The organism is Rheinheimera mesophila, from assembly GCF_000986865.1.
GTDB lineage: Bacteria > Pseudomonadota > Gammaproteobacteria > Enterobacterales > Alteromonadaceae > Pararheinheimera > Pararheinheimera mesophila.
On the sequence record NZ_LAVS01000018.1, the window covers coordinates 1 to 55,137 of the forward strand.

General features: G+C 47.4%; 62 protein-coding genes (1 of these 62 only partly in view). 40 read left to right on the forward strand and 22 right to left on the reverse strand.

Annotated elements, in window-relative coordinates:
* Positions 1 to 64 precede the first annotated feature (64 nt).
* Entirely contained in the window at positions 65 to 946 is an 882-nt protein-coding gene (locus SD53_RS08390; RefSeq protein WP_046518999.1) for a cytochrome c oxidase subunit 3, read from the forward strand.
* A gap of 34 nt (positions 947 to 980) precedes the next feature.
* Here the strand turns inward: SD53_RS08390 and SD53_RS08395 are convergent, their stop codons facing one another.
* A complete protein-coding gene (locus SD53_RS08395; protein WP_046519000.1) occupies positions 981 to 1,190 on the reverse strand; it encodes a DUF2909 domain-containing protein in 210 nt (69 codons plus the stop codon).
* Positions 1,191 to 1,217: 27 nt separating this feature from the next.
* Here SD53_RS08395 and SD53_RS08400 point away from each other — a divergent pair, with 27 nt between their 5' ends.
* The 5 genes from SD53_RS08400 to SD53_RS08420 are packed head-to-tail and all read left to right on the forward strand — an operon-like array spanning position 1,218 to position 4,961.
* On the forward strand, positions 1,218 to 1,931 hold the full coding sequence (locus tag SD53_RS08400; RefSeq protein ID WP_046519789.1) for an SURF1 family protein: 714 nt from the start codon (positions 1,218 to 1,220) through the stop codon (positions 1,929 to 1,931).
* Positions 1,932 to 2,429 (forward strand): hypothetical protein, encoded by a 498-nt coding sequence (locus SD53_RS08405; protein WP_046519790.1) that lies wholly within the window; start codon positions 1,932 to 1,934, stop codon positions 2,427 to 2,429. It begins immediately after the preceding gene.
* Positions 2,429 to 3,409 (forward strand): COX15/CtaA family protein, encoded by a 981-nt coding sequence (locus tag SD53_RS08410; protein ID WP_046519791.1) that lies wholly within the window; start codon positions 2,429 to 2,431, stop codon positions 3,407 to 3,409. The genes SD53_RS08405 and SD53_RS08410 overlap by 1 nt, the downstream gene beginning before the upstream one ends.
* Positions 3,402 to 4,307, forward strand: coding sequence for a heme o synthase (gene cyoE, locus SD53_RS08415; RefSeq protein ID WP_046519792.1), 906 nt, complete (start codon positions 3,402 to 3,404; stop codon positions 4,305 to 4,307). Before SD53_RS08410 ends, cyoE begins: the two co-directional genes overlap by 8 nt.
* Before the next feature lie 15 nt (positions 4,308 to 4,322).
* Complete coding sequence (locus SD53_RS08420) at positions 4,323 to 4,961, forward strand: SCO family protein (RefSeq protein ID WP_046519793.1); 639 nt, start codon at positions 4,323 to 4,325, stop codon at positions 4,959 to 4,961.
* Between the two features lie 32 nt (positions 4,962 to 4,993).
* On the opposite strand, the gene SD53_RS08425 is transcribed toward SD53_RS08420, so the two are convergent.
* Positions 4,994 to 6,013 carry a polysaccharide deacetylase family protein gene (locus SD53_RS08425; RefSeq protein ID WP_046519794.1) on the reverse strand — a complete coding sequence of 340 codons (1,020 nt, stop codon included), beginning with the start codon at positions 6,011 to 6,013 and terminating at the stop codon, positions 4,994 to 4,996.
* 73 nt (positions 6,014 to 6,086) lie between these two features.
* The gene (gene nfuA, locus SD53_RS08430) at positions 6,087 to 6,665 is read right to left on the reverse strand and encodes a Fe-S biogenesis protein NfuA (RefSeq protein ID WP_046519795.1); all 579 of its coding nucleotides are present in this window, start codon (positions 6,663 to 6,665) and stop codon (positions 6,087 to 6,089) included.
* 125 nt (positions 6,666 to 6,790) lie between these two features.
* Between nfuA and SD53_RS08435 the strand changes: the two genes are divergently transcribed.
* Positions 6,791 to 9,331, forward strand: coding sequence for a M14 family zinc carboxypeptidase (locus SD53_RS08435; RefSeq protein ID WP_052749312.1), 2,541 nt, complete (start codon positions 6,791 to 6,793; stop codon positions 9,329 to 9,331).
* Here SD53_RS08435 and SD53_RS08440 read toward each other — a convergent pair.
* Positions 9,328 to 10,029, reverse strand: coding sequence for a ComF family protein (locus SD53_RS08440; protein ID WP_082101827.1), 702 nt, complete (start codon positions 10,027 to 10,029; stop codon positions 9,328 to 9,330). The two genes, SD53_RS08435 and SD53_RS08440, sit on opposite strands and share 4 nt — an antisense overlap.
* A gap of 55 nt (positions 10,030 to 10,084) precedes the next feature.
* On the opposite strand from SD53_RS08440, the gene bioH reads away from it, so the two are divergent.
* The 3 genes from bioH to SD53_RS08455 all read left to right on the forward strand — a co-directional run bounded on the left by bioH (position 10,085) and on the right by SD53_RS08455 (position 12,125).
* Positions 10,085 to 10,840, forward strand: a complete 756-nt coding sequence (gene bioH, locus SD53_RS08445; protein ID WP_046519797.1) for a pimeloyl-ACP methyl ester esterase BioH — start codon at positions 10,085 to 10,087, stop codon at positions 10,838 to 10,840.
* A 127-nt stretch (positions 10,841 to 10,967) separates the two neighbouring features.
* Entirely contained in the window at positions 10,968 to 11,237 is a 270-nt protein-coding gene (locus SD53_RS08450; RefSeq protein ID WP_046519845.1) for a hypothetical protein, read from the forward strand.
* 9 nt (positions 11,238 to 11,246) lie between these two features.
* Complete coding sequence (locus tag SD53_RS08455) at positions 11,247 to 12,125, forward strand: putative metalloprotease CJM1_0395 family protein (RefSeq protein WP_046519798.1); 879 nt, start codon at positions 11,247 to 11,249, stop codon at positions 12,123 to 12,125.
* Positions 12,126 to 12,204: 79 nt separating this feature from the next.
* Here the strand turns inward: SD53_RS08455 and SD53_RS08460 are convergent, their stop codons facing one another.
* The 3 genes from SD53_RS08460 to greB all read right to left on the reverse strand — a co-directional run bounded on the left by SD53_RS08460 (position 12,205) and on the right by greB (position 16,533).
* Complete coding sequence (locus SD53_RS08460) at positions 12,205 to 14,520, reverse strand: Tex family protein (RefSeq protein WP_046519799.1); 2,316 nt, start codon at positions 14,518 to 14,520, stop codon at positions 12,205 to 12,207.
* A gap of 154 nt (positions 14,521 to 14,674) precedes the next feature.
* On the reverse strand, positions 14,675 to 16,039 hold the full coding sequence (locus SD53_RS08465) for an aldehyde dehydrogenase family protein (RefSeq protein WP_046519800.1): 1,365 nt from the start codon (positions 16,037 to 16,039) through the stop codon (positions 14,675 to 14,677).
* A gap of 8 nt (positions 16,040 to 16,047) precedes the next feature.
* Positions 16,048 to 16,533 carry a transcription elongation factor GreB gene (greB, locus tag SD53_RS08470; RefSeq protein ID WP_046519801.1) on the reverse strand — a complete coding sequence of 162 codons (486 nt, stop codon included), beginning with the start codon at positions 16,531 to 16,533 and terminating at the stop codon, positions 16,048 to 16,050.
* A 171-nt stretch (positions 16,534 to 16,704) separates the two neighbouring features.
* On the opposite strand from greB, the gene SD53_RS08475 reads away from it, so the two are divergent.
* The 6 genes from SD53_RS08475 (at position 16,705) to envZ (ending at position 21,210) form a co-directional block, all read left to right on the forward strand.
* Positions 16,705 to 17,049, forward strand: coding sequence for a hypothetical protein (locus SD53_RS08475; RefSeq protein WP_125060982.1), 345 nt, complete (start codon positions 16,705 to 16,707; stop codon positions 17,047 to 17,049).
* A 272-nt stretch (positions 17,050 to 17,321) separates the two neighbouring features.
* Entirely contained in the window at positions 17,322 to 17,660 is a 339-nt protein-coding gene (locus tag SD53_RS08480; RefSeq protein WP_046519803.1) for a DUF6572 domain-containing protein, read from the forward strand.
* Positions 17,661 to 17,826: 166 nt separating this feature from the next.
* Positions 17,827 to 18,480 carry a hypothetical protein gene (locus SD53_RS08485; RefSeq protein WP_125060983.1) on the forward strand — a complete coding sequence of 218 codons (654 nt, stop codon included), beginning with the start codon at positions 17,827 to 17,829 and terminating at the stop codon, positions 18,478 to 18,480.
* A 379-nt stretch (positions 18,481 to 18,859) separates the two neighbouring features.
* Positions 18,860 to 19,072 (forward strand): hypothetical protein, encoded by a 213-nt coding sequence (locus SD53_RS08490; RefSeq protein ID WP_046519805.1) that lies wholly within the window; start codon positions 18,860 to 18,862, stop codon positions 19,070 to 19,072.
* Between the two features lie 95 nt (positions 19,073 to 19,167).
* Positions 19,168 to 19,893: an osmolarity response regulator transcription factor OmpR gene (gene ompR / locus SD53_RS08495; RefSeq protein ID WP_046519806.1), complete on the forward strand. Its 726-nt coding sequence runs from the start codon at positions 19,168 to 19,170 to the stop codon at positions 19,891 to 19,893.
* The gene (envZ, locus tag SD53_RS08500) at positions 19,894 to 21,210 is read left to right on the forward strand and encodes a two-component system sensor histidine kinase EnvZ (RefSeq protein ID WP_046519807.1); all 1,317 of its coding nucleotides are present in this window, start codon (positions 19,894 to 19,896) and stop codon (positions 21,208 to 21,210) included.
* A gap of 43 nt (positions 21,211 to 21,253) precedes the next feature.
* On the opposite strand, the gene SD53_RS08505 is transcribed toward envZ, so the two are convergent.
* The 3 genes from SD53_RS08505 to hslR form a co-directional block, all read right to left on the reverse strand.
* A complete protein-coding gene (locus SD53_RS08505; RefSeq protein ID WP_046519808.1) occupies positions 21,254 to 22,795 on the reverse strand; it encodes a phosphoenolpyruvate carboxykinase in 1,542 nt (513 codons plus the stop codon).
* A gap of 213 nt (positions 22,796 to 23,008) precedes the next feature.
* Positions 23,009 to 23,857, reverse strand: a complete 849-nt coding sequence (gene hslO, locus SD53_RS08510; protein ID WP_046519809.1) for an Hsp33 family molecular chaperone HslO — start codon at positions 23,855 to 23,857, stop codon at positions 23,009 to 23,011.
* A 16-nt stretch (positions 23,858 to 23,873) separates the two neighbouring features.
* Positions 23,874 to 24,284, reverse strand: a complete 411-nt coding sequence (gene hslR, locus SD53_RS08515) for a ribosome-associated heat shock protein Hsp15 (protein ID WP_046519810.1) — start codon at positions 24,282 to 24,284, stop codon at positions 23,874 to 23,876.
* Positions 24,285 to 24,428: 144 nt separating this feature from the next.
* Here hslR and gspC point away from each other — a divergent pair, with 144 nt between their 5' ends.
* The 12 genes from gspC to SD53_RS08575 are packed head-to-tail and all read left to right on the forward strand — an operon-like array spanning position 24,429 to position 35,621.
* Positions 24,429 to 25,337 carry a type II secretion system protein GspC gene (gspC, locus tag SD53_RS08520; RefSeq protein WP_046519811.1) on the forward strand — a complete coding sequence of 303 codons (909 nt, stop codon included), beginning with the start codon at positions 24,429 to 24,431 and terminating at the stop codon, positions 25,335 to 25,337.
* Between the two features lie 26 nt (positions 25,338 to 25,363).
* Entirely contained in the window at positions 25,364 to 27,457 is a 2,094-nt protein-coding gene (gene gspD / locus SD53_RS08525; RefSeq protein WP_046519812.1) for a type II secretion system secretin GspD, read from the forward strand.
* Complete coding sequence (gene gspE / locus SD53_RS08530) at positions 27,457 to 28,965, forward strand: type II secretion system ATPase GspE (RefSeq protein WP_046519813.1); 1,509 nt, start codon at positions 27,457 to 27,459, stop codon at positions 28,963 to 28,965. Before gspD ends, gspE begins: the two co-directional genes overlap by 1 nt.
* Positions 28,965 to 30,185, forward strand: a complete 1,221-nt coding sequence (gene gspF, locus SD53_RS08535) for a type II secretion system inner membrane protein GspF (protein WP_046519814.1) — start codon at positions 28,965 to 28,967, stop codon at positions 30,183 to 30,185. The genes gspE and gspF overlap by 1 nt, the downstream gene beginning before the upstream one ends.
* 3 nt (positions 30,186 to 30,188) lie before the next feature.
* Entirely contained in the window at positions 30,189 to 30,626 is a 438-nt protein-coding gene (gene gspG, locus SD53_RS08540; RefSeq protein ID WP_046519815.1) for a type II secretion system major pseudopilin GspG, read from the forward strand.
* A gap of 3 nt (positions 30,627 to 30,629) precedes the next feature.
* Positions 30,630 to 31,268: a type II secretion system minor pseudopilin GspH gene (gene gspH / locus SD53_RS08545; protein ID WP_046519816.1), complete on the forward strand. Its 639-nt coding sequence runs from the start codon at positions 30,630 to 30,632 to the stop codon at positions 31,266 to 31,268.
* Positions 31,265 to 31,636 (forward strand): type II secretion system minor pseudopilin GspI, encoded by a 372-nt coding sequence (gene gspI, locus SD53_RS08550; protein WP_046519817.1) that lies wholly within the window; start codon positions 31,265 to 31,267, stop codon positions 31,634 to 31,636. The genes gspH and gspI overlap by 4 nt, the downstream gene beginning before the upstream one ends.
* Complete coding sequence (gspJ, locus tag SD53_RS08555) at positions 31,623 to 32,234, forward strand: type II secretion system minor pseudopilin GspJ (RefSeq protein WP_046519818.1); 612 nt, start codon at positions 31,623 to 31,625, stop codon at positions 32,232 to 32,234. The genes gspI and gspJ overlap by 14 nt, the downstream gene beginning before the upstream one ends.
* Positions 32,234 to 33,214: a type II secretion system minor pseudopilin GspK gene (gene gspK, locus SD53_RS08560; protein ID WP_046519819.1), complete on the forward strand. Its 981-nt coding sequence runs from the start codon at positions 32,234 to 32,236 to the stop codon at positions 33,212 to 33,214. The genes gspJ and gspK overlap by 1 nt, the downstream gene beginning before the upstream one ends.
* Positions 33,211 to 34,401: a type II secretion system protein GspL gene (gene gspL, locus SD53_RS08565; RefSeq protein WP_046519820.1), complete on the forward strand. Its 1,191-nt coding sequence runs from the start codon at positions 33,211 to 33,213 to the stop codon at positions 34,399 to 34,401. Before gspK ends, gspL begins: the two co-directional genes overlap by 4 nt.
* A complete protein-coding gene (locus SD53_RS08570; protein WP_046519821.1) occupies positions 34,398 to 34,862 on the forward strand; it encodes a type II secretion system protein M in 465 nt (154 codons plus the stop codon). The genes gspL and SD53_RS08570 overlap by 4 nt, the downstream gene beginning before the upstream one ends.
* A complete protein-coding gene (locus tag SD53_RS08575; protein WP_046519822.1) occupies positions 34,863 to 35,621 on the forward strand; it encodes a type II secretion system protein N in 759 nt (252 codons plus the stop codon).
* Here the strand turns inward: SD53_RS08575 and yrfG are convergent.
* Positions 35,596 to 36,285, reverse strand: coding sequence for a GMP/IMP nucleotidase (gene yrfG, locus SD53_RS08580; RefSeq protein ID WP_046519823.1), 690 nt, complete (start codon positions 36,283 to 36,285; stop codon positions 35,596 to 35,598). The two genes, SD53_RS08575 and yrfG, sit on opposite strands and share 26 nt — an antisense overlap.
* Positions 36,286 to 36,346: 61 nt before the next feature.
* Here yrfG and nudE point away from each other — a divergent pair, with 61 nt between their 5' ends.
* A complete protein-coding gene (gene nudE, locus SD53_RS08585; protein ID WP_046519846.1) occupies positions 36,347 to 36,925 on the forward strand; it encodes an ADP compounds hydrolase NudE in 579 nt (192 codons plus the stop codon).
* Positions 36,912 to 37,739 carry a 3'(2'),5'-bisphosphate nucleotidase CysQ gene (cysQ, locus tag SD53_RS08590; protein WP_046519824.1) on the forward strand — a complete coding sequence of 276 codons (828 nt, stop codon included), beginning with the start codon at positions 36,912 to 36,914 and terminating at the stop codon, positions 37,737 to 37,739. Before nudE ends, cysQ begins: the two co-directional genes overlap by 14 nt.
* Before the next feature lie 5 nt (positions 37,740 to 37,744).
* Here cysQ and SD53_RS08595 read toward each other — a convergent pair whose 3' ends face one another.
* Complete coding sequence (locus tag SD53_RS08595) at positions 37,745 to 37,999, reverse strand: YheU family protein (RefSeq protein ID WP_046519825.1); 255 nt, start codon at positions 37,997 to 37,999, stop codon at positions 37,745 to 37,747.
* Positions 37,999 to 38,991: a hydrolase gene (locus tag SD53_RS08600; protein WP_046519826.1), complete on the reverse strand. Its 993-nt coding sequence runs from the start codon at positions 38,989 to 38,991 to the stop codon at positions 37,999 to 38,001. The genes SD53_RS08595 and SD53_RS08600 overlap by 1 nt, the downstream gene beginning before the upstream one ends.
* A gap of 72 nt (positions 38,992 to 39,063) precedes the next feature.
* On the opposite strand from SD53_RS08600, the gene SD53_RS08605 reads away from it, so the two are divergent.
* The 4 genes from SD53_RS08605 to SD53_RS08620 all read left to right on the forward strand — a co-directional run bounded on the left by SD53_RS08605 (position 39,064) and on the right by SD53_RS08620 (position 41,950).
* Positions 39,064 to 39,561 carry a hypothetical protein gene (locus SD53_RS08605; RefSeq protein WP_046519827.1) on the forward strand — a complete coding sequence of 166 codons (498 nt, stop codon included), beginning with the start codon at positions 39,064 to 39,066 and terminating at the stop codon, positions 39,559 to 39,561.
* Positions 39,558 to 41,135: a GMC family oxidoreductase gene (locus SD53_RS08610; protein ID WP_046519828.1), complete on the forward strand. Its 1,578-nt coding sequence runs from the start codon at positions 39,558 to 39,560 to the stop codon at positions 41,133 to 41,135. Before SD53_RS08605 ends, SD53_RS08610 begins: the two co-directional genes overlap by 4 nt.
* A 242-nt stretch (positions 41,136 to 41,377) precedes the next feature.
* Positions 41,378 to 41,596 (forward strand): hypothetical protein, encoded by a 219-nt coding sequence (locus SD53_RS08615; RefSeq protein WP_046519829.1) that lies wholly within the window; start codon positions 41,378 to 41,380, stop codon positions 41,594 to 41,596.
* Between the two features lie 60 nt (positions 41,597 to 41,656).
* Entirely contained in the window at positions 41,657 to 41,950 is a 294-nt protein-coding gene (locus SD53_RS08620; RefSeq protein WP_046519830.1) for a hypothetical protein, read from the forward strand.
* Between the two features lie 18 nt (positions 41,951 to 41,968).
* Here SD53_RS08620 and SD53_RS18295 read toward each other — a convergent pair whose 3' ends face one another.
* The 3 genes from SD53_RS18295 to SD53_RS08630 all read right to left on the reverse strand — a co-directional run bounded on the left by SD53_RS18295 (position 41,969) and on the right by SD53_RS08630 (position 44,574).
* On the reverse strand, positions 41,969 to 42,103 hold the full coding sequence (locus SD53_RS18295; RefSeq protein ID WP_366246848.1) for a DUF3149 domain-containing protein: 135 nt from the start codon (positions 42,101 to 42,103) through the stop codon (positions 41,969 to 41,971).
* Positions 42,104 to 42,179: 76 nt separating this feature from the next.
* Entirely contained in the window at positions 42,180 to 42,689 is a 510-nt protein-coding gene (locus SD53_RS08625) for a TIGR02444 family protein (protein ID WP_046519831.1), read from the reverse strand.
* A complete protein-coding gene (locus tag SD53_RS08630) occupies positions 42,661 to 44,574 on the reverse strand; it encodes an ABC transporter ATP-binding protein (protein WP_046519832.1) in 1,914 nt (637 codons plus the stop codon). Before SD53_RS08630 ends, SD53_RS08625 begins: the two co-directional genes overlap by 29 nt.
* 236 nt (positions 44,575 to 44,810) lie before the next feature.
* On the opposite strand from SD53_RS08630, the gene SD53_RS08635 reads away from it, so the two are divergent.
* A complete protein-coding gene (locus SD53_RS08635) occupies positions 44,811 to 45,017 on the forward strand; it encodes a YheV family putative zinc ribbon protein (RefSeq protein WP_046519833.1) in 207 nt (68 codons plus the stop codon).
* 4 nt (positions 45,018 to 45,021) lie between these two features.
* Here the strand turns inward: SD53_RS08635 and SD53_RS08640 are convergent, their stop codons facing one another.
* Together SD53_RS08640 and SD53_RS08645 are read right to left on the reverse strand one after the other, a co-directional pair.
* The gene (locus tag SD53_RS08640; protein ID WP_046519834.1) at positions 45,022 to 45,246 is read right to left on the reverse strand and encodes a SlyX family protein; all 225 of its coding nucleotides are present in this window, start codon (positions 45,244 to 45,246) and stop codon (positions 45,022 to 45,024) included.
* A complete protein-coding gene (locus tag SD53_RS08645) occupies positions 45,243 to 46,226 on the reverse strand; it encodes a WD40 repeat domain-containing protein (protein ID WP_052749314.1) in 984 nt (327 codons plus the stop codon). The genes SD53_RS08640 and SD53_RS08645 overlap by 4 nt, the downstream gene beginning before the upstream one ends.
* Here SD53_RS08645 and fkpA point away from each other — a divergent pair.
* Positions 46,181 to 47,080, forward strand: a complete 900-nt coding sequence (fkpA, locus tag SD53_RS08650; RefSeq protein WP_241481777.1) for an FKBP-type peptidyl-prolyl cis-trans isomerase — start codon at positions 46,181 to 46,183, stop codon at positions 47,078 to 47,080. The genes SD53_RS08645 and fkpA overlap by 46 nt on opposite strands.
* 52 nt (positions 47,081 to 47,132) lie before the next feature.
* Here the strand turns inward: fkpA and SD53_RS08655 are convergent, their stop codons facing one another.
* Complete coding sequence (locus SD53_RS08655) at positions 47,133 to 47,618, reverse strand: Rsd/AlgQ family anti-sigma factor (RefSeq protein WP_046519835.1); 486 nt, start codon at positions 47,616 to 47,618, stop codon at positions 47,133 to 47,135.
* Between the two features lie 149 nt (positions 47,619 to 47,767).
* On the opposite strand from SD53_RS08655, the gene nudC reads away from it, so the two are divergent.
* Both nudC and hemE read left to right on the forward strand, forming a co-directional pair.
* Positions 47,768 to 48,568 (forward strand): NAD(+) diphosphatase, encoded by an 801-nt coding sequence (nudC, locus tag SD53_RS08660; protein ID WP_046519836.1) that lies wholly within the window; start codon positions 47,768 to 47,770, stop codon positions 48,566 to 48,568.
* A gap of 283 nt (positions 48,569 to 48,851) precedes the next feature.
* Complete coding sequence (gene hemE / locus SD53_RS08665; RefSeq protein WP_046519837.1) at positions 48,852 to 49,940, forward strand: uroporphyrinogen decarboxylase; 1,089 nt, start codon at positions 48,852 to 48,854, stop codon at positions 49,938 to 49,940.
* Positions 49,941 to 50,005: 65 nt separating this feature from the next.
* Here hemE and sthA read toward each other — a convergent pair whose 3' ends face one another.
* Positions 50,006 to 51,421 carry a Si-specific NAD(P)(+) transhydrogenase gene (gene sthA, locus SD53_RS08670; RefSeq protein WP_046519838.1) on the reverse strand — a complete coding sequence of 472 codons (1,416 nt, stop codon included), beginning with the start codon at positions 51,419 to 51,421 and terminating at the stop codon, positions 50,006 to 50,008.
* Positions 51,422 to 51,529: 108 nt separating this feature from the next.
* The gene (locus SD53_RS08675) at positions 51,530 to 52,648 is read right to left on the reverse strand and encodes an acyl-CoA desaturase (RefSeq protein ID WP_046519839.1); all 1,119 of its coding nucleotides are present in this window, start codon (positions 52,646 to 52,648) and stop codon (positions 51,530 to 51,532) included.
* A 96-nt stretch (positions 52,649 to 52,744) separates the two neighbouring features.
* Here SD53_RS08675 and fabR point away from each other — a divergent pair, with 96 nt between their 5' ends.
* On the forward strand, positions 52,745 to 53,353 hold the full coding sequence (gene fabR / locus SD53_RS08680) for an HTH-type transcriptional repressor FabR (RefSeq protein WP_046519840.1): 609 nt from the start codon (positions 52,745 to 52,747) through the stop codon (positions 53,351 to 53,353).
* Here fabR and trmA read toward each other — a convergent pair.
* Positions 53,343 to 54,437 carry a tRNA (uridine(54)-C5)-methyltransferase TrmA gene (gene trmA, locus SD53_RS08685; protein ID WP_046519841.1) on the reverse strand — a complete coding sequence of 365 codons (1,095 nt, stop codon included), beginning with the start codon at positions 54,435 to 54,437 and terminating at the stop codon, positions 53,343 to 53,345. The two genes, fabR and trmA, sit on opposite strands and share 11 nt — an antisense overlap.
* A gap of 168 nt (positions 54,438 to 54,605) precedes the next feature.
* Here trmA and murI point away from each other — a divergent pair, with 168 nt between their 5' ends.
* On the forward strand, positions 54,606 to 55,137 hold the 5' portion of the coding sequence (gene murI, locus SD53_RS08690) for a glutamate racemase (protein ID WP_046519842.1). It continues 257 nt past the right edge of the window; only the first 532 of its 789 coding nucleotides appear in the window; it begins with the start codon at positions 54,606 to 54,608; the stop codon falls past the right edge of the window.

A 55,137-nucleotide genomic window follows, 5' to 3' on the forward strand; every position in this document is an offset into this window, starting at 1 on the left:
TACACCTTGTACGAAGTAGACGCTGCCACCCCGGTCACTGCACAGACAGCAACAGGGGATAACAATGAGTGAAAAATACCAACACTATTACGTACCAGAGCAAAGCCCGTGGCCGATAGTGGGCGCAGTGGCCTTGTTTATGATTGCTTTTGGCGCTGGCAATTATGTGAATGAAGTCACGAAAGATCAGCCCGGTTATGGTGGCTATTTGCTACTGGCTGGTGTTGCCACTTTAATTTTTATGCTGGTGGGCTGGTTTCGTAATGTCATAGATGAATCTATGAATGGCTTGTACAGCAAACAACTGGACCGATCATTCCGCCAGGGTATGAGTTGGTTTATTTTCTCCGAAGTGATGTTTTTTGCGGCCTTTTTCGGGGCTTTGTTCTATGCCCGGATGATCGCGATACCGTGGTTGGATGGTGCCAGTAATAACGCCAGCACAGCTGCTGTGTTATGGCCAGCTTTTGAAGCGGCCTGGCCTTTATTAAAAACTCCGGGGGGGATCGAAACTCAAGCCATGCCATGGCAAGGTTTGCCCCTGTACAACACTATCATCCTGTTAGTTTCTTCTGTGACTTTGCATTTTGCCCATGTGGGGTTGGAGCAAAATAAAAGAGGTCAACTCAAGTTAATGTTAGGACTTACTATCTTGTTAGGCGCACTGTTCCTCTCTTTGCAAGGTGTGGAATATGTGCATGCTTATCAGGATTTGGGTTTAAAACTGGACTCCGGTATTTATGGCAATACCTTCTTCCTACTGACAGGATTCCATGGTTTACACGTGACCCTGGGGGCCATTTTTTTACTGGTGATGTTTTTACGCATCGTACTGAAAAACCATTTTACCGCCGATAAGCATTTTGCCTTCCAGGCCGCGGCCTGGTATTGGCATTTTGTTGATGTGGTTTGGTTATGTCTGTTTGTTTTTGTCTACGTGCTGTAAGGCAGATGCGGGCTTGGTCGGCCCGCTGACTGACTTAATAGGGGCGGCCGTGTGGCGTGATTATCCCAAATTGCAATGCGAGGATCACCAGTAGTAACACAATGGCCGACCACCAGACACGACGACCTAAAAACTTCGACATGCTGGGTTGGTTTTCATCGTTTTTGAGCATCAGAAATAACGCACGAAATAAGTTAAAAACAATAAAGAGCAGTAGTGCAATGAGTAAAAGTTTAATCCACATAAAACCTCGCTTAGGGCTGGTCATCGTATGACAGCCAAGCCTATTGGTACTCATTTTAGTCGCAACTGGCTGTTGGCTGTATTCACTCTGGTCGCTTTTGCGCTTTTGATCAAGTTGAGTTACTGGCAGTGGCAACGTGCTGAGCAAAAACAAACTCAATTGGAGCAGTTGCAGAGTGCCGAGCAACAAGGGCCAGTGCAGTGGACGCATTTAGCCTCAGTGCCGGCAGAGCAACAAGATGGCCTGATGGTGCAAGGTAAAGCGGTCTGGTTAAAACCCGCCGTCTGGTTGCTGGACAATCAGCTTATTCAGGGCAAAGCAGGCTACGACGTGGTGATCCCTGTGCTGGTGTCGAATCAGGGCCCTGCAGTCTTAGTGAATTTAGGTTGGGTTGCTGCACCGCAAAGCCGTGATGTGCTGCCGGAACTTCGTATTCCCGAATCCTTTGAATTAATGGCCTTACTGCGCACTGAACTGAAAGGTTTTCGGGTTGGCCAAAATTTAGAAGACACAGGCTTGTGGCCACAACGGATGCAGCAAGTCGAACCCGCTGAATTGGCAAAGGTACTGGGGCAGGAATTGGCTCCGGTTCTGCTGTATCAACAACAATCCCCTTATCTGTACCACTATCAAGCTGTGGTGATGCCGCCGGAAAAACATCGGGCTTATGCGTTGCAATGGTTATTGCTGGCTGTGGCTGTGGTGGTGATCGGCTGGTTTATGTCAAAGAAGGAGCTGTAAATGGCGAAGAAGAAGTTTTTATTGCTGTTTTTGTTGTGTTCTTTGTTACCGCTGGCCTTTGCTCAGGCGTTTTTATCCTTGGGCTGGTTTGGTGGAGCCACGACCAATAAAGGTCAGTGGCTGACAGAAGAAATTGTATTGTTACCCAAAGCCGAGGGGGATGTGCATTGGCGGCTGGTTTATGTTAGCGACAACGCCAACTGTGACGCAGCTTGTCAGAATGCACATTACGCCATGCAACAGGTGTATACCGCCCTTGGCCGTAAACAACAGCATGTAGAGTTGTGGCAGTCCGGTGGAGTTCAACCAGAGCATTTGTTATGGCAGACAAGCCCTGTGGGGGTTGATGCGTTGCAGCACAAGCTGGTGTTGGTGGATCTGAATGGACTGGCGCTGATGACCTATGCGGTCAGCGCCGATAAAGCTCAAATGGTGCAAACCGGCAAAGCCATGCTGACCGATTTAAACAAACTGCTGAAATACGACAGGGGGCTCTGATGAAAACCCTGAAAGTTCTGGTTAGCTCTGCTGTTGTATTAGCCATGCTGGTGATTTTATTGGGTGCTTACACCCGTTTGACCGATGCGGGTTTAGGCTGTCCCGACTGGCCTGGCTGTTACGGTTTTCTCAAAGTGCCAGAGCAGGCGCACCATATTGAACAGGCTGAAGCTTTGTATCCGGAACGGCCTGTCGAAAGCCACAAAGCCTGGAATGAGATGATCCATCGTTATTTTGCCGGCACTTTGGGCCTGCTTATTTTGGCGATTTTTGTTGTGAGTCTGAAACAAAAACGCCTGCTGCTGCCTTCCTTGCTGCTGGGGTTAGTGATTTTTCAGGCCGCTTTGGGCATGTGGACTGTGACTTTAGCCTTGCATCCGGTGGTGGTGATGGGGCATTTGCTCGGTGGTTTTACTTTGCTGTCGTTATTAGCGCTGTATTGGTGGCAATTGCAACCTGCACCTTTGATTGTTGTAAAACAAAGCCTGAAGTTACTGTTTTGGCCTGTGTTGCTGGTGCTGGCCGCACAAATCGCCCTGGGTGGCTGGACTGCAGCCAACTATGCGGCGTTAGCCTGCATTCAACTGCCGGTTTGTGAGGCTGGCTGGACTACTCAGCTTAATTTTGACGAAGCCTTCTCGTTGCATCTGGGCTACGACAATTACGAATACGGTGTGATGAGTCAAAGCGCCCGCGCCACAGTGCACGTGATGCACCGGATCGGTGCTGTGATTACCTTGCTGGTGGTGGCGGCTTATGCCATAGCCCTATGGCGCACTAGTTCGGGTTTGATGAGGAACCTGGCTGGTGCCGTGCTGGTGCTGTTAGTGCTGCAATTTAGTTTGGGGCTTGCCAATGTGGTGCTGCATTTGCCTTTGGGTAATGCAGTGGCGCATAACTTTGTGGCAGCCAATTTACTCATGTGTCTGGTAGTCATTGGTTATCAGCTGCACAGAAACAAGGAGTCTGCTTATGCTTAAAGTTCTGGCTTTACCCCAACACTACAGCCAGCAATGGCGCGATTATTATCAACTGACCAAACCTAAAGTGGTGGCGCTTTTAGTGCTGACCGCCTGGGTCGGTATGATGCTGGCGCAACCTGGTTTACCTGAATTTGGCCTGATGCTAGCCGCCACTGTGGGCATAGGCTTATTATCCGCCGCTGCTGCTGCGATGAACCATATCGTCGATCAGCGTATTGACGCGCAAATGGCCCGCACGTACAACAGGCCTGTAGCCCGCGGCCGTTTATCCACACAGCAGGCGGTGAAGTTTTCGCTGCTGCTGGCAGGGACTGGTTTTCTGCTGTTATTTATTGCGGTGAACCCGCTGACCGCCTGGCTGACTTTAGCCAGTTTGTTTGGATATGCCGTGGTCTACACTATGTTTTTAAAACGGGCGACGCCGCAGAACATCGTCATAGGCGGTTTGGCTGGTGCTATGCCACCACTGCTCGGTTGGACAGCCATGACGGCCGAAGTACACGCCCATGCGCTATTGCTGGTAATGATTATCTTCACCTGGACTCCACCGCATTTCTGGGCTTTGGCCATTCACCGGCGTGATGATTACGCCAAAGTGAATATGCCAATGTTGCCTGTGACTCATGGCATTGAATTTACCAAAAGCGCTATTTTTCTTTATACCCTGATACTGTTTTTGGTGTGTTTGCTGCCTTATCTGGTCGGTATGACAGGAGCTGTGTATTTGCTGGGTAGCACAGTATTGAATTTAGGCTTTATCTGGTATGCCTGGCAATTAAAGTTTAATGCTAAACCTGAAACCGCCATGGCAACTTTTAAGTTTTCGATTTGGCATCTGATGGTATTATTCCTGCTGTTGTTGCTGGATCATTATTGGTTGATCTCAGCGCTTTAACAGGAAAGAACTCTTATGCAGAAGTGGTTATGGGTGGTTGTTGCGGTACTGGCTTTAGCTGCGGGTCTGCGGTTATCAGCCAGTTTTAAATCAGCTCCTGCTGAGCCTGTGGCCGCTTTGGTCTATCCAACGCCAAGAGCTTTGACTGAATTTGATTTGTTGGATGAGCAAAAACAGCCTGTGGGTCTGAAGGATTTACAAGGGCACTGGACTCTGGTTTTTGTCGGTTATACCCATTGCCCTGACATTTGCCCTATGACGATGGCAAAATTAGCTGGTATGTATCAGGATTTAGTCAAACTGACACCGGATCCACTGGAGATTTGGTTTGTCTCGGTAGACCCCAAACGCGATACACCAGAGCAATTAGCCCAGTACATCACCTACTTTAAACAAGCCCCTATCAAAGCCAGAACTGCCGATCATAAAGACCTATTCCCTTTTATCCGCCAATTAGGCCTGATGTACGCCATTAACGAGGGGAAAGAAGAGCGTTACACTGTCGATCACAGCGCCAGCATAGCGCTGCTGAACCCTCAGGGCGCCGTAGTGGCGATGTTTAAACCTGAAATGAAACCAGGCGCTGTGCCACTTATTAATAACCAGCAGTTTTTGGCAGACTATCCTTTGGTGATAGCGGCGGCCAGCCCGTAGGTTGCAATTGCCGTAAGCATTGCAACCAAGTGCTACTCCATCACCCAAGGCTGGGAGTACCAGTAGAAATAACCCTTTTTAGTTAACGAAGGGGCTGTGCAGTTGTAGCGTTTATGGCTGGTTTTTAGCTTTTGGCCAGCCTGAGCGCTAAAGGTATCAGGTTTGAGCCAGGTCACTTTAATAGGCTCGCCATTGCTAAAGCAGTTAAGCTGACTGGTTTTAAAATCTGAGCTGTCGATTTGTAACGTTAGAGTAGGTGGATTAGGGCCTTTGACCGGATCGGCAGCTATGTAATTTTTCACAGGCAAAGCCAGCGTTTTCAGCTTAGGGGTAAAGTGTTTTAACGCCGCATACTGGCTGGATGAAGGGTAACGCGGCAGGCGGGTCATCAGGCTGTTCACGCCGACGGCACCGGATTGTTGGCCTATACCGATAAAGCCCAGCTCTTTCACCATCTGCTCCAGCTCGACACTAAATTCACCATACGGATAAGCCAGCCATTTATGTTTGATGCCAAGTTGTTGTTCTAGCTGAGTTTGTGCCAGCAAAATATCGGTTTTCACCCGTTTCAGCCAAGCCGCTTTGCTTTCGCCTTTATTTGGCGCGGCCAGATGATGGTGGTAGGAGCTGTGGTTGGCAATAAGAACGCCGTCTCTGTGTAACTGTTTGATTTGCTGCCAACTCATTACCGGGCCTTCTTTACGGTCTATTAAAGCCGGGCTTAAAAACACCGTATAAGGAAATTTAAACTGCTGCAAAATTGGATGGGCCTGATGGTAGATATTGTCAAAACCATCGTCAAAAGTGATCACCACGGCATTATCGGCTGGTTCTTTGCCTTGTTGCAGTTGATCAAGCAAAGTATCCAGCCCAATGACCTGATACTGATGGTCTTTTAAATACTGCAAATGAGTACGGAATTCTTCCGGTGTCACGCTGGTAGAGCGAGGGGTTTGGGTGCTGACATGATGGTACTGCAAAATAATAGCGGCATGGCTTTGAAAACTGATCTGAACGCTCAGCAAAGCAAATAAACAGCACCACAATCTCATGGCCAAACTCCTTTGAAGTCAATACAACAAAGGCCACATCAAGTGGCCTTTGGTCGATAGCTGCGACTATCGGTTAGTAGTAAGAATGCTCACCACGCTGGTGATCGGTAATGTCACGTACCGCAGTTAATTCACCGGCAAAACGTTGCAGCAGTTCTTTTTCGATGCCTTCTTTTAAGGTTAAATCGACTTGTGAACAGCCATTACAGCCACCACCAAATTGCAGTACAGCAACACCGTCGTCTGTCAGTTCGACCACTGAAACACGGCCACCGTGGTTAGCCAACTGTGGGTTGATTTCGGCATCAATCACGTATTGCACTTTTTCCTTCAGTGGCGCGTCGTCATTCACCTTGCGTACTTTGGCGTTTGGCGCTTTTAACGTCAGTTGAGAACCCATCTGATCGGTGACGAAATCGATTTCGGCGTCAACTAAAAAGGGTTTGCTTTCCGCATCCACTATCGCCATAAAACCGTCAAATGGTAGCTGTAAGTCTGTGCTTTCTACCGCGTCAGCAGGGCAATAAGACACGCCACATTCCGCAGAAACAGTGCCTGGGTTCACCACAAAGACACGAATATGAGTGCCGGCGGCCTGTTTTTCCAGCAGCTTACGAAAATGGCTCTGCGCCTGTTCAGAAATGGTGATCATCGGTAGTACCTGACTAAATTACTAGGTTAATGGCTATGATACTCTGACTTGCTGTGCCTTGCCAGCCCCGCTTGTCGGGCCGGACTTTTTATTGCTAAGGTAGCGGCCAGAAAGGGAGAAGAACAATGTATAAAATAACAACTTTTGTCAGTGCTCTAGTATTGGGGTTTAGCAGCCAGTTCTCAATGGCAGCACCACCCAGCCCGCAACAATTTTTTGGTTATCCGGTCGGCGAATGGCATTTACGCCATGACCAAATTCAGATGTATTTCCAGCAACTGGCCGCAGGTTCAGAGAAAGCCCAACTGGAAATTATTGGTCAGACTCATGAACAAAAACCTTTATTGCAGCTGATTATTTCATCCCCGGAAAACTTACAAAAGCTGGAGCAAATTCGTCTACAGCACCTGACACAACTGTCGACCGGCACTGAATTGGCGGATGATTTACCGCTGATTATTTGGCTGGGATATGGCGTGCACGGCAATGAATCCAGTGGCCCAAATGCCTCAGTACAGGTGGCGCATCATTTACTGACCAGTACCGATGCTGAAGTGCAGGATTGGCTGAAAAACGCTGTTATTCTGATCCAGCCCAGTTTAAACCCTGATGGCTTAGAGCGTTTTGCCACCTGGGCCAATATGCATAAAGGCAAATCACCGGTAGCCGACCCACAAAGCCGTGAACATATTGAACCCTGGCCAAACGGCCGTCCAAACCATTATTGGTTTGACTTAAATCGCGACTGGTTGCCGCTGGAGCATCCGGAAAGCCGCGCCCGCATCGCGCAGTTTTATAAATGGCGTCCTGCCGTGGTGGGAGACTTTCATGAAATGGGCCCCAACAGTACCTTCTTTTTCCAGCCTGGTATTCCAACCCGCACTTATCCTTTAACACCAACAGCGAACCAGCAACTGACCGCGAAGATTGCCGACTACCATGCGGCAGCTTTCGATAAAAAAGGCCGTTTGTATTACACCGAAGAAAGTTTTGATGATTTTTATGTGGGTAAAGGTTCAACCTATCCTGATGTGAATGCCAGCATAGGAATTCTGTTTGAACAAGCCAGTAGCCGTGGTCATCTACAGGACAGTATTAATGGGCCTCTATCTTTTAGCAAAACAGTAGAAAATCAGTACATTACGTCGTTATCGACTCTGCGCGGCTCAGTAGCGCAAAAAAATGCGCTGCAAAGTTATCAAAAAGCTTTTGTGCTGGAGTCCGAGCGCCTCGCTGCGGATGACTCAACTCAGGGTTATGTCATTGCTGAAGCTGCCGATAAAACCCGCTTGGAGGCGCTGCTTCATTTACTAAAACTACATCAGATCAAAGCCTATCCAATTCATGAGCGCTGGCAGCACAAAGGCCAAACCTACCAAAAAGGTCAGGCTTATTATATTCCGCTGCAACAACCACAGTATCTATTGTTAAAGGCGGCGTTCAGCACTCAAACCAACTTTCAGGACAATACCTTTTACGACGTATCAGCCTGGACTTTACCTTATGCCTTTAATATTGAATTCAGCGCTGTAGGACGCAAACCTTCAGGTGTGGCAGAAGAGCAGTGGTCACCGCAGCCAGAATCCGTGTTGATGCCATCGGCTGGTGCTTATGCCTATGCGTTTGACTGGACTGATCAAAAAGCGCCTTTGCTGACTCAGGCGCTGTTGGAGCAGGGGGTGGTATTACGTGCTGCCAGCAAGCCATTTTTTGCCAAAACTGTTGACGGAGAACAGGCTTTTAGTGCCGGAGCCATAGTAATAGCGGCAGGTTTGCAGCAGCACAACAACTGGTTTGAGCGTTTAGGAAAAGCGCAGCAGCAGGTAGGTTTAGCCATTACTGCCCTTAGTTCGGGTTTAACCGCCAAGGGCCAGGATTTGGGCAGTAATGGTTTTGTGCCTGTGACTAAACCCCATGTGCTGTTGGTGGCTGGCCCTGATGTCAATTCCACTGAGGCGGGTGAAGTTTGGTTTAATCTGGAAAAACTCTCAGGTGTATCGCCAAGTTTAATTGAACCGCAGCGGTTGGGCCGGGTCGATTTAAGTCGCTACACTCATATCATTTTGCCGGATGGCAGTTACAACAGCCTGCAGCAAAAAGAGCAGCAATTGTTGAATGATTGGGCGAAAAAAGGTGGTGTGTTGTGGGGGCATAAAGGCGGTGCGGCCTTTTTGCTGCGCTCTGGGTTGCTCAAAGCCAAAGCCTGGAATTCAGCCGATATGAGTATGCTGATTGCTGATCAAGGTTTAAGTTATGCCGATAAAGAAAGTCTGGCTGGTCAGCGCCGTATTGCCGGTGCTATTTATCAAACCCAACTGGATTTAAGCCATCCTTTAACTTTTGGTCTGTCGAATAAAAACCTGCCTGTGTTTAAAAACGGCACCTTCTTACTGGCGCCCAGTGAAGAGCCTTTTATCAATGTCGCTTTATACACAGATAAACCTCAACTGGCGGGTTACACAGCGCCCGAGTACGTCAGCCGTATCGCCGAAGGTGCGGCCTTAGTGGCGCACAATCATGGCGAAGGTCGGGTGATTGGTATGACAGATAATCCGGTCTTTCGCGGCTATTTCGTCGGCTCCAGCCGTTTACTGATCAATGCGTTGTATTTTGGCAAAATGTTCAGTGCTGAATCCTCGGACGGAGAGGGTGAAGACGCCCATTAAAAAGCCCTGGTGATGGCCAGAGTCCAGACGCTGACGGTCTGGACTCCTTTGGCTTTGAGTAAAGCACTGAGGTAATCCAGCGTAGCTCCAGTGGTGATCACATCGTCCACCAAAGTAACATGTGCGGGTAGGGGACGCTCTTGTAGCTGAACTTTGCCTTTTAAATTCGCCAGCCGCTCTTTACGCTTCAGTCCAATCTGATGCGGCACTAACTGCGGGCTTTGAAACAAACTGACACAAGGTTTTTGCCAGGCTTCGGCAAGCTGCTGCGCCAGCAGTTTGGCTTGGTTAAAACCTCTTTCCTGCAATCTTTTGTCGGAGACAGGTGTGTAGCTGATACAGTCTGGTAACGGCCAACCTTGTTGTCGAAAACGCACGGCATGCTGATAAATCAACTGACACAACAACTGGCCGGCTGCATGCTGTTGTTGAAATTTCCACTGGCTGATCCAGTGCCGGTAAGGTTGTTTGTACCAACTTAAGCTGTAAAGCCGGTCAAACTTGATGCGCTGTAACCCTTGTGCGACTGCTGGCAGCAGCAACGCATTCTGTTCAACCCAACTTAAATCCAGGCCAGGCAACTGGGCATGGCAATAATCACAGAGCTGAGCCTGCGGCTGTTGCACTTGCATCTGGCACCACAAACAACAATTGGGCGCCAGTCTATGCACCAGTTGCTGCCACAAAGTTGCTTGCATCTGCATTCCTGCTTTGATAAAAGGCCAGACCATAACAACAAGTATGGTCGAACGGATGAGCGAACAATTAAAAATTAGCCAAAACCCGCTGGTGTTTTTGCATGGCTGGGGGTTAAACCACCAGGTGTGGTCACAGTTGGTGTCAGCTTTGCCTGATGGATTAAGCATTTATACCCCTGACTTGCCCGGTTTTGGTGTGTCTCCTTGTCCGGTTTGTTATGATCTCGACACTGTTCTGAGTCAATTAGCTGAACAAATCCCGGCGCAAAGCACAGTGGTGGGATGGTCTTTAGGTGGTTTATTGGCTATAGCTTTGGCCAGCCGTTATCCGGATAAAGTAAACAAGCTGGGTTTAATTGCCAGTTCGCCCTGCTTTATCAGCAAAGACGACTGGCCAGGTATGGCAAGCCATGTGATGCAGCAATTTGCCGGTCAATTGCAACAGGATTTGGCGTTAACGGTAGAGCGTTTCCTGGCGATTCAGGCGATGGGCAGCAGCACAGCGCGGCAGGATATTAAACTATTAAAACACGCCGTATTGAGTTTGCCTTTACCCTCCGCTCTGGCGTTACAAGGTGGTTTGGAGTTATTGGCGACTGTTGATTTGCGGCAAGAGTTTGCCGCTTTGCCGCAGCCTGTTTTTAGCATTTTAGGGCGGTTAGACTCGTTGGTCCCTGTGGCTATAGCCCCTTTATTGCAAAAGTTGCGGCCCGAACTCCAGGTCGAAATACTACAAAAATCCTCGCATGCGCCTTTTATTTCGCATCAACAGGAGTTTATTTCCCTGTTACTGTCTCATTTGTCCGCTTAAATTTTCACTAAATTAGAAAATTCTGCATTTTGACGGCAAATAATTGCCGTCAGGCTTTCGTTTTGCCGAAAAATGGCTAATAATTATCCAGTTAAATAAAAGTGTTCAATTAGTCAACGAGGTCATGATGGAAATCAGTTCAGCCTTTACGAGCGGTTTTCAGGGCTTTCAGCGTGCATCTAACGCTGTGACTGAAGCGACTGCCAATATCAATCAGCAAACTGCTCAAAGCAGTAATCAACGTGCACTTGAGACTCCGGTTGAGCCCAATACTGGCCCATCGATAGAGCAGAGTCTGGTGACGTTATCCAATGAACAAGTAAATGCGGAAGCTAATATGAAGTCAGTGAAAACAGCGGACGAAATGTTAGGTTCCATCATCGATTTAAGGGTGTAATCAGACTTTATGTTATTAACTTCGAATTACCCAAATGTGCCTCTGCACACTGGTAATCCGGCTCTGGACATGGCCCGGCGCGATAACTTGCGCCGTGAAGTTATTGAACCTGTTGCAGCGATGGAAAGATCTGCTGCTGAAAAAGGCCTGATGGCTGACGAAAAAAGCCGTAATGGCAACGGTTCCACCCCAACGACTTATGAAGACGTCAAAACCAAAGGTTTAGAATACCGTCAGGCTGTAGTTGAAAAAGATCCACAGTCTGGGTCTGAACAAGAAAAACAAAGCTCTTCCGGACAACAAAAAGATGATCCTCAGCAGCAGAAAGAACAGCAGGCTGAGGAAAAACGTATTGCCGAACTAAAAGCTCGCGATCAGGAAGTCAAAGTACACGAACAGGCGCATGCTGCTATAGGGGGCCAGTACGCCAGTGCGCCGAGTTACGAGTACGAAACAGGTCCTGATGGTCAGCAATACGCTGTTGCCGGTGAAGTTCGTATTGATGTGTCTGAAGTACCCAATGATCCCCGCGCTACTATTCAGAAGATGCAACAAGTCAAAGCTGCGGCTTTGGCTCCTGCAGAGCCTTCCAATGCTGACCGGGCTGTCGCTGCGCAGGCCAGTCGTACTTTAATGGAAGCTCAGGCTGAGTTAGCTGCCGAAATAGGGCAGATGGCAATATCAGGTGCCGGACAATCAACCAAAGGTTCTGCTGCTGAGTGGCAACCTTTTGCGGCGCCTGTGAACAATGAAGCGAACGATTTTATACCGGCCGACTTCAGATCTCTGCAACGTGACCCGTTAATGTCGCTTCGCTCTGACGTGATTTCGGGGTTTTACGCCAGAGCCACTCAACCCGCTGAGCGGCCTTTGTTGCAAATGGCCTGAGGCCCAAGCTGTAGCTGGTCAGCCAGAAAAACGATAAAAAAGGCCGGAATGATCCGGCCTTGTTTTAGTCAGTGCACCGTTACTTTTTAAACTTAGCAAAGGCTTGAGCAAAAGCATTGCCCATGGCAGCATTCGGCACTTCAGGTGTTTTTGCTGCTTTGGCGGCTTTAGAGGAAGCAGCAGAACGTGGTGCATCTTTTCCTGCTCCACCTGCTCCTTTCACTGCGGGTTGCTCGTCCATTCGCATCGTCAGCGCTATACGTTTACGATCCAGTTCTACTTCCAGTACCTTCACTTTAACTATATCGCCTGCTTTCACCACCTGATGTGGGTCAGAGACAAATTTGTCGGTTAACGACGAAATATGCACTAAGCCGTCCTGATGTACACCTATATCAACAAAAGCACCAAAGTTAGTGACGTTGGTCACCACACCTTCGAGCAACATCCCAGGTTTTAAGTCGGCCATGGTTTCGACGCCCTCTTTAAAGGCGGCAGTTTTAAACTCAGGGCGTGGGTCACGGCCTGGCTTATCCAGCTCTTTAATCACGTCTTCTACTGTAGGCAAACCAAAGTGCTCATCAACAAAGTCGGCCGGGTTCAGACTTTTCAGAAAAGCGCTGTTTCCCAGTAATTGTTCTATAGGCTTACCAAATTTCGCCAGAATTTTTTCCACCAGAGGATAAGCTTCAGGGTGAACTGAAGAGGAGTCTAACGGATCCAGGCCTTTGTTAATCCGCAGGAAACCAGCCGCCTGTTCGTAGGCTTTAGGACCTAAACGGGCAACTTTCAGTAAGTCTTTGCGCTGCTGGAAACGACCATGGGTATCGCGATACACCACAATGTTTTGTGCCAACGTTTTATTTAAACCCGCTACGCGCGCCAATAAGGGTACGGACGCCATATTTAAATCCACACCTACGGCGTTGACACAATCTTCGACGACCGCGTCCAACGATTTCGCCAGCAAGCTTTGGTTCACATCGTGCTGGTATTGTCCAACCCCTATAGCTTTAGGTTCTACTTTCACCAGTTCGGCCAATGGGTCTTGCAAACGACGGCCGATAGACACAGCGCCACGTAAGGATACGTCCAGATCCGGGAATTCCTGTGAGGCGAGCTCCGACGCTGAGTACACCGAAGCCCCAGCTTCAGACACCATAATTTTACTGATCTGCTGCTCTGGCAGAAGTTTAATCACGTCCGCGGCTAATTTATCGGTTTCACGCGACGCAGTGCCATTACCAATAGCGATGAGCTCAATTTTATGTTGTTTGGCTAAAGCGGCTAAGGTACGGACTGACTTGTCCCAATGGTTTTGTGGGGCATGAGGGAAAATTGTCGTGTGATCGACCAGCTTGCCGGTTTCATCAATAGCTGTAACTTTAACACCAGTGCGTAAACCAGGGTCCAGCGCCAGGGTAGGGCGCATGCCGGCAGGAGCGGCCATCAATAAGTCTTTTAAGTTACGGGCAAACACCTTAATGGCTTCTTCTTCCGCTTGCTCACGTAATTCGCTTAACAAATCGTTTTCTAAATGCAGGTGTAATTTTACTTTCCAGGTCCATTGCACCACGGTACGCAGGAAATCATCGGCAGCGCGGCCTTGTTGGCGAATATCAAAATGATTGGCGATCATTTGTTCGCAGACAGCATGAGCTGAAGCATCGTCAGCATCAGGTTGTAATTGCAGGTTTAAAATGCCTTCGTTACGGCCACGGAACATCGCCAAAGCACGATGTGATGGCACAGTTTTAAAGGCTTCTTTATGCTCAAAGTAATCACGGAACTTAGCGCCTTCCTGCTCTTTACCCGCCACCATAGTGCTTTTCAGTACAGCATTCTGGCTTAAATGGCGGCGCAGTTTTGCCAGCAAAGCTGCATCTTCAGCAAAACGTTCCATCAGAATGTATTTCACACCATCCAGTACAGCTTTACTGTCGGCAAAACCTGCTTCCGCATTTAAATAGCTGGCCGCTTGTTGCTCCGGTACTAAAGTAGGGTCATTAAATAAAGCGTCTGCTAAAGGCTCTAAACCTGCTTCAATCGCAATCTGACCTTTGGTGCGGCGTTTGGCTTTGTAAGGTAAATACAAATCTTCTAAACGGGTTTTATTGTCTGCCGCCAATAGTTCCTGCTTCAACTCTGGCGTCAGTTTGCCCTGTTCATCTATGGTTTTAATGATCACCTGACGTCTGTCTTCCAGCTCACGCAAATAAGTCAGGCGCAGATCCAGGTTACGTAGTTGGGTATCATCCAGGCCACCAGTCACTTCTTTCCGGTAACGGGCGATAAAAGGCACTGTAGCGCCTTCATCCATCAACTGAATAGCTGCGGCAACCTGCTCCGGGCGTGCTGCAATTTCCAGAGCAATTTGTTTAATGATCATCGACATAACTTAAAGCTTCCTTAGCATCCGGCAACTTTGAGACCAATAAAAGCCGGACTGGTTCTAATCAACAGCAGCAATTGTCCACTGTTAAGGCCAAAAAATCCAATAACAAAACGCTGAAGCGTCCGTCCTCTGCACTGAATTGCGGCTTTGTAGGCTAACTCAGCCAGCACAGCACTTTACGTTTCCAGTCTGCGTAAGGGGCAAAACGCACAGGTAGTTCAGGCCAGAGCGGACGTTTTAACACAGATTTTAAATGACTGAACTGTTCAAAGCCTGCTTTACCCGAATACTGGCCCATGCCACTGGGGCCTACTCCACCAAAAGGCAGCTCAGACACCGCCATAAACATCAGCACGTCATTAATACATTGGCTGCCACTGCTAATTTGTTCTATCCACTGCTGTTGCTGTGAGCTTTGATTACTAAACAAGTAGGCCGACAATGGCTTATCGCGTTTTTGCACAAAACGCACTGCAGCGTCAAAGCCAGTGATAGAAAGTATCGGCAGCACAGGGCCAAAAATCTCCTCTGTCATCAGGCGACTGTCGAGCGGTGGATCCAGTACCAGAGTCGGGCTGAAATACAACTGCTCTGCGTCTACCTGTCCACCACAATAGAGGTCAATGCCATCCAGATAACTTTGTACCCGCTGTAAATGGCGTTGATTGATGATACGTCCATAATCAGGGCTGAGCTTCGGATCGTCACCATACATCTGTAGTAACTGGGCTTTAATTTCTTCAGCCAGAGCCTGGGCAATATCTTTATGCGCCAGAATATAATCCGGCGCTATACAGGTTTGGCCTGCATTTAACCACTTGCCCCAGGTAATACGCTGGGCTGTCAGTTTTAAATCTGCACTGCTGTCGACATAAACCGGACTTTTACCACCCAGCTCTAAAGTGACTGGGGTTAAATGCTCGGCAGCGGCCCGCAGCACTATTTTTCCCACCTGACCATTGCCTGTATACATAATGTGATCAAAAGGCAGCTTTAATAGTTCTGTGGTCTCAGGTACACCCCCTTCGATCACTACTACAGCCTCTTTATCCAGATACAAAGGCAACAGACGGGCCATAATGGCGGAGGTTGCAGGTGCTAATTCAGAGGGTTTCAGCACAGCGCAGTTACCAGCCGATAACACGGCCACTAAAGGCGCCAGAGCCAGTTGCAGTGGATAATTCCAGGCGCTGATAATCAGCACAGAACCATAAGGTTCAGGCTGCACAAAAGCCATTGAAGGAAAGGTACGCAGTCCGGTACTGACTCTGCGTGGTCTGGCCCAGCGAGTGAGCTGTTTCAGGCAATGTTTAATATCTGTATGCAGATAATTAATTTCGCTGAGCATGGCTTCAAACACCGGTTTTGCCAGATCCTGCTTTAACGCCTGTAACAGCTCAGTTTCATGTCTGGTAAGCAGCAGTTGTAGTTGTTTTAATTGCTGCTTACGCCAGTGCAGACTTTTAGTTACGCCGCTGGAAAAATACTGCTGTTGTTGACTCAGAACCTGCTGATACATAACACACCTTAACCTTGTTGTTGGGGATACCAGATTTTGTTAATCCACCATTCTTTGATACCTGTAGGAGTGGACACTTGCACGTCATCATCAACCTGCTTCCTGATTAAGGCTCGGGCCATAGGAGAATCTATCGAAATGTAGTCATTGCGACCGTAAATTTCATCCGGTCCGACGATACGAAAGGTGAGCTGTTCCCCTTCGTCATTTTCAATTTCAACCCAGGCGCCAAAAAACACCCGGCCATTTTGCTCCGCTGAATAATCCACCACTTTGATGACTTCAAGACGTTTACGTAAGTATCTGACTCTTCTATCTATTTCCCGTAAAAGTTTCTTGTTGTATTGATAATCCGCGTTTTCGCTGCGATCGCCCAGACTGGCCGCCCATGCGACTTTGGCTGTGGTATCAGGGCGTTTTTCCCGCCATAAATGATTTAATTCCTGTTGCAAGGCTTCATAACCTTCGCGGGTGACTAACTCTGTTTTACTCATGCTATCCGATGCTTAATTTGATAAGGAAAGATGGCTGTTCTGGTCTGACTTTATAACCATTTCAAAGCGAAGTGGAAAGACAAAATGTTGGGTTTAGTGGTAAAACACTTTGTCAGCACTTCCACAGAGTGTGGGTAGTAGCAGGCGGTACAAACGGGATGAATGTTGAAAATGTTGAGTAGAAAAGAGCTTTTTTATAAAACAATGAGCATGTGGCCAGATTCAATTAATCTGCATTTTGACGATAGAGATGAAAATGGGGGTAAAAGGCAGCAGTTGCTGAACGAAATATATTCTCAAATCGAGTCTTCTCTTGGCCAAACTGATGAGTTAACACTGTTGTCATCTTGGGCATTTCACCAGGTAATATCCTCAACCGCTGTCGGTGTGGACGTATTTTTTTGTTCTGAAAAGGTGCTATACGATTTGTATGAACAAAAAATGTTTGAAAATTTAAGGGGAGATGACTGTTGGAAGTTTGAGTTGGATATTTATTTAAAACTCGAAACCGAGTAAAAATGTCAGCATATTTAGTCAGCTCAAGAGTAACCAGATTGTATGATGGATTTTACCGTTCATCCGACAAGACCAATTCCTTACCTAACAGTAGTCTGGCGTTAAAAAATCAGTCTGACGGACAAGAAAATAGGGTTCGCCTGACCTTCCCTGATCGCAACTACTCTACTTACCACTAAGACAAACTCGATAATTTAAACGTAATTTTCCACTGTAAAAACGCTTATAAAAGTGATTGTAATCAGGGCCAAAACCGCAAGGTAATAGAAACAATGAGCATAATTGAAAATGAAGTTATAGACTCGGTGATCTGTGGGCGAGATACTAACGATGTAGTTCTCCTAATTACAGACCATATGGACTGGTCAAATATTCAAGAGCATTTACTTTTGTTACAAACCAAGCTCAATACTTATATCAGCTTTATTGAGTCTGGTCAGTTAACAACTGATTTTCCTATTTCTGTAAACAAGAGAACAAAAATCTTGGTCGCAGGCGCGCATCCGCTTGTCCATGAGGCAAATGTTTTTTATGAAAAAGCAGATAATTACTTGCGTAACCAAATAAGTGCCGAACTTTTATTTGTGCATGAACACTCGGAATCTACTTAAGATGGATCAAACCAGGTGCATCTGCCTGATGATATTTTTGAGAAATTAAAATGTTTTTATGTATCAGACACAGAAGATAAATATTAGGACTAAAAACTAGATGCTCGAAATTTGTATTTATTTTTGCAGTAAGAAAATACAGCAATTAGTGGAGTCTTTGCTCCTATTGGAGACTAACAAACCATTGTTTTTAGGTGAACATGAAAAAAGGCATAAAAATGATGTAAAGCTAAATACCTCGAGCGATGTGGCTTCTTACTTAACGGAGAATTCTGCAGGTTTCTTTATGCACAGTGACCTGTGCCTTTTTAATATTACGCTGAATGCAGATGATTATTCCACCTTGCATGTTTATCCAAAACAAAGCGTAGATGCTCTCTGGGCGCTAAATGTTTTACGAGCCGTGAAAAGTGCTCAACCACAGTTTGGTTATGTGTCTACGCCAGAAGAGTTTAAGAGTAGAAACATGATTTCTGTGGAGATAAATGAACAAGTAGTTGAATCGTGGGTTGGAAGGGATCTTAAAAAATACCTCCCTGGGCTTTACAGTTATACTTTAATTTCGTTTCGGCAAATGAAAGAGAAAAATATAAGGCCCGAAATTTTAATTGAAAGTGCAATAAGAACTGAGGCTTACGATGATGAATTTATCATCCTTGATTTCTTTGGAGGTGTTGAGCAATGGCATTTATATAAAAATAAGATAGACGCCCTATGTGATACAACTGAAGGCATTTTTTCAACAGTAGGCATAGCGGATGCCGCAAAAGAGGCAAAGAACTTTTTAGAGCTATCTGCGCTGCTTAAAAAGTGGAGGTGATAACCCTATTCAAAATTCAGTGCTTACATATCTGTTGCCGAAGCTACCTCCCACTGTACCTTTCGTCGTGGTATTAGAGCCTTTTCCCGCTACTCTATCCCCTAAGTTTATTTCGTGTTGCAAGGCTTCATAACCATTTCACGGCGAAGTGGAAAGAGAAGACCATGAACTTCACCAGATAACTCAGAGGCTTAAAAAAATCCTATTTTTCTTTGCAACAAAATAAAAAGTAAAAACCAATTTAAATCAATCGTTTATGCTTGAATCAAAAAATAATTCAAAATATTTATTCACTGTCATTTAGATGTAACAAAAATATGTTATGCGATTTTGCTTTGGCCAACTATAGTGAAAATGTGCTTAACAGAGGAGGCCAACAATGAAAGCAAAATTAACAGGTCTGACAGTCCTTGCTATGGCTTTGGTGATGACAGGGTGCAGCTCTGCACCAGAATATACTTATGTGATTGATCAGAAGACCTTAGAAAAACAGGAAAACTCCACACGGCTGAGTGCTCACACTGGTCATGTAGTTTGGATGAATCCACCGCTGCGCAAAGTAGAGAAGATACAACCTGAACAGCCTGAATAAAAAACTGACAAACTTTGTAACAACTGAACCCGGCGCATGCCCTCCATGCTTCGGGTTTTTCGTTTATAGTGGGCATCATTTGCGGAGGGATTTGTATGCTCGGACAAGAAACAACAAAAATTTTAGTCGTTGATGACGATATGAGATTACGTTCTTTATTAGAACGTTATCTGGTGGAACAAGGTTATATTGTCCGCACCTCCGCCAACTTCGAGCAAATGCAGCGTTTAATGGAGCGTGAAAATTTTCATCTGGTGGTGCTGGATCTGATGCTGCCGGGCGAAGATGGTTTATCCATTTGCCGTAAGCTGCGCCAGCAGGAAAATGAAATTCCTATTATTATGCTGACTGCTAAAGGTGATGAAGTGGACCGTATTATTGGTCTGGAAATGGGTGCTGACGATTATCTGCCCAAACCTTTTAATCCACGCGAACTATTGGCCCGCATCCGCGCTGTATTGCGCCGTAAATCCAAAGAGTTACCCGGTGCGCCTGCCGTGGAAGAAAGCCAGGTGAAATTTGGTCCTTTTGTGTTTAACCTCGCCACCCGTGAAATGCGCAAAGGCGACGAACTAATGCCTTTAACCAGCGGCGAATTTGCCGTACTGAAGGTGCTGGTCACCCATGCCCGTGAACCTTTGTCGCGCGACAAGCTGATGAATATGGCGCGTGGTCGTGATTACTCCGCTATGGAGCGCAGCATTGACGTTCAGGTGTCCCGCCTGCGCCGTATGCTGGAAGACGACCCGACTAACCCCCGTTATATTCAAACCGTCTGGGGTTTGGGTTATGTCTTTGTACCTGATGGTGCCGTCAGCTAAATGCGATTGTTTCCGCGCAGCGCTTTTGGTCAGACGGTGTTTCTGATTGGTATTTTATTGCTGATCAATCAGTTGGTGTCGTATTTATCTGTGGTTTATTACGTGATTAAACCCAGCTATCAGCAAATTAACCATCTGATTGCCAAACAAATTAAAGTGGTTTTTATCGATGTAGAGCATAACGACGTGCTGTTGTCTGAAGAGCTGACAAAAAGATTCCAGCAGGCAACGGGTATTGAAGTCTACACCGATGCCACAGCGCCTTTGAATGGCTTAAATGACGCCAGCTACTACCCGTATTTCTCCGACGAGATGTCCATCGAGCTTGGTGGACCTGCCGAGGTACGGATAGCACAAAATAATAGTTATGCCTTTTGGGTGAAGCCACCTCAAGCGCCGCAGTATTGGGTCAAAGTGCCATTAACCGGGCTGGATGAAACCGATTTTTCGCCGCTGAAAATTTATGTTTTTGTCATAGGTTTTTTAAGTGTGGCCGGAGGCTGGTTATTTGCACGGCAATTGAACAGGCCTCTGCAAGGCCTGCAACAAGCGGCACTTAAAGTAGGGCGGGGGGAAATGCCGGATCCCCTGCCAGAGCATGGTTCCACCGAAATAGTCGCAGTAACTCAGGCTTTTAACCGTATGGCCAAGGGCATCAGCCAGCTTGAAAAAGACCGGGCCTTGTTAATGGCTGGTGTGTCGCATGATTTACGAACCCCTTTAACCCGCATCCGTCTGGCCAGCGAGATGGTCAGTGAACAGGATAGTTGGATTAAAGAAGGCATCGTCAGCGACATTGAAGATATGAATGCCATTATCGATCAGTTTATTGATTATATTCGCCATCATAAAGAAGAAGCTTTGGATGAAGAGGATTTAAACCTGCTGGTGCAGGAGCAAATCAGTGCCGACCGCTTACAAAAACGTGAAATAAAGGCCACGTTGTACGATCATCTTCCGCTGGTACCGCTGCGACGTATCGCCATCAAGAGGGTTCTGAATAATCTGATTGAAAATGCATTGAAGTATTCAGATGGTGCTATTGAGGTTAGTACCGGACTGGAACGGGCCAGTCGTAAAGTCTATGTGCAGGTGCGGGATCATGGCCCCGGTATTCCTGAGCATGAAATGCAACGCATGTTTGAGCCTTTTGCCCAGGGGGATACAGCCCGTGGCAGTGGCGGTTCGGGTTTAGGTCTGGCTATTATCAAAAAGATTGTCGATATGCACCATGGCCAAATCACTATGCATAACCATGCCTATGGCGGATTAGTGGTGACAGTGTATTTTCCGTTAAGCCAAACTAAGACGGCATAAAAAAGGCTCCATTGGAGCCTTTTTTATTAAACAAATCCAAGCATTAAGCTACTTTTGGACCTGCGTTGCGGATGGCATCAGATACATCGTATTTCTTAAAGTTGTTGGCAAATTCCGCCGCCAGCTTAGCTGCATACTGATCATAAGCTGCTTTGTCTGCCCAGGTATCTCTTGGGTTTAACAAGGTGCTGTCGACGCCTGTTACTTTCAACGGCACATTCAGATTTAACTGAGGTAAATGCACAGTTTCAGCAGTGGCTAATTCACCGGAGACGATGGCGTCGATAATGCCGCGGGTGGTCGGGATATCAAAACGTTTACCCACGCCATGCGGACCACCAGTCCAGCCGGTGTTGACTAAATACACTTTGCTGCCAAATTCACGTACACGTTTGATCAAAAGCTCAGCGTAGACACCGGCCGGGCGTGGGAAAAACGGCGCACCGAAACAGGTGGAGAAGGTTGATTCAATAGCCGAAGTTGAACCTATCTCCGTAGAACCTACTTTGGCGGTGTAACCACTTAAGAAGTGGTAAGCAGCGGCTTCTTCGGACAGGATAGAAACCGGTGGTAATACACCGCTAACATCACAGGTCAGGAACACCACAGCTTTCGGTTCACCAGCACGGTTTTCCAGCACACGTTTCTCGACGTGCGCTAAAGGATATGCAGCGCGGCTGTTTTGAGTCAGGCTGGCGTCTTTATAATCCGGCGTGCGGTTGGCGTCTAACACCACGTTTTCCAGAATAGTACCAAAGCGGATTGCATCCCAAATCACAGGTTCGTTTTTCTTCGACAGGTCGATACATTTGGCGTAGCAACCGCCTTCGATATTGAATACTGAGCCTGGAGCCCAACCATGTTCGTCATCACCAATCAGGAAACGTTTCGGGTCGGCAGATAAAGTGGTTTTGCCCGTGCCTGACAAACCAAAGAATAAGGTGGTGTCGCCTGCTTCACCTACGTTGGCCGAACAGTGCATTGGTAATACACCTTTGGCTGGCAACAGGAAGTTTTGTACTGAGAACATGGCTTTTTTCATTTCGCCGGCATAACGCATGCCCGCTAATAACACTTTGCGCTCGGCAAAGTTGATCATCACTGTACCGTCACTGTTGGTGCCATCACGCTCCGGGTTACATTCAAAAGAAGGCACGTTCAGAATTTGCCAGGTCTCTTTGCCTGATTTGTTCCATTGTGACGGAGTAATGAACATGTTTTTGGCAAAAATATGCTGCCATGCGGTTTCTGTGGTCACTGTCATCGGAATGTAGTGTTCCGGGTCCGCACCTACTTCGAGGTGAGAAACAAAATGTTCTTTGGTCGCGATAAAGTCGCTGACACGAGCCCAAAGTGCAGAAAATTTCACCGGATCAAAAGGACGGTTGACGTTGCCCCATTGAATATCCTGTTCTGTACTGGCTTCTTTGACGATAAAACGATCGGTAGGTGAGCGACCAGTTCTATGACCGGTTTTAACCACCAAAGCGCCGTTGTCCGCTAATACACCTTCATTACGACGAATAGCGTGTTCAACTAAATCAGCCACTGTTAAGTCGACGTGGCGAGTGATTGTAGAGGTCATTGTAGGGTGACTCCTTGAGGTACGTAGGTCGGTAAATTTATGGTTTTTAATAGGGTTCGGGCCGATTGTACTTCATTTGGATGGCCAAAACACCCTGCAAGAGCGGGTTTTGTTGGAAATTTCACTAAAAAATGAAAGCTTACAAGATGGGTTACATCGTTGAGTTGGCTGTTGTGGAGCCAGGGCAAGCCTGACTCCGGTGGCCGCCGCAGGCTAGAACTTATTCAATAATAAAGACAATTCAGCGCTATCGAAGTGATAAGTGCTGTTGCAATAGTCGCAGCTAATGTCCAGTTTACCTTCGGCTATGTGTTCTTCGATCGCTGCTTTACCCAAACTGATAATAGCGGCCTCGCATTTCTCCCGCGAACAACCACAAACAAAACGGATTTGCTGCGGTGCAAATAATTCCACCTCTTCATCATGATATAAACGATGCAGCATTTGTTCCGTGGGTAAATTCAGTAATTCGTCTGGGGTAATAGTGTCTGTTACGATCACCAGATCATTGAAGTCCTGTTTGGCTTTTTCCGGATCCACAGGTAAAACCTGCAGTAACAAACCAGCGGCACGGCTGTTGTTTTCTGTCAGATCGGTAACCAAATATAACCGGGTGGGCAGTTGTTCTGACTGGGCAAAGTAAGCCTCCAGAGTGTCAGTCAGACTATCACCTGTCAGTGGGATAATACCTTGATAACGTTCGCCTTGTTTCGGCGTAATAGTCACCAGCATATAACCTTCACCAATCAGGTCACGAAAACCCGTAGCGCCAATTTCAGACTGCAGACGTGCTACACCACGAAACTCTTGTTCGGCAGTGCCGTTCACTGCGGCAAAACGTACCGGACCGTCACCCTGCAGTTGAATCGCAATATCCCCATCCAGTTTTAACGTGGCGGTCAGCAAACTGGTTGCAACCACCAGTTCAGCCAGCAATTGTTTAACCGGGTAAGGGTAATCATGATTTTGCAGCATTTGCTGCAAGCTGTCTGAGCTATAAGCGATTTCACCACGCACATCGCGTTGGTTAAATAAAAAACGTACTAACACATCTTGTTTCATAACAGTACCTTAAAACCTAGGATTGCTGAGCTTTAATTAGCAGCAATTGACGCCGCATTTTTTTATCCGGTTTGGTTTCCGGATGTGGAGCAAACAGCACATTCATTTTGCGTAATTCAGCTCGCTCTTGCCTTAGCCTGACGCTCTCTTCTGTCTCCTGATACAGAGCCTGAGCCAGAGGTGCAGACAGTCTTTTGTCCGATAAGCCAAGCACAAGCACAGTGCGCTCATCTGTGCCTTGCGTCAGTTTCACCGTTGCTCCAACCTCAACTGTTTTGCTGGCTTTACAGCGCTGACCATTATAATGAACTTTTCCACCTTCGATCATGTCTTTTGCCAACGCTCTGGTTTTGTAAAAGCGACATGCCCACAGCCATTTATCTAAACGTAATATATCTGTGGTAGGCTGGTTTACCGATTTATCCATGCCTGTTCTCCGCTGCAAGTGAATCTGAAGTATAGTCCCGGACTCTGTTCAAAGTCAGAGCTATCGGAATTGTGATATGTAGGCTTGTTGAGGACAAAACAACTGGGTAAGATGCAATGAGTTTTGTAAAAGAATTATTAAAGAATGAATTGGCTTGCTTCCACCCGACCTGCAGTTGAATGGCTTACCCGTCTGCCACAACAGCGCCTGAATCTCTGGTTGTCCGGAGCTTTAGTTTTGCTGTTTTGTTGGTTGTTGGCGAAATTAAGTTGGCAACTGTTGCCTGCGCCGCAGGCAGAACCTATTAGTGCCACAGTGACAAGCTCAGCGCCGGGCGCGCCGGATCTGAATACCTTGCTGGCGGCCAGTTTGTTTGGTAAAGCTGCAGAACAAGCCGAAGCTGCGCCTGTTGCTGTGCCTTCTTCCGCGCCTAAAACCACGTTGAATGTCAAGCTGACCGGTGTGGTTTCGGTAGCGGGTAAACCAGAACAAGGCTCAGCGGTGATAGAAAGTCAGGGAACAGAACAGACTTATGGCGTGGACGATAAAATTGAAGGCACCAGCGCGACCTTAAGTCAGGTATTTGAAGACAGGGTCTTGCTCAGAGTGTCATCCCGTTTTGAGACCCTGATGCTCGATGGCATCGAGTATCAGCAAATGGCTGCGCAAAATGGTGGTTTGCAGGAAGTATCTTATCAGCCGCAACCAGAGCCTATGATGGAAGGACCACAACCAGCGCCCGAAGAGCTGGCGGATGTACGCAAAGAAATGATGTCAGAGCCGATGAAGTTTTTTGACTATGTTCGCGCCTCACCGCAATACCGCAATGGTCAGCTTTATGGCTATCGGGTAATGCCGGGTAAAGACCCTGAATTATTTGAACGTATGGGCCTCAAAGCCAACGACGTGGCAGTAGAAATTAATGGTACTGCGCTGAATGACATGCAACAGGCCATGATGGTCATGAATGAATTACGTGAAGCAACACAAGCTTCAATTAAAGTTGAACGTGACGGCCAGACCAGAGACATCGTCTTTAGTCTGTCACAATAATAATTAATTAAGATGGTTAAACTCTAATGAAGTCAGTGACATCTTCTCGTGTGCAAATTTCCCGTTGGTTTGGTTTAGGCGCTATGGCGCTGTTGAGTTTTTTTGCAACAGCCACTGAATATCAGCCAAACTTTAAAGGCACAGACATCAACGAATTTATCAACATTGTTGGTAAGAATCTGAATAAAACTATTATTGTTGATCCTCAGGTGCGTGGCCGTATTAACGTGCGTAGCTATGAAATGCTGAACGAAAAACAGTATTACCAGTTCTTTTTAAACGTGCTGGAAGTCTATGACTTTTCAGTGGTCGAAATGAAAAGTGGTGTGCTGAAAGTCGTGCGGCAAAAAGACGCAAAAACCTCCAATATTCCTGTGGTCAGCGACAATGCTGCGGCTCTGGGTGACGAAATGGTGACCCGTGTGGTCCAGGTGAAAAACGTTTCAGTACGTGAATTAGCGCCGTTGTTACGTCAGTTTGTTGATCAAAGTGGCGGCGGCAGCGTAGTCAACTACGACCCATCGAATGTGATCATGATGACGGGCCAGGCAGAGACGGTAAACCGGCTGGTTGATATTATTTCCCGAGTCGATAAAGCCGGTGATCAGGATCTGGAAATTATTAAACTCAGTTACGCATCTTCGGCTGAAGTGGTGCGTATTCTGGAGAATATCTACAAAAATCAGGGTAAGTCTGAACAGCCTGACTTCTTAATTCCGAAGATTGTAGCGGATGAGCGCACCAACAGTGTGATTGTCAGCGGCGAGCGCCAAGCCCGGCAACGTGTGGTCGCTTTAGTGCAGCGTTTAGATGCTGAACTGGAAAACCAGGGTAATACCCGTGTTTATTACCTGAAGTACGCCAAAGCCGAAGATTTAGTGAAAGTATTACAGGGCGTCAGCGCCACTATAGCGGCCGAAACCCAGGGGGCCGCAGCCCAGGCGCAGGGCGCCCGAACTTCAGCCAAGGGCCGTGATGTCAGTATCGAAGCACATGCTGAAAGTAACTCTCTGGTGATCACCGCTCAGCCCGACGTTTTACGTTCGCTGGAAGATGTGATTCGTCAGGTGGATATTCGCCGGGCTCAGGTGTTGGTTGAAGCCATTATCGTCGAAGTAGCAGACAACTCAGGGGCCAACTTAGGGGTGCAGTGGATCAGTGCCCAGGGGGGCTTAACCCAGTTTAACAACGGTGTTGTGCCGATCAGCCAGATTGCGGCTGGTGCGGCGGCTGCACGTGAAGTCAAAGGCACTACGGTGGTTAACGAGGAGACTGGTGTTACTACAGTGAATCCGGATCAGAATGGTGACTACACCCAGTTGGGCGAAGCTTTAGGTGGTGTGACCGGTATGATGCTGGGGGTGGTGAAAAATGACTGGGGTGCTATTTTACAGGCTGTCACCACGGACAGTAACTCAAATATCCTTGCCACACCTTCCTTGACCACCTTAGATAATCAGGAATCGTCTTTTATTGTCGGTGAAGAAATTCCAATTAAAACCACGACAAGTCCAGGGACTGGCGGTACCAACCCCTTTACAACTTTGGATCGTCTGGAAGTGGGTATCAAATTAAAAGTGACACCGCAGATTAACGAAGGCAATGCGGTGAAGCTGACTATAGAGCAGGAAGTATCAGGCCGTAACGGCGATATTGAAGGCAACCCTATAGTAGCGAAGAGGGAAATTAAAACCACTGTCCTGGCTGATAATGGCGCTACCGTGGTGCTGGGTGGTTTAATTGATGAAGATGTACAACAAAGTGAGTCCAAAGTGCCGCTGCTGGGAGATATTCCGGTGTTGGGTGCTTTATTCCGCTCCACTTCCTCCAGCAAACGTAAGCGTAACCTGATGATTTTCATCAAACCAACCATCATGCGTGATGACGGTTTGCTCAGTGAAGTCAGTCAGCGAAAATATAACTATGTCCGGGCGCAGCAACTGGCGCAGGGCGAAAAAGGTATCAACCTGATGCCAGGTGCCGAAACACCGGCTATGCCTGAATTTGATGAAAGCTTAATTATTCCGCCCACTTTTGATGAATATTTGCAGAAAAAACAAGCCCAGGACAAAGCGGCGGCTGGATCTGCAGAACAACCTGCAGAGCAGGGGAATAACTAATGTCCGCCGTTGATCGGAATGAGATACAGCCTGCAGTAGCCAAAGTGCGGCTGCCCTTTGGTTTTGCCAAACGTTTTGGTGTGTTATTGCAGGCTCAGGCAGACGGTTGGTTATTGTATGTAAACCCTCAGACGCCTCCGACCGCTTTGCTTGAAGTGCGTCGGTTGTTATCCGCACCTTTTAAAGTGCAAAAGCTACAGCAAACTGAATTTGACGCTCTGCTGGAAGCGTCTTACCAAAGAGACTCGTCCGAAGCGCAGCAAATCATGCAGGATATCGGCAATGAGGTCGATTTAGCCTCACTGGCGGATGAAATCCCGGAAACCGAAGACTTATTAGAAAACGAAGACGATGCGCCTATTATAAAATTGATCAACGCCATGCTGGGCGAGGCGATCAAATTAGGCGCCTCAGATATTCATGTTGAAACCTTTGAAAAAAATCTGGTGGTGCGCTTCCGGGTGGATGGTGTGTTGCGGGAAGTGTTGAAACCTAACCGTAAGTTATCCAGTCTGCTGGTGTCCCGTATTAAGGTAATGGCCAAGCTAGACATCGCGGAAAAACGTGTGCCGCAAGATGGCCGTATCAGCCTGCGTATTGCCGGGCGAGCCGTAGACGTGCGTGTTTCCACTATGCCGTCCAGCCATGGCGAACGGGTGGTGCTGCGTTTACTGGACAAAAATAACTCCCACCTGGATCTGAGTAAGCTGGGGATGACTCCTGCTGTGCAGCAAAGTTTTTCACAGCAAATTTTAAAACCGCACGGCATTATTCTGGTAACCGGGCCTACAGGCTCGGGTAAAAGTACCACTTTGTATGCAGGTTTAACCGAGATCAACACCAAAGACCGTAATATTCTGACCGTGGAAGATCCGATTGAATATGAACTCGAAGGCATAGGCCAGACCCAGGTCAATACCAAGGTGAATATGACCTTTGCCCGCGGTTTGCGTGCCATCTTGCGTCAGGACCCTGATGTGGTCATGGTGGGTGAGATCCGGGACTTAGAAACTGCTCAAATTGCAGTACAGGCCAGTTTAACTGGTCACCTGGTACTGAGTACGTTGCACACCAATACAGCCGCAGGTGCTATCACCCGTCTGGAAGATATGGGGGTTGAACCCTTTTTACTCTCCTCCAGCTTGCTGGGCGTCTTGGCTCAGCGTCTGGTACGTACCTTGTGCCCGCACTGTAAACAAGCCCATGAGCCTGATAAAGAAGAGCGGGCTTTACTTGGCGTGACAAAAAAAGATGGCACCCTGATTTACCGCGCCGTAGGCTGCGAGCAGTGCAACCAGACGGGATATCGTGGCCGGACCGGTATTCATGAGCTACTGGTGGTGGATGAACATACCCGTGAACTGATCCATAACGGTAAAGGTGAGCAGGCCATCGAAAAGTATATTCGCACTCAAAGCCCCAGTATCCGTCAGGACGGTTTCAGTAAAGTATTAGCGGGTGAAACCACACTGGAAGAAGTGTTGCGTGTGACCCGAGAGGATCTGTAGTGCCAGCTTTTGAATACCAGGCCATAGACGCTAAAGGGCGTCGCAGTAAAGGTGTGCTGGAAGCCGATAATGCCCGTCAGGCCCGTCAGCTACTGCGTGACCAAAAGCTGACGCCACTGAATTTAGAGCTGGCGTCACGGCAGGAAAAACTGCTGGCGTCCGGTAAAAAATGGTTCCAATCCGGCATCAAAGCCAGTGAACTGGCCTTGATCACCCGTCAGATGTCGACCCTGATTGAAGCAGGTTTACCTATAGAAAATGCGCTGTTGGCAGTGTCAGAGCAATGTGACAAAGCCCGTTTGCGCAGCATGATGATGTCCGTGCGGTCTAAGGTGGTGGAAGGTTATAGTCTAGCTGAAGGTCTGGCTGAGTTTCCTTATGTATTTGATCACTTGTTCACCTCTATGGTGGCGGCAGGTGAAAAGTCGGGTCATTTGGATGCGGTATTGAATCGGTTAGCCGATTACACTGAGCAACGTCAGCATATGCGTAGTCAGATTATGCAGGCCTTGTTGTATCCGGCCATTTTGACTTTTTTTGCCATCGCGGTGATCAGTATCTTGTTAGCTGCGGTGGTGCCGCAAATTGTTGGGCAGTTTGAGCATATGGGCCAGAGTTTGCCCGGTTCCACCTTATTTTTAATCGCTGCCAGTGATTTTTTACGTGCCTACGGCCTATTGGTACTGCTGGCGATTTTCTTGGCGGTGGCCGCCTTTAAAAGAGCGATGAAAAAACCTGCTTTTAAATTGAAGATGGACACAAGACAGCTAAAACTGGGTTTGATAGGTAAAGTGAGCCGGGGGTTAAACACCGCCCGTTTTGCCCGTACTTTAAGTATTCTCAACGCCAGTGCCGTGCCTTTACTCGAAGCCATGCGCATCAGTGCCGACGTGCTGGATAACAGTTATATGCGCCAGTCTATTGCGGAAGCTACGTTAAAAGTCCGTGAAGGTTCTTCACTGAAAAATGCCTTGGAACAAACCAAATTGTTCCCACCTATGATGCTGCATATGATTGCTTCCGGTGAAAAAAGCGGTCAGCTCGATGGCATGCTTGAGCGCGCAGCCAATACACAGGACAAGGAATTTGAAACCCTGGTCACTGTCTCATTAAAAGTGTTTGAACCTGTTTTAGTCGCCGTGATGGCTGGCATAGTTTTATTTATTGTAATGGCGATTCTTCAGCCTATTTTGGCGTTAAATAATTTAGTCGGAGGTTAGAAAATGCAACAACAAAAGGGTTTTACCCTGCTGGAAGTGATGGTTGTTATCGTTATCCTGGGGGTGATTGCCAGTATGGTAGTACCGAATTTAATGGGCAATCAGGAAAAAGCGGCCAGACAAAAAGTAGTGGTGGATATTCAGCAGTTGGAAAACGCGTTGGATTTGTACAAGCTGGATAATGGCTTTTACCCAACCACTGAACAAGGTTTGCAGGCCCTGGTGACACAAGCGACGTCTGAGCCCGTACCACGCTCTTTCCCTGAAGGTGGTTTTATTAAACGTTTACAAAAAGATCCATGGGACAACGATTATCAGTTAGTCAGTCCGGGTGAGATGGGACGTATTGATGTGTTTTCAATGGGACCAGACCGTGTTGCCGGTACAGAGGACGATATAGGCAACTGGAATCTGGATGCACCGGAAGAGCAGCAAAACTAAAAAATGAAACACCACCGCGGTTTTACATTGCTGGAAATCATGTTAGTGATGCTGTTACTGGGCTTGATGGCGTCCTACGTGGTGGTGAATTTTGTCAGTGAGTCCAGACCCGCTCGTATTCAAAAAGAAACAGACAGGTTGCAACAATTGGTGCAGGTGCTGTCTGAAACCGCCGTTTTAAAGCAACAGGATTTTGGCTTAGTGCTGAACGACAAAGGCTATCAGTTTTTGGTTCACGATGGTCAAAAGTGGCTGGAAGTGGCTGAACCTAAGTTTATGCAGTTCCACCCCTGGCCCGACACTATAGCGGCAGAGCTGGAGCTGGATGGTTTAAGCTGGGCTGAAGACAGTGTTTTAGGCCAGGAAGAGTTCCGTAAACTGCAGGAAGAATTGCTGGAACAGCAAGAAGAAGCCGCCGAAGCAGAGGATGACAAGAGGACCCAGGACAACAAAGTGCCGGGGCAGGGAGCACGCCGCGAAAAACCTCTGCTGCCTAATATCTATATTTTATCTTCCGGCGATATCAGCCCTTTTCAGTTGGTATTAGCGGATGAAACTGAGCGCCCGTTTTGGTATCAGGCGCTCAAAGGTGAATACAGTATTCCGCTGAGTAAATCCGAAGTGGAAAACGACAGGCCATGAAAAGCAAAGGCTTTACCCTGATAGAGTTACTGATCGCGATGGCGGTATTTGCCACGGCTGGGGCTGCTGTGATGAAAACCGCCTCTGAGCATATGAACTCTATTTCTCATCTGGAGAATATGACCTTTGCTGCGTATGTCGCCGAGAATCAGTTAAATGCGGTATTTCTGGAGAAAACCTGGCCACTGAAGAACCAGCAGAACACTGTCGAATTTGCTAACCGTAGCTGGTTATGGCAACAGGAAATTAAAAAAACGGCAGACGCTAATTTCAGTGCTGTGGTTGTGAAAGTCAGTCTTTCTGATAACCCGGAAAAAGTGCTGTATCAGTTACAAACCTTTGTAGGTAAACCCGATGCTGAACGATAGGACTACGCGTGGTTTTACCTTTATTGAAATGTTGCTGGCAATGGCCATTTTCGCATTGGTGGGTTTAGCCTCAGCCAGCGTGTTGTCGAGTGTGACAGAGTCTGATGCCGCATCGCAAAAGGCGGCAGAGCGTCTGGCACAGATACAACGTTTTTTCCTTATTCTGGAGCGGGATTTAGCCCAAATCAGCGCAAGGCAGATCAGGGTGGAAGGGGAAGAACCAGTCAAATCGCCTTTGCTGGGTGACAAACTGATGCTGGAAAGCGAAGAGGGTGGTTTTGCTTTTGTGCACAATGGCTGGCGTAACCCCGGTATGGTGCTGCCGCGCAGCGAAATTCAGGCCGTCGGCTATCGTTTTCGTGAAGGCAAAATTGAGAGGCTGTTTAGTTTATTTCCGGATGCAGTGACGGGCACTGAGCCCAAAGTGCAGCCTCTGCTGGATAGAGTCACAGGTTTTAAAGTGGAATTTTTAAAAGACGAAGAATGGTTGGAAACCTGGAATGATCAGAAGTTGCCCAAAGCGATACGATTGACCATCACTCATGAGCAACTGGGCGAAATGCGGCGTTTTTATACCCTGATGAACGGATTAACCTGATGCGCCGTCAAGCTGGTGTGGCATTAGTGGTGGTGATGATGATTGTCGCGTTTGTGGTTGTCATCGCCGTGGCTATGAGCGGCCGTCTGCAGTTGCAGTTGCAGCGACAATTGAATTTACAGCAACAACAACAAGCCTACTGGTATGGCATAGCGGCAGAGCAAGCCAGTATTCGCCTGCTGAAAAGCACAGTGGCGGGCAAAGAGACAGTAAATTTGTCGCAGGATTGGGCTCAGCTTGGCGCTACCTTTCCGGTTGATAACGGTACCATTACTGGCAAGCTGATTGATTTACAAAGCTGTTTTAACTTAAATAATTTACTGCGGCCTGCGGATCAACAGCAGGTGGGGGCAGGCCAGACCCCGAGTCAAAAAGCTTTTCAGCGCTTGCTCGAACTAAAAGCGACAGATTTGTCGATGCCGGCTGAATATTTAACGGCCCGTATCAGTGATTGGCTGGACGCTGATAGTGTGTTGCAAATTGCAGGTGGCGCTGAGCAGGATGACTATGCAGGTTTGCAGATGCCGTTTTATACCGCCAATAGTTTAATGGGGTCGGTCTCTGAATTGCGGGTTATGCTGGACTTAACTCCGGCAGATTATGAATTGGTACGGCCCTGGGTTTGTGTGATCCCAAAAGTCAGTAGCAGCAAGCTGAATCTGAATACGATCACGGCCGAAAATGCCGCTTTGTTGTCGGCTTATATTCCTGAGCTGGATGAGAGTGCGGCGTCAGATTTAATCGGCAGCAGACCGGAGGAGGGCTTTGCTACTCTGGATGAAGTCTGGGCCAGTCCGCAGTTGGCCAGTATCAGCGTCAGCGACGAGGTCAAAGCCATGATGGCAATAAATTCGAATTATTTTTTGCTCGAAACCACAGTGACTTATATGGATACCGTGTTTAATCTGGCATCTGTGCTGGTGATTGATGAGCAACAAAACGTAAAAGTGATAGCGCGGCGGTTTGGAGGCCAGTGGTGAACGAACAATTAATAATAAGACTGGGCAGTCAGCCACAGCAGCCTATCAGTTGGTTGGTCTGGTCCGCCGTTACTAAAGAGATTATCGCATCAGGGCAGTTGGCCTCTGCCGATGAGCTGTCGGCCTTGTCCGAGCGTTTGGGCCGTCGTCCTGTGGTGGCTTTAGTGCCAGCCGCTGATGTGGTGTTAAGTGAGGTGCTGTTACCTTCAAAACCGAACCGGCAAATTATTCAGGCTTTGCCTTATATGCTCGAAGAGGAGCATGCCGAGGACATAGAGCAATTGTATTTGGCCTTAGGGCAATGCCAGCAGCGCGGCAAGGAGTACTGGCAGCAAGTGGCTTTGTGTAAAAAAGTGCAACTGGAACAGTGGGTCGGTTCGCTGGTGGTGGCAGGTTTTCAGCCAATGCAACTGTTGCCCGATGCCTTGTTATTACCTTTGCATCAGGATGGCGCTTCGGCTATTGAGTTGGCTGGCCAATGGTTATTGCGCCAGGGACCATGGCAGGCATCCAGTATTGAAGCTGGTTGGTGGCCGGATTTTTTAAGCCTGGCAAACATTGACTTAATTCACAGTTACAGCCCCTGGCCAGCAGAGTTACTGCAAAATGTGCAGGCGGCAGAGCCTGAATTGCCTTTAGCTTTATTAGCGCAGCAACTGCCAGACCAACGTTTTAGCCTGCTACAGGGGCAATACGCCCCGAAAAAAGCCCGCAACAAAGTCTGGTCTTTATGGCAAAGCTCGATTGCAATAGGCGCAGCCTGTCTGGCTGTCTATCTGATCACTTTAGGCGTTCAGGTATGGCAGCAAGCACAACTGTTGCAACAGCAAAAAGCTGAGCTGGTGACTTTGTATAAAAGCCGCTTTCCGGCGGAGTCGACCCGTGATATCCCCCGTCAACTGGCGCGTAAATTACAAGGTGCAGGAGCAGTGCAGGATGCCAGTTTATTTAGCCTGCTGACTGATTTACAGCAGGAGCTGGCGGCAACCACGAATGTGCGTTTAGATAATTTAAAGTATGACCAAAAAACCAGCGAACTGCGGTTTCAGGCTGAAGCCGACAGCTTCCAGCGGTTTGACAACTTAAAAACCCGGTTGGAGCAAAAAGGCTTTGAAGTAAAACAAGGAGCCTTGAGTAATGAAGGTGGCAAAGTTCAGGGCACAGTAGCGATGAAGGTGAAAACATGAGCCAAATGCAACAACTCCAAAGCTGGTGGCAGTCGCTGCAAAAACGTGAACAACAGCTAGTACTGGGTGCAGCCGTAACTTTGGTGATAGCAGCGTTCTACTGGATAGTGTGGGCTCCGTTGCACCAGAGTTATCAGACTCAGCAGCAACAACTGCAACAGCTCAGCCAGCAATTATTGCAGGTTCGCAGTTACCCTGTGGTTTCTGCTCAGACCAAGGTTCAGGGCAGTCTGACCGATCTGATCAGCTCCAGTGCACGCAGTCACAAGATTCAGGTCAGCCGGATGCAACCACAAAATGACCAGATGCAAGTGATGCTGAATGATATCAGCTTTGATCAATTGCTGGCCTGGTTGCATGAACTACAGTATCAGCACAATGTCAGCATAGTGCAGTTGGATGTGGCGCTGGCCGATGCACCCGGTATGGTGCGTGTCCGTCGTTTATTGGTTGAGTCGTAAATGAATTATAAAAAAATAATACCGGCCGCTTTTGGCCTTTATCTGGTGTTTTTAGTGATCCTGGCACCGGCCGCCTGGTGGTTGAAACTGGTCACTTTACCGCCACAAGTCCAGTTAGGGCCGGTCAGCGGCACTTTATGGCAAGGCCAGATCCAGGCGGTATCACTGAATGGTTACGTGCTGCAGCAGGTCAACTGGCAATTAAAACCCTGGGCTTTATTAACAGGAAAACTGGCGTTATCGCTGGATATTGGCCAAATTCGCCAGACGGCTTTACCTTATGCCAAAGCCCAGCTTTCTTATGGTTTCTCCGGATTAGAGCTTCAAAGCAGCCAGTTACGTTTGCCGGTTGAACCTATCATCCCTTTACTGAAATTACGTCTGCCGTTTCAGGTGGCGGCCAGCGGCACTATGCTGCTGAATATTGAGCAGTTCAGTTGGGGACAACCCTGGTGTGAGCAACTGGCAGGTAAAGCAAGCTGGTTAGATGCCAAGTTTCAGGCACCTTCCGGCTGGATAGATTTAAAAGCCATAGATGCGAATTTAAGCTGTGAGCAGGGGCAGTTACAACTGGTGACTGAACCCGCTAATCCACTGGCACTGAATGTGACTGCACTGATTGGAGAGCAGGGCAGTTATCAGCTTAATGGCACGCTTAAACCAGACGCCAGCTTGCCAAAAGAAGTGCATCAGGCGATGCAGTTTGTTGGTCAGCCGGATGCCGAAGGGCGTTTTACTCTGAAATTACAGAGCCGTTAGCTGCACCTTTGATGCCCGCCAGCAATACCGAATAATCTTCTATAGCCGGAAACTCAGTGATAGCTCTGCTGGGTTTTTGGCTGTCCGGATTGGCGACTGCCAATAAATGCCCTATACCAAAACGTTGAGCGGATTGAAGGATAGGCAAGCTGTCATCAACAAATAAAGTGCGCTTCGGATCAAAGCCAAACCGCTGCTGTAATTGCTGCCATAATTCCTGTTGTTCTTTAGTAACACCAAATTCATGAGTCGATACCAATGTATCGATGTAGCTGGCAAGAGTAGTGCGCTCGATTTTTAACGACAAGGAATCCGGATGGGCGTTGGTCACCAGTATCACTTGGCGGCCAGAGTTTTTTAATGCGGTTAAAAAGGCTGGGGTATCAGGGCGCATCTGGATTTTATCCATCACTTCCCGCTTTAGTTCCGTAATAGGCAAAGACAGCCTTTTGCTCCAGTAATCCAGACAATACCACTCAATTTTGCCGTTCAGCTCTTGGTATTCAGCCTCCAACTGCTGCTTTGCTTCGGCCACACTGATGCCACTCAACTCAGCCCAGCGTTTGGGTAAATGTTCCAGCCAGAAGTAGTTGTCGAAGTGTAAATCCAGCAAAGTACCGTCCATATCCAGCAACACGGTATCAATTTGTCTCCAGTCCAGCATAGGTTTTTCCAGCTAATCCATTTATAGTAAGGCGATGGCCCATTGTAGCAGAGGCAGTTTTATGGCGCAGTGCGACGGCGACAAAGAAAAGCCGCAAATTTTAGAACAAAAATTGGTTGCTGAAAGTCGGCTGTTTAAAATTGAACAGTTGGATTTGCAGTTTAGCAACGGCGAAAAACGGACTTACGAGCGGATGAAAGGCGGAGGTCGTGGCGCTGTGATGGTGGTGGCCTGCCCTGAACCTGATAGTTTTTATTTAATACGTGAATACTGCGCTGGCACCCATGATTATCAGTTGGGTTTTCCAAAGGGCTTAATCGATCCGGGTGAAACAGTAGTTGAGGCGGCTAATCGCGAATTACAGGAAGAGATAGGTTTTAAGGCGGCTCGGTTAATTCCATTAAAAACCGTGGCCTTAGCTCCGGGATACTTTAGTGCTACAATGCATATTGTATTAGCTTTGGATTTAACTGCCTCCAGTTTGCCTGGTGATGAACCCGAGCCACTGGAGTTGGTGATAGGGCAGTGGCAACAACAGTTTGAATTGTTGGCTCAAAGCGATTTCACTGAGGCCCGCAGCATAGCGGCCTTGTTTTTAGCCCGAGATTATCTGGACAAGCATCAGGATGTTTTTAAGTAGGTTATTAGAACCTGTTAAAGAAGCAGCTCGAGCCGCTGGAGATACCTTATGGTCGATCTACCAGAGTGGCCAGTATGAAGCCAAACACAAAGCAGATGAAAGCCCGGTGACCAGTGCTGATTTGGCTGCAAATGCGCTTATTTTGCATGCCTTAACTGAGCTGGCTCCAGATATTCCAATCGTTTCTGAAGAAATGCATTTGCTGCCGCTGCGTCAGCGTCAGGACTGGCCACGGTACTGGCTGATTGATCCGATGGACGGCACCCAGGAGTTTATTGCCCGCAGCGGTGATTTTGCCGTCAGCATAGCGCTGGTTGAGCATGGCTGGCCTGTGTTGGGGGTGATTTATTGGCCGAAGGAGCAGACCTGGTATTACGCGACCCGGGGGCATGGTGCCTTTAAACAGCAACAGCATCTGATTAACCGTATTCAGGTGAATCAGCATCAATCTGGTGACCGCCTCAAAATAGCGGTGAGTCGCCGTCAGCCGATCGAGCATATCCATCAGTTATTGAACAAACCCGCGTGCTCACAATTTATAGCGCTTGGCAGTTGTTCATTAAAAAGCTGTTTGGTTGCGGAAGGTGGGGCTGACTGCTACCTGCGTCTGGGGCCGACCGGTGAGTGGGATACGGCGGCTGTGCATGTGATAGTTGAAGAAGCGGGCGGAAAAATTCTTGATAGTCAATTTGCCCCTTTAAGTTATAACCAACGCGAGACGCTGTCGAACCCGGATTTTATAGTGATAGGCCGCTCAGAAGTGCCTTGGAATGAATTGATCCGGGCCCACAGTGCGACCCGGACTCTGGACTGAGGGGGTTACAAATCCGCGTCAATCTCGCCCTGTTTCACCAATTGTCGCCATTGCTGTGTGGTGATGATGTCCACACTTTCATGCAGTTCAGAGTATAAAATCACTAGCTGATTGGCGTGTAACTGACTTTTTACCTGCGCGACTTTATCACTCAGGCTAACGTCCTGCTCGCCGTACTCTGTCCCCTCACGTAAGACAAAAGCTTCAATCAGAGCATCCAGCGTATCGGTGGCTAATTGCTCATAAGGAATAAGTAACATCAGGGTTTTCCTATAAATTGCGCCAGATAAGGCGGTAGCTGTTGTTCCAGATAATACTCAGCTTTAAAAGGCTTGTTGCCTGTGACAAAGCCAACATGCCCGCCATGGCGGGACAACAACAACTGTACATGAGGCGGTATTTCATCGGCTTTGGGTAACACAGCCGGGGATAAAAACGGATCATCTTGGGCGTGTACTAATAACAGCGGCACACGTACATGCTTTAAAAAAGCTTTACCGCTGGATTTTTGGTAATAATCATCGGCATTCTGGAAGCCATGCAGTGGCGCCGTCAATAAATCATCAAAGTCGCGGATAGTTTTTAACGCCAGAATTTGTGCTTTGCTGACTGGTAATGGAAAGTCTTTATGCCGGTCCAGTTTACGCATCATGGTGGCTTTGAGGCGCCTTAACAGGTATTGCTGATAGATTTTGCTACCTCCCTGATTAATGCGCTGGGCGCTGGGAGCCAATGCCAGCGGCGCAGACACAGCCACAGCGGCTTTTAATACACAATGCGGCCCTTGTTCACCACAATACTTCACCAGTACGTTGCCGCCTAAAGAAAAGCCTATAGCAGCCAGCGAGCGGCCCGGATAACGCAACTGAATCTGACTAATCAGAAAAGCCAGATCGGCAGTGTCGCCCGAATGGTAGGCCCGTGGTAAACGATTCGCGACCCCATTACAGCCGCGAAAATGCATCAGCACAGCGATAAATCCCTGTTGTTGCAAAGCCTGCAACATGCCGGCTGCATAGTGACTGTGGATATTCCCTTCCAGACCATGCAACACCACCACTATCGGCTTGTCTGCGGCCAGCTCAGGTTTTTCCGTCCAGTTGAGCTGAATATGATCACCATCCGGCAAAGCCAGCATTTCTGTTTCTGTCGCCACTACATGATGTGGAGCCAGGTACTTCGCCACTATAGTTTGCAGATGGCAGTTACGCAGCCACCAGGCGGGTTTAAAAGCCGGGGGAAGTTTTACCATTTCGGGGGCTTGCAAAATCAACAGTCCTACTTAACAATCAAGATCACTTTCTCTGGCCGGACCACAATAACAATGAACAGACGCCAGTTTATTTTCCGCTCTGTTGCGCTGACCTTAGCCGCCAGCACAGGCTACACAGTATATCAGCATCAAAGCCTGCAAGGCAGTGACAATGCCGCTGTTCTGGTGTTGGACGCGTTATTACCTGCTGTGTTAATGGGCGCTCTGCCCGCTGAGATGCCAGCCCAGCAGTTAGCGTTAACAAAGACCAGAGATGAAATACTGCAATTTCTTGCTTACCTGCCACCAAGTCAGCAACAACAGCTACAGCAACTGTTTGACTTACTGCAACAGGATTTAGCGCGGCTGGCGTTAACAGGGCAGTGGTTGCATCTGGCCGATTTGCCGCTGTCAATGCGGCTGGATTTGTTATTAAGCTGGCGTGATAGTTATTTTTCGCTGTTACAGCAAGCTTTTTGCGGTTTACGTGAGCTTATTTACGGTGCTTTTTATGGCCAGCCACACCACTGGTTGGCTTTGCAGTACAGCGCGCCGGAGTTTAATCCATGAAAAATTTGATTGCTGAGGGCATTGCCTCTGGTTGGTCGTATTTAGATGCGTCCAGTCTAACCGCAGACCAGCAGTTTGAAACTGATGTAGTGATCGTAGGCTCTGGTGCTGGCGGCGCTATGGCTGCCGAACAATTGAGTCTGGCCGGATTCAGAGTGATTTTGCTGGAAATGGGCGCATTGCATGAGGGCAAAGATTTTAAACAGCAAGAACGTTGGGCTTACCCTCAACTCTATCAGGATGGTGCAGGCCGTAAAACGCTGGACCAAAGTATCGGCATATTGCAGGGCCGCACCGTGGGCGGTTCGACGACAGTCAACTGGACCACTTCTATTCGTACACCAGAAAAAACTCTGGATTATTGGCGCGCTGAATTTGGCTCGGACTGTAGCTCAGAGAATTTAGCTGCTTATTTTCAGCAAGCAGAGCAGCGGCTGAATATTCATCCCTGGCCAGTGCCACCTAATGCCAATAACGATAAATTGCGACAAGGCTGCGAGGCTCTGGGCTGGCAATACACTGTGATCAACCGCAATGTCAGTGGCTGTGCCAATCTGGGCTATTGTGGTATGGGCTGCCCTATGAATGCCAAGCAGTCGATGCTGGTCAGTACTATCCCATCGGCGATGCAAGCAGGCGCTATGCTGATTAGCCGCGTCTCAGCCCGCGAATTAAAATGGCAGCACGAACAGGTGCAGTCTCTGCTGGCTGTGCCTGTAGACCAGTATTTTCAGCCTGATTTCAGAATAAAGCTTAGCTTTAAAGCCACACATTACATAGTCGCTGCCGGGGCTATCGGCTCACCAGCTTTATTGCTGCGCTCCAACGTACCGAACCCGTCCAGACGCTTAGGTAAACATACCTATTTGCACCCCAGTGTGATTTCGGGCGCATTATTTGAAGAGACTATAGCCGGCCACAGCGGCGCACCTCAGTCGATTTACTCTGATCAGTTTGTCTGGCCTTCGAATGGGCAGGCTGGCTTTAAATTAGAAGTACCGCCGCTGCATCCGGTGTTGATGGCGACTAAATTAACAGGCCTGGCCGAATCTCATGCTGCATTAATGCAGCAGTTTAATCAGTTACAGGTGGTGATTGCGTTGCTGCGGGATGGTTTTCATCCGGATAGTCAGGGCGGTACAGTAGTACTCTCCGATCATGGCGAGCCCCTGGTGGATTACCCCATGTCGGACTATCTGTGGCAGGGTGTTCAACATGCTTATCTGGCGATGGCTGAACTGCAATTTGCGGCTGGTGCCAGGTCGGTTTTACCTATTCATCAGGACGCTCAGCTATATTCCGGCTGGCGTCAGGCCAGGCAGGCGATAAAGGCTTTGCCTCTGCAGAAGTACCGGGCTACTTTAGCCTCTGCGCACGTGATGGGAGGAGCCAATATGAGTGCAGTTCCGGCCAAAGGCGTAGTCAATTTAGTGGGGCGTCATCATCAATTAGAAAATTTATCTGTCTTTGATGGCTCGATATTACCTTCCAGCCTTGGCGCTAATCCGCAACTGACGATCTACGCATTAACGCTACGAAATACCGAAGCTTTAATTAAACAGCTCCGCACCTGAGCAAACAAAGAGCGGGGTAAGTGCCGGGCTCTCTGGCAACTAAAGTCTACAATCTTACTGTTTGTCCATTATTGTTTTATCCCTGTCAGTGGCAGAATAGCCATAATTGTTTATATTTTGTTAACTAAATGCGCTCCAATTCTATGCTGTCCATACAACATCTGTACAGCATTGAAACGGGATGTTGTTTCGTAGTTTCCCTCCCTATGTTGAATGAAGTCGTGATCTCAAGGAGAACTGTCATGAAAGAATTAACTGTGAGTGAAATACAAGAAGTGAGTGGTGGTACCTTGGCCGAATCAGCCGAAGCATTTGGCTATGGTTTGGGTCTGGGAGCAGTTACTTTCGGAACTAAACTGGGTACGATAGGTGTCGGTGCTGCATTTCTGGCCGCACCATTTGTTTCGATGGCCATGCTGGGTATAGCGTTTTATGCAGGTTACAAGTTACTGGGTAAATAGGTTGTCAACTAACCTGCATTGTTTTTGGTTTTCATGACGTGTGCAGGTTGAGGAGGTCTTATGGCTTTTGATAACTCTGACTTTCTGTTGATAGTTGTTATTGCTCTCTGCATTTACGTAGTGAGTAACGAGTGGCAAAAACTTGATGACAAACACCTGGAGTTGAGAGACAAGCGCAAATGTAGTGAACCAGATCTTTTAAAAGAAGAGGATCAGCTCATTTACCAAAAGGCGCTTACTAACAAAAACAGAGCTATTGTTGATTACAGAAATAAATATCATATTAGCCTAAGCTGTGCTCAAGAAATTGTGGAATCAATACTTACAGCAGGAACAAAAGCGCAGTCTAAATGACTGCGCTTTCTTTATCACTCACTCCGCATGGGACGTTTTATATAAAAAGTAGCCTGCGTAAAACAGACATAAGCCAATCACTAAAGCCAGGCCGGTAAAAGAAATAAAGATTACTGGATCTTTTAAGAACTCTTGCCAAATATTCATCATCATACCCCCGCTATTTGCTGATACTTGCAGTGTAGAAGCATCAGCCAGCGCAAAGCCTGATATAGATCAAAGTTGGATTTTAGAGCCCTGGTAACTGCTGGCTTTGTTGATACAGATCAAGAATTTCAGCATCTAATTGTTCTGCCGGTGCATTCAGTAACACTAAATAGTGATCCAGCAGTTGGCTGTGTGGCAGTAGATCGTCGCATGGGCTCAGTTGATTAAATTGTTGTACCAGTAATTGTTGCTCCAGTTTTTCTGCGGCCAATTCTGTGCTTAATAACTGCTGTCGAAGAGGTTGTTGCATATCTGATTCGAGCCATGGTGATGGTAAGGCTCGGCGCAAAGCCCGGATCGACTGGGTGACTTCAGTACTGAAATGCTTGAGTAAGTCTTCCAGTTGCTGCAGTTGGGTTTCACTGACACTTTGTTGCTGCTTGTCCAGATACAATAAAAACAGCAGCAGGTTTATATTCACTCCAAAGTTATCCTGCCATTGCAGACAGAGGTCTTTCACGGCTGGATATAAACTCAGACTGTAGTGCCAGAGTGATTCAGGGTTAAGCGTTTTTTTGCCAGAATTCTGCACTTTGTTGCTCCCATGCTTCCTGGGCTTCGAACCATTGTTCTTCTACCTCAGACAATTCCTTCAGAACTTTTTGTTGCTCCGCCAGTGTTTTGGTTAATTCGGCCTTTCGGGTTGCGTCGTAGATGCCGGCATCCGCTAAAGCCGTTTCAATATGTTGTTGTTGCTGGTGCAGTTTTTCTTGTTGCTGCTCCAGTTTCTCAATTTTTTGCTTCAGTGGCCGTTGCAAAGCACGCAGCTCTGCTTCCAGCCGTTTTTGATCTTTGCGCTGTTGTGCGCTGTTAGCCGTGGTGGTGTCGTCGGACGCCGCGGCTGTATTGGTGGCGCGTTGGTCCTGCTGTAACCACTGATAATAATCGGATAAATCACCAGCAAAAGGTGCGACCTTGCCATGAGCCACCAGATAAAACTCATCTGTGGTGCTGCTGAGCAAATGCCGATCGTGCGACACTACGACTATGGCACCTTCAAAACTCTGTAAAGCCATAACAATGGCTTCGCGCATATCCAGATCCAGATGGTTGGTCGGTTCGTCTAATAACAACAGGTTGGGGCGCTGATACACCAATAAGGCCAGCACCAGACGGGCTTTTTCACCGCCAGAGAATGGTGCACAGGGTGACAAGGCTTTGTCACCATGGAAACCAAAACCACCAATATAATCACGTAGTTGCTGTTCTGTAGCTTCAGGCGCCAGACGCACTAAATGTTGCAGTGGCGAATCTTGTGGTCTTAAGGTTTCTAACTGGTGCTGCGCAAAATAACCAATACTGACGCCGTTGGCGTACCAGATCTGACCGGCTTGTGGGGTTAAAGAGCCGGATAACAGTTTGATCAACGTCGATTTACCTGCACCGTTACGGCCTAATAAACCTATACGGCTGCCCGGCAGTAATTGAAAGTTAATCTGCTGCAGAATAGCGGTATCACCATAACCTGCTTTGACGTTTTCCATCTTCAGCAATGGATTGGGTAAAGAGCGAGGCTGTAAAAATTCAAACTGAAAGGGCGAATCAGCATGAGCTGGCGCCAACAGCGTCATACGCTCCAGCGCTTTGATCCGACTTTGCGCTTGTTTCGCTTTAGTGGCCTGAGCGCGAAAGCGGTCAATAAACTTTTGCAGATGTGCTACCTGGCGCTGTTGTTTTTCAAACATCGATTGGTGCTGCGCCAGATGTTCGGCACGCTGACGCTCAAACTGGCTGTAGTTGCCTTTATATAAGGTTAAGGTCTGATTGTCGATATGCACCGTATTATCAACCACTGCATCAAGGAAGTCGCGATCGTGACTGATCAGCAACAATGTGCCAGGGAAAGAGCCCAGATACTTTTCCAGCCACAATACTGCGTCCAAATCCAGGTGGTTGGTCGGTTCGTCCAGTAACAATAATTGCGCTGGTTGCATTAAGGCTTTGGCCAGGTTTAACCGCATGCGCCAGCCACCGGAAAACGACTTTACACTCTGTTGTTGTGCTGTACCGCTAAAGCCCAGGCCATCCAATAAAACGCCGGCTTTGGCCTCGGCCCTGTAGCCATCTAAGGCATCAATCTGGTGATGCACTGCAGCTAAATCGACGCTGCCATCGGTAATTTTTAACTGTTGTAGGAGTGGGTAGAGTTTTTCGTCGCCCTGCAGCACATAATCCATAGCGGAGATGTCCAGTGCCGGAGTTTCCTGCGCTACGGTCGAGATAGTCCAACTGGACGGAATAGAAACTGAACCTGCGTCAGGTTGTAGCTTTTGTTGCAGTAATGCAAAAAGACTGGATTTGCCGCAGCCATTGGCGCCAATTATTCCGACCTTTTGCCCCGGAAATACGGTAAGATCGGCCTGTTGCAGTAAACAATTAATACCACGTCGCAATTCGACGTTTTGCAGTTGGATCATGGTGTTTTAACCTGGACGAAAATTGGCTGCTACTCTAATCGCAAAGTGGCGACAAACCAAGAGTGAATGCGGTTTTTTACCCAAAGTAATTGGCGTTGCAGTGCGACGGCAAGAACGCGAGACCCCATGAACATAGCCCACTATGTGAATGGGGCGAGTAAACGCAGCCAACAATGCTGCAGCGTCAAGTACGCAGGGTATTGATGCGATAAAAGCAGAGTGAAGAGAGTAAAAACATGACGGAAAGAAAGAAAAAGCGTTTTATTGCCGGAGCAACTTGTCCGCAGTGTAAGGCCATAGATACGCTGATGTTGTTTATTGAAAACAATGTGGAAAAGGTGGAATGTGTGCAATGTGGTCATCATATGGCACAACCTGAACAGCAGGTGGCAAAAGCGGCACGGGCTGCTGAACAGGTCATAGGCGTGTTTAAACCTGAGTAATGCATTAATAATGCGGCGGTGGTGGCTCTTCGTCTAACCTTAGTATGCCACTGTCGTTGCCCTGGCTGATTTTTTCTGCCAGCAGCATCACCTGACGCTGTAGTTTTTCAATACTTTTCTGATGTTCGTGCAACTCGTCGTTCAGACTCTGCACTACATCTTCCTGAAATGCCAATTTACTCTCTAAATCAATAAGTTGCTGTTGTAGCTCAACCACTTGCTCTGTCATTGTTTAATCTCCCATACTTCGGCTACACCACTGGAACTTTCACTGATAATCTGATTGTCATTCAAAAAGGCCACCGCGTGGATCACTGCGCTGGCCGGTCTGCTGTTGAGAATAGCCCTGACTTGCCATTGCTGGATTTTTTTCCCCGTGGCGACATCCCATAAAATTAACGCTCTGGACGGAGAACCTGTCACCAGCCATTTGCCATTTGGACTAAAACGGGCCGCGGTAATGATTTGAGCTCTGGATAACTCCAACTGGCTGATTTGTTTCCCAGTTTTTAAATCCCAGATAAAGCCTTGTAATTCACTGCCGGCACTAAAGGCATAACGACCTTGTTGATCCAGCGCTACTTTAGTCACACGGTTTGGATGGGGAAAACTATAGATGATCTGCGCTGTTTCTGTATCCCACAAATAGGCAAAATGATCATTAGCACCTGTTAAGGCAAAACGTCCATTGGCAGACATATCAACAGAGTTGACGTTTTCGCTATGGCCCAAAAACTCAATACGGCGACCAGAACTTAACGTGATGTGCTGAACCTTACCATCGCTTTGGCCTATCAGCAGATGGCGGCCATAATCAGACACCGCCAAGTCACGGATAGTCGCGTCCTGAACTGACCAAAAACCCAGATTACGACCATCTGCCATGTGCCATAACGCAAAGTCTTTACTGTCACCGGTCAGCAGATGGCTGCCGCTTGGGCTGAAAGACAGCGATAAAATCTGATTATCGGTTTTTTCCTTGTGCCCCAACGAATACAACGCTGTGTCTTTTTGCAGGTCCCAGACGGTAACTCCTTCATCTAAAGCTGAGACAGCAACCAGTGTTGATTGATCATTAATAGCCGCGCCATAAGAAGGCGTTTCACTGTGCAGCACTTGCCGCACAGAGTTTGGTTGAACTTCTGAGCAGGCAAAGAGACAAAATGCCAGAAAAATCGTCAGATATTTACCGCTATGGGTTAACGTCATTCGCACAAACCGTTAGTATAGGGACGTTGCATAAAACCTTTAACTTATTAAAACACAATTTTGCAGCCAAACCTGCTTATTTATTGGAGAAATACATGCGTTTATTAACTAAGGTGTCGCTGATTGCGGCTACCGTTTTAACTTTGTCTGCTTGTAACAAAGAAGCTGAGCAGCCAAAACCTTTAGTTTTAGATACTGATGCTGCAAAACAATCCTACAGCCTGGGTGTATCTGCCGGTCGTTTTATTGACACTACGATCAAAGAGCATGAGAAGTTAGGTTTACCTTTAGCTTCAGACACTATAGTACGTGGTATTCAGGACCAGTTAGCTGGTAAGTCTCAGTTGACTGAAGAAGAAGTTCAGAAAGTGATGATGGCGCTGGAACAGACAGCCCGCGAAAAACAAGTAGAAGTGGCAAAAGCTCAGGCTGAACAAAATATTGCGGCAGGTAAAGCGTATTTAGAAACTAACGCCAAGAAAGAAGGCGTGAAAGTGACTGAATCAGGTTTACAGTACGAAGTGATCCAGGCTGCTGATGGTCCAAAACCTGCTGCGACTGACGTAGTACGTGTGCATTACACTGGTACTTTAGTGGATGGTACTGAATTTGACAGTTCAAAAGAACGTGGTCCGGCTCAGTTCCCATTAAACCAGGTGATCAAAGGTTGGACTGAAGGTGTTCAGTTAATGAGCGTGGGTTCTAAGTTCAAGTTCACTATTCCAAGCGATTTAGCATACGGTGAGCGTGACATGGGAACTATCCCAGCAAACAGCGTTTTAGTATTCGACGTTGAGCTGTTAGGCATTGGCGAGGAAGCTCCTGCTGCAGAAGCTCCGGCTGAGAAGAAGTAATTCTTAACCCGATAAAAAAGCGACCTTTCGGTCGCTTTTTTTATAAGTTAATTCAAGCGGTTATGGCCTTGGAATACTTGTTGTGCAAGGTCTGGATCAATTCATCTTCAAAATCAAACCGTTCAACTAAAGCCTGACCTAAGGTAGATAAATCACGATCAAAGTTGGTGGATAAAGTTTTGCCATCCGCTTCGGCGTATTTGTCATTAAATTCAAGCGCCATATCTGTAGAATGCGCTATCTTCGGGTATAAGGAATCTGCCAGTTTGCGGCTATCCTGACCATTCACGGCACATTGCGATACGATTTGTTCATAGACTTCAAAATGACCTGCGGATAAATAATCCATCAGCAGTTGGCAAAAGTGCTGAATGTCCGCCTGATCAGGCAAAGAATTCCCACTTTTTTTGTCAAAAGGAGGCAATGCAGCCAGCTCACAATAACGAACAATAAGACGCTGCCTTTCATCCAGCCAGTTGTCTATAGCTGTCAGGCTGCCACCCCATTTCTGTTGTGCTGACTCTAAACGGGTGTACATATACTTCCCCTTACTCAAGTAACTTACTGCTCTAAACCTCTAATTAAAAGAATTCTCAGATAAAGATCAACTACTTTTTTATTGGTCAGCTCAGTCTTTGGCTCTATCATACGCCTGTTCACGCAGATCAGTGGTGGAGTAAAACAAAAATGATTAAGCACAATGTGCCTGCAACAGTCGACCTGTTTGGTCACTGGTTTATTGTCAGTCAGGGCAAACTCTGGCTGCCTTCTGTGGAGGCTGCTCCCCCTTTATGTAGGTATGACCAATTACCAAAATTTCTTGATGGTACCGAGTCTGTGTGTTTGCTTGGTGCCATCGAGGGTGTGAATTGCTACTTACTGAATTATACCGACAGACCACACGCCGAAGAGGAGTGGCATTCGGCCAGAGTTTTGCTACAACACCCTGCTGCTATTTTTGAACATGCCGCCAGGGCTTGTCAGGTCGCTTTGTTTTTGCAAACTCACCGCTACTGTGGTCAGTGTGGCAGTTCTATGCATTTAGTGAACTGGGAGCTGGCCGCGCTTTGTCACAAATGTGGTCATCGTTGTTATCCACGTATTAACCCTTGTGTATTGATCGCAGTGGTGAACGACAAAAATCAGCTATTACTGGCCCGCTCAGCCCGGCATAAAACGGGTTTCTTTTCTATATTGGCCGGTTTTGTCGAATCTGCCGAAACTCTGGAGCAGGCTGCGGTACGGGAAGTTAAAGAAGAGGTAGGCATTGAGATCACCAATTTACGTTATATGGGCAGTCAACCCTGGCCCTTCCCCCATTCATTAATGACTGCTTTTATCGCTGACTATAAGTCAGGTGAACTGGTGTGTCAGCCGGACGAAATTGAAGAAGCGCATTGGTTTGATGTCGACCAGTTACCGCAAGTACCCACGGTAGCAACCTTATCGGGCCAAGTGATTGAGTACATCGCCAGGGGAGGCCGATAATCAACATTAAACCCGACGGACTTAACTTCTGTACATGCTGGATAACAGGCAAATAAAAAAGCCACTAACGTGGCTTAAATGAGGTGTAACTTACGTTACGTGGACTCGTTAAAACGAGTTTCTTTATTCTTGTTCTTTACTAGCGCAGGTAGTTTATAACAGATGTATTTTGACAGGGCAACAGCTTTTTTCAGCCAAGAAAGAAATAGCCTTAGGTAAAAAATAGTGACGGATCGGACATCAGTGATAAACTAGTGATAAATCAAAAGATGGCAGATGATAGATGCAACTAAAAAATGATCGTTACTTAAGGGCTTTGATGAAACAACCTGTTGATCGCACTCCAATCTGGATGATGCGTCAGGCGGGTCGTTACCTTCCGGAGTACAGAGCGACTCGCGCTATTGCTGGCGATTTTATGTCGTTATGTAAAAATCCTGAGTTAGCCTGTGAAGTCACTTTGCAGCCGTTAAAACGTTATCCTTTAGATGCAGCCATCTTGTTCAGTGACATTTTGACTATCCCTGACGCCATGGGTATGGGGCTGTATTTTGGTGAAGGCGAAGGCCCGCGTTTTACCAAACAACTGACCGACTTTATGGATGTGATGCAGTTACCTGTGCCGGATCCGGAAGTAGAACTGCGTTACGTGATGGATGCTGTACGTACTATTCGCCGTGAATTAAACGGCGAAGTACCCTTAATTGGTTTCTCCGGCAGCCCATGGACTCTGGCGACCTATATGTTTGAAGGCGGCAGCAGCAAAACCTTCTCTAAAATTAAAAAGCTGATGTACACAGAGCCGGAAGTCGTACATATCCTGCTGGATAAACTGACACAAAGTGTCATTTTGTATCTGAATGCGCAAATTGCGGCTGGTGCCCAGTCGGTGATGATTTTCGATACCTGGGGTGGGGTGTTAACGCCACACGATTATCGTGAGTATTCGTTAAGTTATATGCAGCAAATTGTCTCTGGTTTAACCCGTTTTGCTGATGGTCGTCCTGTTCCTGTCACCTTGTTCACGAAGAATGGTGGTTTATGGCTGGAAGAAATTGCAGCGACTGGCTGTGATGGTGTCGGTTTAGATTGGACTATAGATATTCGTCATGCCCGTGCTCGTATTGGCGATAAAGTAGCTCTGCAGGGCAATATGGATCCCTCTATTTTGTTGGGTACACCTGAGCGGATCCGTCAGGAAGTACAGGCTATTCTGGACGGTTATGGTATGGGCTCAGGCCATGTATTTAACCTCGGCCATGGCATTACGCCAGATGTAGATCCAGAAAAAGCCGGTGTCTTTATTGAGGCTGTACAGTCATTTAGCCGTACTTATCATATGAATACTGAAATTGCAGAAGACGACGAATAGACTCATTCGTTGATTCGCGATAAAAAAACGCCAGCCTCAAGCTGGCGTTTTTTTATGAGCAAGGCTCAAAACAAACGATTTAAGCCATTTAAAGCTGCAACCCGGTAAGCTTCTGCCATAGTCGGATAGTTAAAGGTGGTGTGCACAAAGTACTCTATGGTGTTGCCGCCATTTTTTTGCATCATAATGGCTTGTCCTATATGCACAATTTCCGCAGCCCTCTCACCAAAGCAGTGGATACCCAAGATCTCCTTGGTGTCACGGTGAAATAGTAGTTTCAGACTACCGACACTGGTATTGGCAATCTGAGCCCGGGCCAGATGTTTAAACTGAGCCCTGCCCACCTCGTAAGGCACCCGGGCAGCAGTTAACTCCTGCTCGTTTTTACCGACAGAACTCATCTCTGGTATGGTGTAAATACCCACCGGAATATCGTCAATCAGATAGGTGCTGCAGTTGCCATGAATAATCGAGTTAGCGGCAATACGGCCCTGATCATATGCGGCGCTGGCCAGACTTGGATAACCTATCACATCCCCCACTGCGTATATGTTGGGAACCTCCGTCTGATAGTTATCATTGACTTTGAGCTGACCACGGCTATCTGCTTTTAAGCCAATAGCATTCAGATTCAGTTTGTCAGTATTCCCGGTACGGCCATTGGCAAACAGGATACAGTCTGCTTTCATTTTTTTGCCAGATTGCAGATGTAAAATCACACCATCAGCGCAGCCCTCAATCCGATCAAACTCTTCACCATGGCGGATAGTTACACCCGAATTCCAGAAGTGATAACTTAAGGCGTCAGAGATTTCAGCGTCCATAAAAGAGAGCAACCTGTCTCTGGTATTAACCAAATCCACCCGTACCCCTAAACCGCGGAAAATCGAAGCGTATTCGCAGCCAATCACGCCGGCACCAAAAATGATGATATGGCGTACATCGTCTGTTAAAGACAAAATAGTGTCACTATCAAAAATACGGCTGTGCGTGAAGTCGACATTTTGCGGGCGATAAGGGCGAGAGCCTGTCGCCAGAATGATATGTTCGGCGGAGATGATTTGATCTGGGGAACCCTCCTGCTCAAGACGAATTTGGTGCGCGTCCACAAAAGAGGCATTACCCTGAAAGACTTTGACTCTGTTGCGTTCATAAAAGCTACTGCGTAGTTGTACCTGTTTACGAATAACGCCTGCTGCGTGTTTTAAAATATGCGGAAAGGTCAGATTGGAGGATTGATCCTCCATCTGAAACAGCGGATTTTCCTTGTATTCAATATAACGGCTAACTGAATGGCGCAAAGCTTTGGAAGGTATAGTGCCCCAGTGCGTGCAGCCGCCACCTACCTGTGGATGACGTTCAATCACTGCCACAGTTTTGCCACTTTTCGCCAGATTCATCGCGGCACCTTCGCCACCCGGACCTGTACCTATAATAATTGCATCAAAATCATATGCTTTGCTTTGAGTTGCTTTAACCACCTGGTGATTCCTTCGCTGACTGCAGTCTTTATATTTAATCAGAAATCTTGAATGAAAGGCGATAAAAAAGGCGGCAAATGCCACCTTTCATCGGTTTTTATCAGACACTTAAGCCAGTTGAGCCGTGAACTGCCGCCAGCGTTTTTGTTGTAAATGCAGATTTTGTCTGACTTCCAGCAGTTGTTGCTTTAAATCAAACTCATTGTACTGTTGCATCAATTGTTGTTTTTTCTGTTGTAGCAGTGCTTTTTTCACATCGTAATACGCATGCATTTTTTCCATCAGCAGCTCATATTCATGCTCAAGTCGTTGCAGCACTAACTCCGCATCCGGCAGATGAGATACTTTTGCCTGTGCACGTTTTAATTGCATCTGGGCTTTCGCTTTCTCGATACGATCCGGCGGGCATACTTTTAGATTCCGGGTTAGCCCTAACCAGGAACAACTTTTAATCAGCCATTTGGTTGGATCGAAATGCCACCATTTGATGCCATTCCGATAATCGTATTCAAAAATATGGTGGAAATTGTGGTAACCCTCACCATAGGTTAAGAAGGCCAGGATGCCATTATCCCGTGCGCTATTTTGGTCTGTATAAGGCTGCTTACCCCAAATATGGGCTAAAGAGTTAATAAAGAAGGTGAAATGGTGGCTCAGTACTAAACGTAACACACCGACACTCAGTAACATGCCGATATAACTGTCTGTTAACCAGCCTAAAAACAGTGGGATACCGAAGTTAGTCGCCACCGTCAGCAGCAAATAGTTTTTGTGTTGCCACATCACTATTTTATTATTCTGTAAATCGCGGGCATTGCTGTAATCGGCATAGGTATTGCTTTGGTACTCACGCAACATCCAGCCAATGTGACTGAACCAAAAACCACGCTGTGCTGAATAAGGATCTTTATCGTTCTGGTCAACAAACTTATGATGCACACGGTGGTCGGAAGACCAATGCAGAGCACTGTTTTGCAAAGCAAAAGCACCACCTATGGCATAAAACCATTGTAAAGCAGGATGCGCATCATAAGTTTTGTGTGCCCACAGTCTGTGGTAACCAGCGGTGATCGACATGCCACAATAGCCCAGACATAAAATAGTGGCGACGATCTCAGTCAGGGTAAAGCCAACGGTGATGGCGTACCAGGGAACCAGGATGGCGGCAATAAGAAAGGTAGAGGTAAAAAGGACGACGTTAGTCCAGATAATAGGAGGTTTATTCATTTCGGGAACTTTAAGCTTACAACTGTAAGCTAATTTAGCCGTGCAAAGTGACAGGGTCAAGCGTTAAAATGGGGAAGTAGCAAAAAGGAGTGAGCCGTGACCCGCGCCCAGCAAAAAGAAAAAACCAGACGCGCTATTATAGACGCAGCTTTTCAACAGCTTAGTGCTGATAAAGGTTATTCAAGTTTGAGTTTACGCGAAGTGGCCCGCGAAGCTGGTATAGCGCCCACCTCTTTTTATCGTCATTTTACAGATATGGATGAATTAGGTTTAACCTTGGTTGATGAAGCGGGTTTGATGCTTCGTCAATTATTGCGCCAGGCCCGGCATCGCATTGAAGCCAATGGTAGTGTGATCCGTACTTCGATTGAAACTTTTATGGAGTTTGTCACAGGCCATAGCAACGTGTTTCGTTTGTTGTTGCGTGAACGTTCAGGTACTTCAGCGGCTTTTCGAAGTGCGGTCGCGCGGGAGATTTATCATTTTGGCGCCGAACTGGCCGATTATTTGCGTAAAGAAACAGATTGTCCGGCTGAATTTGCCCAGATGCAGGCTGAAGCTATGGTGATTTTAGTTTTTCATGCCGGAGCTGATGCGCTGGATGCAACAGCCGAGCAGCGCAAACAGATCACCCAGCGTACTATTATGCAGTTACGCTGGATGGCTCATGGCGCAGCCAGCTATGGTCGCAAACCTAAGGATTAAGTTTGCGTAACCAGACGCCAGATTCAATATGGTGGGTATAGGGGAACTGATCAAACAAAGCAAAAGCTTTGATTTCGTGGGTTTTACTCAACTGCTGTAAGTTTTGTTCCAAAGTCACAGGGTTACATGAAATATAAATAATATCGTTAAACTGGCTGACAAAAGCTTCGGTCGCCGGATCTAAACCTGCCCGTGGTGGGTCTACCAGAATAGTATCTAGCTGCAACTCTGATAAATCCAGGGTCTTTAGCTGTTTACCTGTCGCCATCGCCGCACTGACATCCTCAGCCGACATCTGCAACACCTGCAAATTCGTCACCTGATTCATTTCGATATTCAACTGAGCTGATTTAATCGAACTGCGGGCAATTTCTGTAGCGACTACCTGGCGGAAATAAGGTGTCAGCGCCAGCGAGAAGTTACCGTTGCCACAATAGAGTTCGAGTAAGTCGCCTTTGAGCTGACTGGCTATGTCACAAGCCCATTCCAGCATTTGCTGATTTACTTTGGCGTTGGGCTGGGTAAAGCTGTTTTCGATTTGCTGGTAACTTAGAGTGCGATCTTTGACGGTCAGCTTTTCAATAATATGGTCGCGATGCACCAAGACTTTTTGTTTGCGCGAACGGCCAATAAAGTCCAGCGGCCATTGTTCTGCTAAATCAGCTTTTAATAAAGCGGCTTGCTCAGCCCAGTCGTCACTCAGCGGTTTCTTATAAATAAGAGAAACCAACAGCTCGCCACTTAAACCACTCAGGTAATCAATCTGATATAACTTGTTCCGCAGTGCTGGACGTTTTTTCAGCTCTTCCAGCAGTACAGGCATAAAATCGGCTATTTGCTTACAGGCAACCGGGAAGTAATCAATGCGCTGTTTTTGTTTGGTTTCTGAGTCAAACATAATGTGGAACAAATCGTCCCCTTCATGCCAGACCCGAAATTCAGCGCGTTGACGGTAGTGACTAGGTTCGGAGCGGAATAACGCTAACTCTGGCAACGCATAGGATGCAAACAGCTGCAGTATGCCGGCTTGCTTTTCTGCCAGTTGAGTTTCATATAAATCCGGAAATACTTGCCCTAAAGCCATTACCTGTCACCTGTTGTCGAAAAAGCGGCCTATTCTAAGGGCTTTTGCCCGAATGTCTATCAGCAAAAGCAAGCTGCAGATAAAAGTAGCAGAGCAACTGCCTTAGCGGGCGAATGTCTGGCAAAATAGCGCCAGAGAGTTTAAGACAGTTTTTTCAGAAGATATGGCATGCGCATAGGTTTTATCGACAGTGGGGTGGGTGGTCTTTCTATTTTAGAAGCGGTACGTGCGTTAGTGCCTGCGGACTACTTCTATATGATGGATAACAGGTACCTGCCTTATGGCACTAAGTCGGAATTATTTATCCGTCAGCGCTTAAAACAACTAACAGAACATTTGCTGACCCACCAGGTGGATCTGATTGTGATCGCTTGTAACACAGCTACTACTCAGGCGGTCGATTGGTTACGTCAGCAGTTTGAGTTGCCTTTTGTTGGTGTAGTACCAGCCATTAAACCTGCTGCTTTGTATTGCGCTGGTGAAAAAATGGCATTGCTGGCCACTCCGGCTACTGTCAAAGGTGGCTATATAAAGAAGTTGATTGCGGATTACGCAGGCAACAGTGCAGTGAAATTTGTAGGCAGCAGCGAACTGGTGATGCTGGCGGAGCAAAAAGTCTGGACAGGTGCTGATGTAAAAGCAGCAGTGGCTCAGGTGATCAAAGACAGTGGCTTAAATCAGTTTGCACCTAAAGCTATTA

Excerpts from the sequence above, each read along its gene's own strand:
- SD53_RS08390 (WP_046518999.1), top strand. The coding sequence starts at position 65 with ATGAGTGAAAAATACCAACACTATTACGTACCAGAGCAAAGCCCGTGG.
- SD53_RS08395 (WP_046519000.1), bottom strand. The coding sequence starts at position 1,190 with ATGTGGATTAAACTTTTACTCATTGCACTACTGCTCTTTATTGTTTTT.
- SD53_RS08400 (WP_046519789.1), top strand. The coding sequence starts at position 1,218 with ATGACAGCCAAGCCTATTGGTACTCATTTTAGTCGCAACTGGCTGTTG.
- SD53_RS08405 (WP_046519790.1), top strand. The coding sequence starts at position 1,932 with ATGGCGAAGAAGAAGTTTTTATTGCTGTTTTTGTTGTGTTCTTTGTTA.
- SD53_RS08410 (WP_046519791.1), top strand. The coding sequence starts at position 2,429 with ATGAAAACCCTGAAAGTTCTGGTTAGCTCTGCTGTTGTATTAGCCATG.
- cyoE (WP_046519792.1), top strand. The coding sequence starts at position 3,402 with ATGCTTAAAGTTCTGGCTTTACCCCAACACTACAGCCAGCAATGGCGC.
- SD53_RS08420 (WP_046519793.1), top strand. The coding sequence starts at position 4,323 with ATGCAGAAGTGGTTATGGGTGGTTGTTGCGGTACTGGCTTTAGCTGCG.
- SD53_RS08425 (WP_046519794.1), bottom strand. The coding sequence starts at position 6,013 with ATGAGATTGTGGTGCTGTTTATTTGCTTTGCTGAGCGTTCAGATCAGT.
- nfuA (WP_046519795.1), bottom strand. The coding sequence starts at position 6,665 with ATGATCACCATTTCTGAACAGGCGCAGAGCCATTTTCGTAAGCTGCTG.
- SD53_RS08435 (WP_052749312.1), top strand. The coding sequence starts at position 6,791 with ATGTATAAAATAACAACTTTTGTCAGTGCTCTAGTATTGGGGTTTAGC.
- SD53_RS08440 (WP_082101827.1), bottom strand. The coding sequence starts at position 10,029 with ATGCAAGCAACTTTGTGGCAGCAACTGGTGCATAGACTGGCGCCCAAT.
- bioH (WP_046519797.1), top strand. The coding sequence starts at position 10,085 with ATGAGCGAACAATTAAAAATTAGCCAAAACCCGCTGGTGTTTTTGCAT.
- SD53_RS08450 (WP_046519845.1), top strand. The coding sequence starts at position 10,968 with ATGGAAATCAGTTCAGCCTTTACGAGCGGTTTTCAGGGCTTTCAGCGT.
- SD53_RS08455 (WP_046519798.1), top strand. The coding sequence starts at position 11,247 with ATGTTATTAACTTCGAATTACCCAAATGTGCCTCTGCACACTGGTAAT.
- SD53_RS08460 (WP_046519799.1), bottom strand. The coding sequence starts at position 14,520 with ATGTCGATGATCATTAAACAAATTGCTCTGGAAATTGCAGCACGCCCG.
- SD53_RS08465 (WP_046519800.1), bottom strand. The coding sequence starts at position 16,039 with ATGTATCAGCAGGTTCTGAGTCAACAACAGCAGTATTTTTCCAGCGGC.
- greB (WP_046519801.1), bottom strand. The coding sequence starts at position 16,533 with ATGAGTAAAACAGAGTTAGTCACCCGCGAAGGTTATGAAGCCTTGCAA.
- SD53_RS08475 (WP_125060982.1), top strand. The coding sequence starts at position 16,705 with ATGTTGAGTAGAAAAGAGCTTTTTTATAAAACAATGAGCATGTGGCCA.
- SD53_RS08480 (WP_046519803.1), top strand. The coding sequence starts at position 17,322 with ATGAGCATAATTGAAAATGAAGTTATAGACTCGGTGATCTGTGGGCGA.
- SD53_RS08490 (WP_046519805.1), top strand. The coding sequence starts at position 18,860 with ATGAAAGCAAAATTAACAGGTCTGACAGTCCTTGCTATGGCTTTGGTG.
- ompR (WP_046519806.1), top strand. The coding sequence starts at position 19,168 with ATGCTCGGACAAGAAACAACAAAAATTTTAGTCGTTGATGACGATATG.
- envZ (WP_046519807.1), top strand. The coding sequence starts at position 19,894 with ATGCGATTGTTTCCGCGCAGCGCTTTTGGTCAGACGGTGTTTCTGATT.
- SD53_RS08505 (WP_046519808.1), bottom strand. The coding sequence starts at position 22,795 with ATGACCTCTACAATCACTCGCCACGTCGACTTAACAGTGGCTGATTTA.
- hslO (WP_046519809.1), bottom strand. The coding sequence starts at position 23,857 with ATGAAACAAGATGTGTTAGTACGTTTTTTATTTAACCAACGCGATGTG.
- hslR (WP_046519810.1), bottom strand. The coding sequence starts at position 24,284 with ATGGATAAATCGGTAAACCAGCCTACCACAGATATATTACGTTTAGAT.
- gspC (WP_046519811.1), top strand. The coding sequence starts at position 24,429 with ATGAATTGGCTTGCTTCCACCCGACCTGCAGTTGAATGGCTTACCCGT.
- gspD (WP_046519812.1), top strand. The coding sequence starts at position 25,364 with ATGAAGTCAGTGACATCTTCTCGTGTGCAAATTTCCCGTTGGTTTGGT.
- gspE (WP_046519813.1), top strand. The coding sequence starts at position 27,457 with ATGTCCGCCGTTGATCGGAATGAGATACAGCCTGCAGTAGCCAAAGTG.
- gspG (WP_046519815.1), top strand. The coding sequence starts at position 30,189 with ATGCAACAACAAAAGGGTTTTACCCTGCTGGAAGTGATGGTTGTTATC.
- gspH (WP_046519816.1), top strand. The coding sequence starts at position 30,630 with ATGAAACACCACCGCGGTTTTACATTGCTGGAAATCATGTTAGTGATG.
- gspI (WP_046519817.1), top strand. The coding sequence starts at position 31,265 with ATGAAAAGCAAAGGCTTTACCCTGATAGAGTTACTGATCGCGATGGCG.
- gspJ (WP_046519818.1), top strand. The coding sequence starts at position 31,623 with ATGCTGAACGATAGGACTACGCGTGGTTTTACCTTTATTGAAATGTTG.
- gspK (WP_046519819.1), top strand. The coding sequence starts at position 32,234 with ATGCGCCGTCAAGCTGGTGTGGCATTAGTGGTGGTGATGATGATTGTC.
- SD53_RS08570 (WP_046519821.1), top strand. The coding sequence starts at position 34,398 with ATGAGCCAAATGCAACAACTCCAAAGCTGGTGGCAGTCGCTGCAAAAA.
- SD53_RS08575 (WP_046519822.1), top strand. The coding sequence starts at position 34,863 with ATGAATTATAAAAAAATAATACCGGCCGCTTTTGGCCTTTATCTGGTG.
- yrfG (WP_046519823.1), bottom strand. The coding sequence starts at position 36,285 with ATGCTGGACTGGAGACAAATTGATACCGTGTTGCTGGATATGGACGGT.
- nudE (WP_046519846.1), top strand. The coding sequence starts at position 36,347 with ATGGCGCAGTGCGACGGCGACAAAGAAAAGCCGCAAATTTTAGAACAA.
- cysQ (WP_046519824.1), top strand. The coding sequence starts at position 36,912 with ATGTTTTTAAGTAGGTTATTAGAACCTGTTAAAGAAGCAGCTCGAGCC.
- SD53_RS08595 (WP_046519825.1), bottom strand. The coding sequence starts at position 37,999 with ATGTTACTTATTCCTTATGAGCAATTAGCCACCGATACGCTGGATGCT.
- SD53_RS08600 (WP_046519826.1), bottom strand. The coding sequence starts at position 38,991 with ATGGTAAAACTTCCCCCGGCTTTTAAACCCGCCTGGTGGCTGCGTAAC.
- SD53_RS08605 (WP_046519827.1), top strand. The coding sequence starts at position 39,064 with ATGAACAGACGCCAGTTTATTTTCCGCTCTGTTGCGCTGACCTTAGCC.
- SD53_RS08610 (WP_046519828.1), top strand. The coding sequence starts at position 39,558 with ATGAAAAATTTGATTGCTGAGGGCATTGCCTCTGGTTGGTCGTATTTA.
- SD53_RS08615 (WP_046519829.1), top strand. The coding sequence starts at position 41,378 with ATGAAAGAATTAACTGTGAGTGAAATACAAGAAGTGAGTGGTGGTACC.
- SD53_RS08620 (WP_046519830.1), top strand. The coding sequence starts at position 41,657 with ATGGCTTTTGATAACTCTGACTTTCTGTTGATAGTTGTTATTGCTCTC.
- SD53_RS18295 (WP_366246848.1), bottom strand. The coding sequence starts at position 42,103 with ATGATGATGAATATTTGGCAAGAGTTCTTAAAAGATCCAGTAATCTTT.
- SD53_RS08630 (WP_046519832.1), bottom strand. The coding sequence starts at position 44,574 with ATGATCCAACTGCAAAACGTCGAATTGCGACGTGGTATTAATTGTTTA.
- SD53_RS08635 (WP_046519833.1), top strand. The coding sequence starts at position 44,811 with ATGACGGAAAGAAAGAAAAAGCGTTTTATTGCCGGAGCAACTTGTCCG.
- SD53_RS08640 (WP_046519834.1), bottom strand. The coding sequence starts at position 45,246 with ATGACAGAGCAAGTGGTTGAGCTACAACAGCAACTTATTGATTTAGAG.
- fkpA (WP_241481777.1), top strand. The coding sequence starts at position 46,181 with ATGCCAGAAAAATCGTCAGATATTTACCGCTATGGGTTAACGTCATTC.
- SD53_RS08645 (WP_052749314.1), bottom strand. The coding sequence starts at position 46,226 with ATGACGTTAACCCATAGCGGTAAATATCTGACGATTTTTCTGGCATTT.
- SD53_RS08655 (WP_046519835.1), bottom strand. The coding sequence starts at position 47,618 with ATGTACACCCGTTTAGAGTCAGCACAACAGAAATGGGGTGGCAGCCTG.
- nudC (WP_046519836.1), top strand. The coding sequence starts at position 47,768 with ATGATTAAGCACAATGTGCCTGCAACAGTCGACCTGTTTGGTCACTGG.
- hemE (WP_046519837.1), top strand. The coding sequence starts at position 48,852 with ATGCAACTAAAAAATGATCGTTACTTAAGGGCTTTGATGAAACAACCT.
- SD53_RS08675 (WP_046519839.1), bottom strand. The coding sequence starts at position 52,648 with ATGAATAAACCTCCTATTATCTGGACTAACGTCGTCCTTTTTACCTCT.
- trmA (WP_046519841.1), bottom strand. The coding sequence starts at position 54,437 with ATGGCTTTAGGGCAAGTATTTCCGGATTTATATGAAACTCAACTGGCA.